Consider the following 57671-nt stretch of genomic DNA (forward strand, 5'->3'; position numbering starts at 1 on the left):
AGGGCGCGCCAGACGCGCCGGTCATCGCAAGGGTGACGCGTTCCGGGCCGCTCACTTGAGGGCCTCGGCGAGTTTGCCGTGCAGACCGCCGAAGCCGCCGTTGCTCATGATCACCACGTGGGTGCCGGGCTTGGCCTGGTGCTTCACGTGCTCGATGATGCCGTCCAGAGAGTCGCAGCAAATCGACGGTACGGTGCACAGCGCGGCGATGGCGGGCAAGTCCCAGCCGAGGTTGGCCGGTGCATACCACACAGCCTGGTCTGCATCGTTCACGCTTTCCGGCAAACCATCACGGTGGGCGCCCAGCTTCATGGAGTTGGAGCGTGGCTCGATAATCGCGATTACCTGGGCGTCACCCACGCGCTTGCGCAAGCCATCCAAGGTGGTGGCGATGGCCGTCGGGTGGTGGGCAAAGTCGTCGTAGATGGTAATCCCATTCACTTCGGCGACCTTTTCCATACGGCGCTTGACGCTCTTGAATGCGCTCAAGGCAGCGATGCCCATGGATGGCACCACGCCGACATGCCGCGCGGCCGCCAGGGTGACCAAGGCGTTGGCGACATTGTGCTGGCCCGTCATGTCCCAATCGACGATGCCTTGGGCGACGCCTTCGAACAGCACTTCAAATTTTGAACCGTCTTCACTCAGCAGCTTGACCTGCCATTGGCCGCCCGCGCCGGTGGTTTGTACCGGAGTCCAGCAGCCCATCTCGATGACCCGCTGCAGGGCTGGCTCGGTGGTCGGGTGAATCACCAGGCCTTCGCTGGGAATTGTGCGCACCAAGTGGTGGAACTGCCGCTCGATGGCCGCCAGATCGGGGAAGATATCCGCGTGATCGAACTCCAGGTTGTTCAGGACCGCGGTGCGCGGGCGGTAGTGAACGAACTTGGAACGCTTGTCGAAGAACGCGCTGTCATATTCATCGGCTTCGATGACAAAGAACGGGGTATCGCCGAGGCGCGCCGACACCGAGAAATTCTGCGGTACGCCGCCGATCAGGAAGCCCGGGCTCATGCCCGCATGCTCCAGCACCCAGGCCAGCATGCTGCTGGTGGTGGTCTTGCCGTGGGTTCCGGCAACCGCCAGCACCCAACGGCCTTGCAACACGTGGTCTGCCAGCCATTGCGGGCCAGACACGTAAGGCAAACCTTTATTCAGTACGTACTCGACCGCCGGGTTACCGCGGCTCATGGCATTGCCGATCACCACCAGGTCCGGGACCGGGTCGAACTGCGCCGGGTCGTAGCCTTGGGTCAGCTCAATGCCCTGGGCCTGCAGTTGCGTGCTCATGGGTGGGTATACGTTGGCATCGGAGCCAGTAACATGATGGCCCAGTTCTTTGGCGAGGACCGCCATCGAGCCCATGAACGTGCCGCAAATACCGAGAATATGAATGTGCATAGTCGACCTCGTAAAACATCGAGGCAGGTTAGCGTAGGGTGGGAAAAATCGCACCCTTTAGCTAACGGGCGATCCCGTGTTTGCGCAGTTTTCTATACAAGGTGTTACGGCTAACCCCCAGTTGCTCCGCCGTGTGGCTCATGTGCCAGCGCTGTTGCTCCAAGGCATTGAGCAGCGCCAGGCGCTCTGCGTCGTCCAGAGGCGAGTCCGAAGGCTCGTCCGCCATCACAGGCTGCGGGCGCGCCTGACGAATGACCGCGGGCAAGTCCCCAAACCCAACCCGCCCGTCGTCACATAACGCTGCCAACGTGCGCAATACCGTGCGCAACTGCCGCACATTGCCCGGCCAGGCAAAGGCCAGCAGTGCCTGACGCGCAGGACCGTCCAGCAAGACCGACTGGTCGCCCGCCTCCTCCGCCAGCAGAAAGTCCAGCAACTGCGACTTGTCGCTGCGCTCCCGCAACGGCGGCAGGGCGATTTCCAGACCGTTCAGCCGGTAGTAGAGGTCTTCGCGAAAACTGCCGTCCTCTACCCGCTCCAGCAAATTACGGTGGGTGGCGCTGATGATTCTGACGTTCACCGCCTGCGGCTCGCCGCCGATGGGCACGACAAGTCGGTCTTCCAACACTCTCAACAGCCGGGTTTGCAACGCCAGGGGCATGTCGCCGATTTCATCCAGAAACAACGTGCCGCCGTCGGCTTGTTGCAGCTTGCCGCGCATACCTTCCTTGCGGGCGCCGGTGAAGCTGCCGCCGCGATAGCCGAACAGCTCGCTCTCGATCAGGCTTTCCGGGATGGCCGCGCAGTTCAGGGCAATAAAGGCTTTGTCGGCCCGGAGGCTGGCATGGTGCACCGCCTTGGCAAATGCCTCCTTACCGGAGCCGGTTTCGCCATTGATCAGCAACGGCACGTCGCGCTCAAACACACGTAACCCCTTACGGAAATCGTTTTGCAACGCCGCGTCTCCCAGGCAAATGCCCGGCAACCGAGGCCGCTCGGGCAAAGCCTGGGGAATCGGCGCCGGCACGCTGCGAGGCTGGCCGCGCAACACCGCGAACAACCCACGGCCATCGCGGGTACGCAGGGGCCAACTGGCGCTGGCATTCGCGCTGGCACGCCCGAGCAACTCATCCAGGGAGCAATCGAAAAACGCCTCCACTGGCTGCCCCAAGAGGCCGCCACGGATCTGCCCGAGCAGGTTCAACGCACTCTGGTTCACCGCACAAATGCGCCCTTCGCCATCGAACGCCAGCAACCCTTCGCTGAACAGGCCCACGGACTCCGCCTGCAAATGAAAGCGCAGCAACCAGTGGTGCTCAAAATGCCGCAGGAAGTAACAGCTCTCGATCATCTTCGCCGAAAGATTGACCAGCGCCATGGTGTGGAACTGGCTTTGGCGCGACACCGCTTCCCGGGCCGAAGACACATCCAGCACCGCCAGCAGCTCGCCATGGGGGTCGAACACCGGGCTGGCCGAGCAGGTCAGGCCGGTATGCCGGCCACGGAAGTGTTCATCGCGATGAATCGTCAGGGACTGGCGCTCCACCAGGCAGGTGCCGATGCCATTGGTGCCTTCACAGGCCTCGCTCCAGTCGGCGCCCAGCCACAGCCCGGCACGCTCGAAAATCTTGCGCTCGCTGGGGGCGGTGACGCAGTTGAGGATCACCCCACGGGCGTCGGTCAGCAGTACCGCGTGCCCAGCGCCGGAGAGCTGTTGGTGCAGGCTGTTCATTTCGCTGCCGGCAATGCTCAACACTTGTTGCAGGCGTTCGCGACTTTCCAGCAGGCGGCCATGTTCGAGCACCGTGGGCGCGATGGTCAGCGCGGGGTCGAGGTGATAGTCCTCCAGGCAACGCAGCCAGGAGCGGGCGATGGACGGATCGCTGCCGGGGCCGTGCAACGGGTCCTGGCCACGGGTGACCGTCAGGACTTGCTGGGCATGGCGACTGAAATGATCGTTTTGCATGTTCTTATTATTCTCCCTGCGTGAACTACCGCGCGCGAGTGCCCAGCATCCTCCAGCCTCCCGACCATTGCAATCCCGGGCAGACCCACCGGTCACAGGCTGTACCGCTTGTGGCACAAACTGTCACCCAGGCTGTACCAAGCCTGCCACAGCAACGGTTTGCAACAACCTCTAAACCCTTGATTTACGGGCGCTACGAGGCACTGGCCCGACCTTTGCTCTACGCTTTAACAAGCACAACCGTGCGTCCTCCAATAAACACAAAAAAGCCAGGAGATACCCACCATGCGTTACGCACACCCCGGTACTGAAGGCGCTATCGTTTCGTTCAAGGCCAAGTACGGCAACTACATCGGCGGTGAATTTGTCGCGCCGGTCGATGGCAACTATTTCACCAATACCTCGCCGGTCAACGGCAAGCCCATCGCCGAATTCCCGCGCTCCACGGCCAAAGATATCGACAAGGCCCTGGACGCCGCCCACGCTGCCGCTGACGCCTGGGGCAAGACCTCGGCCCAGGACCGCTCGCTGGTGCTGCTGAAAATCGCCGACCGCATCGAACAGAACCTCGAACTGCTGGCCATCACCGAAACCTGGGACAACGGCAAGGCCGTGCGTGAAACCCTGAACGCCGACATCCCGCTGGCCGCTGACCACTTCCGCTACTTCGCCGGTTGCATCCGCGCCCAGGAAGGCAGCAGCGCCGAAATCAACGAACACACCGCCGCCTATCACTTCCACGAGCCGCTGGGGGTGGTCGGCCAGATCATCCCGTGGAACTTCCCGCTGCTGATGGCCGCCTGGAAACTCGCGCCAGCCCTGGCCGCCGGTAACTGCGTGGTGCTCAAGCCTGCCGAGCAAACCCCGCTGGGCATCAACGTGCTGATGGAACTGATCGGCGACCTGCTGCCGCCGGGCGTACTGAACGTGGTGCACGGCTACGGCAAAGAAGCCGGCGAAGCCCTGGCCACCAGCAAGCGCATCGCCAAGATCGCCTTCACCGGCTCCACGCCAGTGGGCTCGCACATCATGCATGCGGCCGCCGAGAACATCATTCCGTCCACCGTCGAGCTGGGCGGCAAGTCGCCGAACATCTTCTTCGCCGACATCATGAAAGCCGAGCCGCAATTCATCGAGAAAGCCGCCGAAGGTTTGGTGCTGGCGTTCTTCAACCAGGGCGAAGTGTGCACCTGCCCTTCCCGCGCGCTGGTGGAAGAGTCGATCTACGACGATTTCATGAAAGTGGTGATGAAGAAGGTCGAGTCGATCAAACGTGGCGACCCGCTGGACACTGACACCATGGTCGGCGCCCAGGCGTCCGAGCAGCAATTCGACAAGATTTTGTCCTACCTCGAAATCGCCAAGGGCGAAGGCGCCGAGCTGCTGACCGGTGGCAAGGTCGAGAAGCTGACCGGCGATCTGGCCACCGGCTATTACATCCAGCCGACCCTGCTCAAAGGCACCAACAAGATGCGGGTGTTCCAGGAAGAAATCTTTGGCCCGGTGGTGAGCATCACCACGTTCAAGGATGAAGCCGAAGCCCTGGCGATCGCCAACGACACCGAGTTCGGCCTGGGTGCCGGCCTGTGGACCCGCGACATCAACCGCGCATACCGCATGGGCCGGGCGATCAAGGCCGGGCGTGTGTGGACCAACTGCTATCACCTGTACCCGGCGCATGCCGCGTTCGGCGGTTACAAGAAATCCGGTGTGGGCCGTGAGACTCACAAGATGATGCTTGATCACTATCAGCAGACCAAAAACCTGCTGGTGAGCTACGACATCAACCCGCTGGGCTTCTTCTAACTCACAACCCGCTCCCACATTTAAAATGCAATAAAAATGTGGGAGCGGGCTTGCTCGCGAATGCGGTGTATCAGTTACTGAGTTTTCAACTGACCCACCGCATTCGCGAGCAAGCCCGCTCCCACACTTGATCTTCACAAGACCTTGCTACTCATTCGGCTTACTTAAGTAAGCCGGGATAAAACAATAAGAAAGGGATTCCATCATGCCCAGCGAACCGAATGGCGCTCCGGCGTCCGGGTCTTCCGTCGACTTCGAAAAAGTCGGCACCGAATACTTCCAACAACGGGAACTGAAAAAAGGCGCTGCCGGCTGGGTGCTTCTGGTCGGTCTCGGGGTTGCCTACGTGATCTCCGGCGACTACGCCGGCTGGAACTTCGGCCTGGCCCAAGGTGGCTGGGGCGGCATGTTCCTCGCCACACTGCTGATGGCCACCATGTACCTGTGCATGTGTTTCTCCCTGGCCGAACTGTCTTCCATGATTCCTACCGCCGGCGGCGGCTACGGCTTTGCCCGCAGCGCCTTCGGCCCCTGGGGCGGGTTCCTCACCGGCACCGCGATCCTCATCGAATACGCCATCGCCCCCGCTGCCATAGCGGTGTTTATCGGCGCCTATTGCGAGTCGCTGTTCGGCATTGGCGGCTGGATGATCTACCTGGCGTTCTACATCATCTTTATCGGCATCCACATCTTCGGGGTGGGTGAAGCGCTGAAGCTGATGTTTGTGATTACTGCCGTCGCCGCGATTGCCCTGGGTGTATTCCTGGTGTCGATGGTGCCGCACTTCAGTGTCGCCAACCTGCTGGATATTCCAGTAACCGAGGCCAAGGGCGCCAGTAGCTTCCTGCCGTTCGGGTACGTCGGCGTGTGGGCGGCGATTCCCTATGCAATCTGGTTCTTCCTGGCCGTCGAAGGCGTGCCCCTGGCCGCTGAAGAAACCAAGAACCCGAAACGCGACCTGCCCCGCGGCCTGATTGGCGCCATTGTGGTGCTGACCAGCTTCGCCCTGCTGATTCTGGTGATCGCCCCGGGCGGTGCCGGTGCCTATGCGCTGATGGCGTCGGGCAATCCGCTGGTGGAAGCGTTGTCCAAAGCCTATGGCGGTTCCACCTGGATGGGCCACTTCGTCAATCTGGTGGGCCTGGCCGGGCTGATCGCGAGTTTCTTCTCGATCATCTACGCCTACTCCCGGCAGATCTTCGCCCTGTCCCGCGCCGGCTACCTGCCGCGCAAGCTGTCGCAGACCAACAAAAGCAAGGCGCCGGTCCTGGCCCTGGTAATCCCCGGCATTATCGGGTTTGGCCTGTCGCTGACCGGCCAGGGTGATTTGCTGATCCTGGTGGCCGTGTTCGGCGCGACCATTTCCTACGTGCTGATGATGGCCGCACACATCACCTTGCGCATCCGCCGCCCCAAAATGGATCGCCCTTACCGCACACCGGGCGGCATCTTCACCTCGGGCGTCGCCCTGGTACTGGCCTGCATCGCCGTTGTGGCGGGCTTTCTGGTGGATCCGCGCGTGGTCATTGGCGCCGCGGTCATCTATGGAGTATTAATTGCTTACTTTGCTTTCTACAGTCGGCATCACTTGGTAGCAGGCACGCCGGAAGAAGAGTTTGCGGCGATCCAGGCCGCAGAGGCCGCCTTGCACTAAACGCCGTAAACCTCGGTGCGGGGGCTTTACTCACATTCTGCCCGCACCGACAAGGAGACTCTGTATGGCAAGCTTTTCCCACGCGGTCGGTGCATTGACCTACCGCTTCGACAGCCTCAAGGACGTGATGGCCAAGGCCAGCCCGGCGCGTTCCGGGGATTTCCTCGCCGGTGTTGCCGCGCAGAACGACGGTGAGCGGGTCGCGGCGCAAATGGCCCTGGCCAATATTCCGTTGAAGCACTTTCTTGAAGAAGTGTTGATCCCGTACGAAAGCGACGAAGTCACCCGGCTGATTATCGACACCCACGATAAACAGGCGTTTTCCGTGGTCAGCCACCTGACCGTCGGGGGCTTGCGGGATTGGCTGCTCAGCGACGCGGCCGACGAACAAAGCCTGCGCGCCCTGGCACCCGGGCTGACACCGGAAATGGCCGCCGCCGTGTCGAAGATCATGCGCGTGCAGGACCTGGTACTGGTGGCGCAGAAGATCCGCGTCGTCACACAGTTTCGCGGCACGATGGGCCTGCGCGGGCGCCTGTCCACCCGCCTGCAACCCAACCACCCCACCGATGAACCGGCGGGCATCGCCGCGAGCATTCTCGACGGCCTGCTCTACGGCAACGGCGACGCGATGATCGGCATCAACCCGGCCACCGACAGCATCGCTTCAATCTGCGCCATGCTGGAAATGCTCGACGCGATCATCCAGCGCTACGAGATTCCGACCCAGGCCTGCGTGCTGACCCACGTCACTACCTCCATCGAAGCCATCAATCGTGGCGTGCCGCTGGACCTGGTGTTCCAGTCGATCGCCGGCACCGAAGCGGCCAACGCCAGTTTCGGCATCAGCCTGAGCGTGTTGCAGGAAGGCTACGACGCGGGCCTGAGCCTTAATCGCGGCACCCTCGGGCAAAACCTGATGTATTTCGAAACCGGCCAGGGCAGTGCCTTGTCGGCCAACGCGCACTTTGGCGTCGACCAGCAAACCTGCGAAACCCGCGCCTACGCCGTGGCCCGGCACTTCAAACCGTTTTTGGTGAACACCGTGGTCGGTTTTATCGGCCCCGAATACCTGTACAACGGCAAGCAGATCATCCGCGCCGGCCTCGAAGACCACTTCTGCGGCAAGCTGCTGGGCGTGCCGATGGGGTGCGACATCTGCTACACCAACCATGCCGAAGCCGACCAGGACGACATGGACACCCTGCTCACCCTGCTGGGCGTGGCCGGGATCAACTTCATCATGGGTATCCCGGGCTCCGACGACATCATGCTCAACTACCAGACCACCTCGTTCCACGACGCGCTCTACGCCCGGCAAACATTAGGTTTAAAGCCGGCGCCGGAGTTTGAACAGTGGCTGGCAAAAATGGGCATCTTCACGCAAGCCGACGGCAAGGTGCACTTCGGCAACAGTCTGCCACCGGCATTCCGCCACGCCTTGGCGCAATTGGGATGAAGAAGGAACCGCCTGTGCACATCGACACCCCGGAAAACAACGTGGACAACCCGTGGCTTGAGTTGCGGCGCCTGACCCCGGCGCGGATTGCTCTGGGCCGTACCGGCACCAGCATGCCTACCGGTGCGCAGCTGGATTTCCAGTTCGCCCACGCCCAGGCGCGGGACGCCGTACACCTGCCGTTTGACCATGTAGGGCTCAGCAACCAACTGGCCGAACGTGGCCGCGACAGCCTGCTGCTGCACAGCGCCGCCGTCGACCGTCACAGCTACCTGCAACGCCCGGACCTTGGGCGGCGCCTCAGTGATGAATCGGCCCAGGCCCTGCGGGACTATGCCGCAGCCAACCCGAGCGGTGTGGACCTGGCGGTGGTAGTGGCCGATGGCTTGTCGGCGCTGGCGGTGCATAAACATACGTTGCCGTTTCTTACACGCATGGAGGAACAAACCCACGCGGAAGGTTGGTCGCTGTCGCCGGTGATTCTGGTGGAACAGGGCCGCGTGGCCGTGGCGGATGAAGTCGGCCAGTTGCTGGGGGCGAAGATGGTGGTGATCCTGATCGGCGAGCGGCCGGGGCTCAGTTCGCCGGACAGCCTGGGCCTGTATTTCACCTACAACCCCAAGGTCGGCCTCACCGATGCGTACCGTAACTGCATCTCCAATGTGCGCCTGGAAGGCTTGAGCTACGGCATGGCCGCTCACCGCTTGCTTTACTTGATGCGCGAGGCCTGTCGCCGGCAGTTGTCGGGGGTCAACCTCAAGGATGAAGCCCAGGTACAAACCCTTGAGTCGGATGATCCCGACCTGATGAAAGGCAACTTCCTGCTCAGTCCGCCGAAGGACTGATCCCTGCACGATTGCGCTTTTTCTCCGCTTTAGGCAGCATCGAAACACGGCCGCTTGTGTGGTCATCCCCCATTTGGAAGTTGAGGCCTGGCATGCGGATAACTCAAGCGACCCTGGAACACCTGGACCTGTTGACCCCGCTTTTCGTCAAATACCGCGAGTTTTACGGCGCGCTGCCTTTCCCTGATTCGAGCCGTGCCTTTCTGGAAAAACGCCTGCGCCGCAAGGAATCCGTGATCTATCTGGCACTGGCCGACGATGACGACAAGAAGCTGCTCGGTTTCTGCCAGCTGTATCCGAGCTACTCCTCTCTTTCGTTGAAACGCGTATGGATACTCAACGACATTTACGTGGCCGAAGACGCGCGCCGACAGTTGGTGGCCGACAACCTGATGCGCACTGCGAAGAAGATGGCCAAGGAAACCCATGCCGTGCGCTTGCGTGTCTCCACCAGCAGCGACAACCAGGTGGCGCAGAAAACCTACGAATCCATTGGTTTTCGGGAAGACACCGAGTTCAAAAACTACGTGCTGCCCATCAGCGATGACTGACATCTATTAACCAAACCTCATGCATCGGTGTGGGAGCCCCCCTCCCACACTGACTCTGTGTCTACAATAAGATCGATGTCGCGACATCCCCCGCTACAAAACCAACACGCTTTTCACGACTCTATCCGTATAATGCGGACCTTTCAGGGTCGTAAGAAACAAGACACAACCTTGTAGCCCTTATTACCCGAAGCCTCCGCACAGGCCCGCTGAGCCAGGCCATTCACACAGGTGCCATCCATGGATTTCAACCCGCTCGACCTTATCCTGCATCTCGACGTGTACCTCGACATGCTGGTGAGAAACTACGGAGTGTGGATCTACGCCATTCTGTTCCTGGTTATCTTTTGCGAAACAGGCCTGGTGGTCATGCCGTTCCTGCCGGGTGATTCCTTGCTGTTCATCGCCGGTGCTGTTGCAGCGGGCGGCGGCATGGACCCGATATTGCTGGGCGGCCTGCTGATGCTCGCGGCCATCCTGGGTGACAGTACCAACTACGTGATCGGACGAACGGCCGGGGAACGCTTGTTCAGCAACCCCAACTCGAAGATCTTCCGCCGCGACTACCTGCAAAAAACCCACGACTTCTACGACAAGCATGGCGGCAAAACCGTGACCCTGGCGCGCTTCCTGCCGATCCTGCGCACGTTTGCACCGTTCGTCGCCGGTATCGCAAAAATGCCTTACCCGCGCTTCTTCGGTTTCAGCGTGTTCGGCACCGTCCTCTGGGTCGGCGGCCTGGTAACCCTGGGCTACTTCTTTGGCAACGTGCCGTTCATCAAGAAAAACCTGTCGCTGCTGGTGGTGTTCATCATCCTGCTGTCGCTGGTACCGATGATCATCGGCGTGTTCCGCAGCCGCTTTGGCCGCAATTCCACCGAAGCCAAGCCGCAGTAACCTGCGATGTGGTCCCTCAGCGCCTGGCGTCGCCGGCGCCTGCTGGCCAAGCACCCGATTGCCGATGAAACGTGGCAGCGGGTGCGCCATCATCTGACCTTCCTCGACGGCATCACTGCCGAGCAGGACCAGTGGCTGCGGGAAGCCTGCGTGGTGTTCCTCGCCGAAAAACACCTCACCGCCCTGCCCGGCGTCGAACTGCACCAGGAACAACGCCTGCTGCTCGCCGCCCAGGCACAACTGCCGCTGATGAACCTTGGCGACCTCGACTGGTACCAGGGCTTCCACGAGATCGTGCTGTACCCCGACGACTTCCTCAGCCCCCAGCGCCATCGGGACGCCAGCGGCGTGGAACACGAGTGGGACGGCGAGCACAGCGGCGAAGCCTGGCAGCAAGGCCCGGTGATCCTCGCCTGGCCCGGCGTGCTGGCCAGCGGCAACTGGGAAGGCTACAACCTGGTGATCCACGAACTGGCCCACAAGCTGGACATGCTCAACGGCGACGCCAACGGCCTGCCGCCGTTGCACCACGACATGCGGGTGCAGGAATGGGCCAGCGTCATGCAAAGCGCCTTCGATGACCTCAACCGTCAGCTGGACCGCAATCCGGACGCCGAGACTGCCATCGACCCCTACGCCGCGGAAAACCCGGCCGAGTTCTTTGCCGTCACCAGCGAATATTTCTTCAGTGCCCCGGATTTGCTGGTCAGCAGTTATCCACAGGTGTATGAGCAACTGAGCCACTTCTACCGCCAGGATCCCCTGGCGCGCCTGCATCAACTGCAGGCCGCCGACGTGCGGTATCAGACTGAACGCCAAGCGCCGTACGACGTCTGACGCATGGCATCGGCGTCAGAATATGCCTATAATCGCCGCCACTTTTAGGCCAATCCGGCCATGTTTCATGGCCAACTACGGGGGCAACGCCCAATGAGCTACAGCAAGATTCCGGCTGGCAAAGACCTGCCGAACGACATCTACGTCGCCATCGAGATTCCGGCCAACCACGCGCCGATCAAATACGAAATCGACAAAGACAGCGACTGCCTGTTCGTTGACCGTTTCATGGCCACCCCGATGTTCTATCCGGCCAACTACGGTTTCATCCCCAACACCCTGGCAGACGACGGTGACCCCCTCGACGTGCTGGTCGTGACCCCTTACCCGGTTACTCCAGGCTCGGTTATCCGCGCACGCCCGGTCGGCATCCTGAACATGACTGACGACGGCGGCGGCGATGCCAAAGTTATCGCAGTACCACACGACAAGCTGTCCCAGCTGTATGTCGACGTGAAGGAATACACCGATCTGCCGCCACTGCTGCTGGAACAGATCAAACACTTCTTCGAGAACTACAAAGACCTCGAAAAAGGCAAATGGGTGAAGATCGACGGTTGGGGCAACGCAGACGCCGCCCGCGCCGAGATCATGAAGTCGGTCGCTGCCTACAAAGGCTGATACCGCTACTCGCTCTAAAAAAGCCCCGATTAATCGGGGCTTTTTTTGTGGGAAAAATATAAACATCCGATCACTTTAATAAACATATTTACAGCAACCGTTTAACTAGCTTAGTTAATCCGTAGAACATTCCCTCAATAAGGAAACACCTACATACGGCAACTCAACGCATGGTTTATTTGATCTGTTTTTACGGCCAGTAAACTCTGCGTTTATGAATACATCAGGTGATCGCTTAAGAGCGCTATTACGGGAAGTTCATCTTTCCGCTTCCGACTTCGCCAAGAACCGCGATGTTACGCCTCAACACGTAAACAACTGGTTCAAACGCGGCGTCCCCATGGGCCGACTCAACGAGATCGCAGAACTGCTGTGCGTCACCAGCCGTTGGCTGCGTACCGGCGAAGGCCCCAAACATCCACCCGTCAACTACCAACTGGACGGCCCCGATGCAGACCACTCCCACCGTATCGCCAGGGAAAGCACTGGCAACTACATCACCCACCCGGTCTCCGGCCCGGTAAAAATCGACGTGGAGATTCCCCTCCACCCCACCTTCACTTCAACCGAAAGCATCCGCCTCTCCCTGCACGCCCTTGAAACCATCGGCGTAAGCCCGGAGCGGGCACTCGGTGCCTACATGGTAGGCAACAGCATGATCGACATCATCCAGGACGGAAGTACCCTCGCCATCGACTGTGGCCGCAAACAGATCATCGACGGCGAAATCTACGCGGTAGAGCACGATGGAATGCTAAGGATCAAATACCTCTACAACCGCCCCGGAGGCGGCCTGCGGATGCGCAGCCACAACAGCGCCGAGCATCCGGACGAGTTTTTGACCTACGAACAGCGGCACGAGCAGAACTTTGAGATTCTGGGTTGGGTATTCTGGTGGGCGACACTGAATAACCGCCGCCCGCCGGTGCCGCTGGATGAGCATTTATTGGGCTACGAAGGCTCTAAATCGTATCTGGAGCTGGGAAATTGAAGTGAATGTGGGTATTATCCGCCGCACATTTGGTAGGGAGTTGGCGTGAAGCCGGTCCGCCCTGCCTGGCGATGCGGAGGAGTTCCCGCTGATGCCCCTTATCACTCAGGCGCGAGTCTGGGTGAACGATTTGAAGGCTGGTGAGGCTTACCAAAAATAAGCTGAACCAGTCCCCGAGAAGCCGGCCACAAGCCGGCTTTTTAATGCCTGGAAGAAAGTCGGGGCGCTAAGTCACCTCACCTCGGCTGCAAACAATCCAACGCCCGATCCACGACCACTTTCGACATCTCCACCAAATGCATCACCGCCCGCTGCGCGCCATTCAGCGGCTCGGTCGACGCCTGGGCGGTCGCCACGGCGCAATGCAGCAACTCGGCAGCATGGGCCAGGGCATCTTCGAAGCTCAGTTCGTCATCAACGGTAAACGGGGTGGGTGAAGGCTGCGCGTCCGGCGCTTTGAGGTAGCGATCGATCACTCGGCGTGAGGCGTCAGTGTCACGAAGCAAGGCTTTATGGAATGCGGGTGGATCGGGGGTAACTTTGACCATGGTAAATCTCCAATCAAACATTTGGAGCCACCACACCTCGCGACTAAACGAAGGTGGCAGCTGTACGCAGGTTAGTCGACCGGTCGATTGGAAACCCGGCGCGCCCGAGGGCGCCCTGCGCACAGCCACCATAAAAGTGCAGGCGAAAAACGGCCTGACTCATGAACTGATCGTGCGCCAATCGAATCCGGGCGACTAAACCCGATCACTGAATATGCAGTGACGGAACGCAGACTAGTCGTGGGATTTTGCTGGCGCAAGCGCTTGGAATTCTCTAGGAAACGTCCTGCAAATGAAAGGGATCAGTCTTCCTGGCCATTCCCAATCACTGCCACTTCTTGACTCTCCCCCTAAGGTCACACCTCACCCTGAAATCCTAACTTTCAGGACTCCACCGCCATGAGCCAACGCATCCTGGTCATCCTCGGCCACCCTTCCAGCACCAGCTTCTGCTCTGCCCTCACCGACACCTACATCACCTCTGCCAGAACCGCCGGCCATGAAGTGCGCGTCCTACGCCTGGGCGACCTGACTTTCGACCCTATCCTGCACAACGGCTACAGCCAGGCCCAGCCACTGGAACCCGACCTGCTCAACGCCCAATCCGACATCTTGTGGGCCAATCATCTGACATTTGTTTTCCCCATCTGGTGGGGTGGCATTCCGGCATTGATGAAGGGTTTTATCGACCGAATTCTCCTATCCGGTTTCGCCTTCAAATACCGCAAAGGCAAGGCTTTCCCCGACAAACTCCTGAAGGGCCGAACCGCGCATTTGCTGGTGACCCTGGACACGCCGGCGTGGTATTACAGGTGGTTCTACCGCATGCCCGCGCTGCATCAGATGCGCAAGACAACGCTGGAGTTTTGTGGCATCCAGCCGATCAAGACATTGCAGTTCGGGCCGGTGTTGGGCTCTACGCCAGCACAGCGGGAACAGTGGCTGAAACAGGCCGGCGCACTCTTTGGGAAAAGGACTTTTCATGTACATCGGCAAAGCCGCGCAACTGTCGGGCACAACCATCAAAGCGATTCGTCACTATGAGGCCATCGGCCTGTTGCCGCCGCCGCAGCGGGAAGGTCGTTATCGCATTTACTCCACGCAAAGTGTCGAGCTGCTGACGTTCATCAAATGCGCTCAGCAGTTGGGTTTCAAACTCAAGGAGTTGCAGGCGATTCTGGGTCAGCATCCAGGTGACGGATTGCCCTGGGAGCTGGCGGACAAGGCAATCACCAACAAAAAGCAGGAGCTGGTGAGGCAAATCGAAGCGCTGCAGAAGATGCACGGGGGATTGGTCGAATTTGAAGCCAATCTCAAGGACGCTCAGAGTCAATGCAGCGCACCACTGAAAACGCCACTGCCGTCAATGAGCTGAATCGCCGTTTTACGTAGTGCCGGGCAGCCGCTCGGCACGGAAAAAATCGCCCTCCTCGTAAGCCCAATCTGATTTTCCGGACCACTCGTCCAGGCCCCATTTTGCTGTTGCAGACTCCGACGCCTCCCCTTTGCAGAGACGTCATGGATGACTGCTTCTTCGTCCCACATTGCCCATATCGAACACGAACTGGATGGCTTTCATCAGAGCCTGGCGGTGTATCGCCAGCAGGTGGGCGCCTGGTATTCGCAAGCGCTGGATAAGGTCAGCCATGCGGCAGATTTGCCGTCGTTGCTGGGAATGGACCGAATCATTCGGGTGGGGGATTCGAGCACGTCGGTGAGCATGACCGATGACAACTTCTCGACGGTGGCGCGCTGTGAGGAAAGTGGCGTACTGAAGATCGAGAGCAAGTTCGAGTCGGTGTACGACGTGCCGCTGGGAGGCATCCCGGTTGAGGTGATTGGGCTGGATGACGGCAGTTCTACCGTCATCATTCTCGATGAACAGGGGAAAGGTTCTCACCCCTGTGTGGCCGGCAAGCGTTACCAGGTGCGAGTGCAAGGTGGAGTGTCGGACGAGCAGGTCGAGGCGCTGTTTTCGTCTTACGACGGTTTGACCGCAGACCTGGAAAGCTGGCTGCGCAAGCAATGGGGTGGTTTCCGGCCGCACTGGGAAAGGTCCACTTCAAGCGCGATTGGCAATGGCGTGCTGGCGGGAAGTTGGGCGGCGATCACCGGGGTGTGGGACGCCATCAAGCAGGTACAGGAGATCTTCAAGGACCCCGGCAAGCTGTTTGAAAGCCTCGGGGTGAAAGCCAGCGAATTGATGGAGCTGGCTCGCACTGCGCCAAAGGTTATGGAACAGGCGATGCTGCTGGCCAGTGATGAGGCGGCGCTGTACCTGATGTTGCGCACGGCGATGATTTGGCTGTCGGCGTTGCCCCCCAGCGCAGTTGCCGGGAGTACCGCCGAGGCGGTGGCCGGTTTTGTGGTGTCGTTGCTGATTGATTTGTTGGTGGCAGCGTTGCTGACGGTTGTTTTGCCAGCGGCGGGCATCGCTTATCTGAGTTCGCGTGCGCTCAGGTATGGCGCTCGGATTGTTGAGGCAGCCATTGAGTTTGTGAAGGGTATTTTCGGCGTTCTCCAGCGCTTTATGGGGGCAGTGAATCGCTATAAGGCCGTAGCGGTTCGGGGCGCTGTGGAGGGGTTGAAAAAAGGTGGGGTGCAGATGCGCTGGGGGCCGCGTCAGAACACGGCGGTTCGACAGGGAGCGTATGTGGATGATGCCCCGGCTTCGGCGAAAAACCCCAATGGGGATGCGTCGGCTTGTGCAGTAGATACCTGTAAAAACGGCTGCCCGGTGTCGATGGTTACTGGTGAGGAACTGCTGACCCTCACCGATGGCTCGTTGGAGGGTGTGCTGCCATTTGCCTGGACGCGGTTGTATCGCAGCAGTGCCGTGGAAGTGGATTGCGGGTTGGGGTTTGGCTGGAGTCATTCATTGGCCCAGCGCTTGGTGGTGAGCGGTGAATCGGTGGTTTGGACCGACCACGAGAACCGCAGCACTACCTTTCCCCTGCCCTCTGCTGCACGGCCGGCCATCACCAATAGCCTGGCGGAAGCGGCGATTTATCTGGGCGCCTTGCCCGATGAACTGGTGCTGGCTCAGGCGTCGCTTTTCTACCATTTCCGCAATGGTGTGCTGACGTCGATCAGCGATGCGTACGACAACCGGCTGCGCATTGCCCGCGACTATTCCGGACGGATTCAGCGGATCGATAACCACGTCGGCCAGGGATTGCTGCTGCGATATGAGCGCGGCCATATCGTTGCCGTCGACTATCAGGTGCAGCGGGAGCCGGGCTGGGTTACCGAGCAAAACGTTGTTTCCTACACGTACGACGATGCGTGGCGGTTGGTAGAGGCGACGAACGCGGTAGGCGAAAGCGAACGTTATCGCTACGACGATCAGCAGGTGATTCTGGAGCGGGAACTGGCCGGTGGGGCGAGTTTCTTCTGGGAGTGGGAACGGTCTGGCAAAGCTGCAAGGTGTGTCCGGCACTGGGCCAGTTTTTCGCAGATGGACACGCGGTATGTGTGGGATGACAACGGCACGGTCACCGTACACAACGCCGATGGCAGGCCAGGAAGTCTACGTACAGACCCAGCGCGACGGCTGGTGCAGCGGATCGATCCGGACGGCGCGCAGCACTTCAAATCCTACGATGACAAAGGCCGCCTGACAGTCGAGCAGGATCCGCTGGGAGCGGTGACGGCGTATCAGTACGACGAAGCCGGTCGGTTGATTGCGCTGTTTCCCGGTGACGATGCACCCACGTCCTACGAGTATGACAACGGGTTCGTGCGGGCTGTACGCCGTGGTGACGCGGTGTGGAAATACCAGCGTAACGATCAAGGCGATATCACCCGCAAGACTGATCCGGATGGTAACTACACCGAATACACCTACACCCAACACGGAAAGCTCACCGGGGTCTGGTATCCGGACAACAGCAGTCAGCGGCTGATCTGGAACGAGCGTGGTCAGCTCATTGAGGAGAAGCTGGCGAATGGCGGAGTGCGGCATTATCGCTATGACGACCTGGGGCGGCAGGTGGCTTGCGAGGATGAGCATGGCGCGCTGACCCAGTATCAGTGGGACGCCGTAGGTCGCTTGCTGAAGGTGATTCAGCCGGGCGGCGCCACACGCGAATTCAGCTACAACCCTTACGGAAAAATCACTGCCGAGCGCGATGAACTGGGTCGGGTTACGCGCTATGAGTATGCCGATGGTTTGCACCTGATCAGCCGCCGGATTAATCCGGACGGCACGCAGCTCAAATACCGTTATGACAATGTTCGGCTGTTACTCACCGAGATCGAAAATGAGGTGGGGGAAACCTACCGGCTTGAGTACCACGCCAACGGCCTGATCCAACAGGAAACCAGCTTTGATGGGCGCCGTACTACCTATGTCTACGACCTCGCCGGGCATCTGCTGGAAAAGACCGAGTACGGCGGCGACGGCAGTCAGCTGGTTACAGGTTATAAGCGCGATGCGGCCGGGCGCCTCGTAAGAAAAACCCTGCCTGACCGCAGCATTGTCGATTACACCTACGACCGCCTTGGCAACCTCCTCAGCGTCGACGACGGTAATTGGCCGCTGCACTACGAATACGACCTGCAAAACCGCCTCACCGCCGAGCACCAAGGCTGGGGCACCTTGCGCTATGGCTACGACGAATGCGGGCAACTCAACTACCTGCGCCTGCCCGACAACAACCGCCTGGCCTTTCATCACGACAAGGGCGGCGACCTCGCCACCGTCGAGCTGAATGGGAAGCCACTCACCTCGCACCTGTTCAAATCCGGCCGCGAGCACCAACGCCAGCAAGGCCAACTCCTCAGCCACTACCACTACGACGACCAGGGCCGCCTGCACGCCCACGCCATCACCCAACAGGAACAACGCCACCAGAGCCGCCAATACGACTACGACAAACGCGGCAACCTCACCCGCATCCTCGACACCCGCAAAGGCCAGCACGACTACCACTACGACCCACTCGACCGCCTGACCCGCGCCAACCATTCGCACGACCTGCAGGAACGCTTCGTCCACGACCCGGCGGGCAACCTGCTGATGCAAGACCGCGTCGGTCCGAGCGTCGTCAAAGGCAACCGCCTGTTGATGCAAGGCGACCGTCATTACGACTACGACGCCTTCGGCAATCTCCTGCGCGAACGTCGAGGCCGGGCGCAGCAGTTGGTTACCGAATACCGCTACGACTGCCAGCACCGACTGATCAGCGTCATCCAGCCGGACGGTACCGAGGCCGCATATTGCTACGATCCGTTTGGACGGCGTATCGCCAAAATCCTCAACGGCCAGACCACCGAGTTTTTCTGGCAAGGCGACAAGCTGATCGCCGAGCACAGCGCCGATCACCATCAGAGTTACCTCTACGAACCCAATAGCTTCCATCCGCTAGCGCTGCTCAAAGGCTACGGCCCGGAAGACGTAAAACCCTTCCACTACCAACTCGACCACCTCGGTACCCCGCAAGAACTCACCGCATCCGATGGCGAAATCGTCTGGTCCGCGCACTACCGCGCCTACGGCCAAATCGCGAAGCTGGACGTCAACACCCTCACCAATCCGCTGCGCTTCCAGGGCCAATACTTCGACCCGGAAAGCGGGCTGCACTACAACCGTCATCGCTACTACAATCCGGATGTTGGCCGCTACCTGACGCCCGACCCGGTGAAACTCGCGGGTGGGCTGAACGGATACCAGTACGCGCCCAACCCGACGGGGTGGGTGGATCCGTTGGGGTTAGCATGCGTTCCCGGGAACTGTCCGGATAAAAAAGAAAGAACAGCCCGACAGCGTCATGAGGAAAAGCCACCAGAAACAGGTGGTGAAGTTAGATCCTCAACGTATGAACAGGCTTTAAACAAGGCTTTGGGGTGGCTGCGAGAAAATAATTTCCATGCGGAAAAGCCTAAACTTGGAAAGTTTGGCACCAGTTCGGGCAAACCCATAGGTATGCAAACAATGGATGAAAAAACTGGATTCCGCGTCGAACATGACAAAAAGAATGGTGCGCACATAAACGTCTGGTCTGAAAAAAAGAAAGGACCTCACTATCTTTTCGAGGGCTCACATAATCTAGTAATGAAAATAAATAAGAGATTCGAATAACATGAATTACTTCGATAACAACCTTGTAGAAACGCTAAATAAAAATGGCATCCTTTACGAGCGACTATCAGACAAGGAGCAGGAAGATTTTATAAATAACATTCAAAATAAAATCATTTTCGCCGGAAGCAAAATAGACTGGGAAGCTTTGGAGAACGCTACAGAACTAAGCTATATGGACAGACCTTTAGCGCTAACTATCGTTGCAGAAAAGCTTGGTAGCCTCGGAATTCAGCAAGTAATTTTCCTGAGTGACTCCGCTATTGAGCACGCTTACTCTATAAATATTAATGATATCAAGAAAGCACTCGAGATCTTTGCAGACTTCCCCCAACACACCTACATTTTTCCTCAGAGCCTACACTGGATTGCCTGTTTAGCATTTGAAGGCCAAATAGACTACGCCGACCTCACGCACGACTAAACTTAAGATCATCGTCCCCCCTCGCCCATCCATAAAGAACTCCCCCGGCCCAGCGCCAGTAATTGAGCTACAAGGAGATTACCGTCCGTCTGAATACTGCTCCCCAGGCGAATGAAGCAACATTCAAACCAAGTCATGCCCCACAGCTCGGCAACGAACTTTCCATCGCGCATAGCCACACAACCGACGAAGTCATTCTGTTAAGCGGCAGTATTGAAGTGGCAGCCGCCGGACAACATCAAGTGCTGCAGCCGGGCGAACAGCTGCGCGTGGTGAGCGGGCATGTTCAAGCCCCCCCAAGCCGTCGACGCCGAAAGCCTGCTGGCCTGGCGAGACGGCCAGCTACGTGTGCGGGACGCACCATTGCGCGAGGTGCTTGAGGAGTTGGTGCACTATCAAGGCGGCCATGTGATCTGGCGCGACGATAAAGTCGGGCAACGCACCATCAACGCCAGAGCTTCAACCTGAATCAAGTCGACAGTGCCTTGGCCCCCCTGATCAGCAGCCAGAACCTGCGCACCACTGCCCTCACCCACCGAGTGTTGATCGTGCGCAGCTGACTGGACGATGAGCCGAATAGCTTGCACAATCGGCTCACCAAATGAGCCGAATAAGCCTTCTATTCGGCTCACACACCGAGCATGCCGCCATGGATCACCCATACTGGATCTGGCAACAACCCGACTGGCCGCACTTTCACTGGCAACCAGAGCGCCTCGCAGCGTTGTTGCGAGAGTGCACGCAAGCGCAAGGAAAGTTGCTGGGCATGCTCGGTTCGGTCAACCAGGCACAGAGTTCAGAGAATGAACTGGATGCGTTGCTGCAAAACATTCTGACCTCCTCGGCAATCGAGGGTGAGCAACTGAATGTGGGTTCCGTACGTTCCTCTTTGGCCCGACGCCTGGGCCTGGAGCAATTGCAAGACGGCTCCGTGAGCCGACGTAGCGAGGGTCTGGCTGACTTGATGCTGGACGCCACGCAACAGTTTGCTCAACCGTTTACCCTCACCCGTCTATTTAACTGGCATCGGTGGTTGTTTCCCGCCGAGGAGGCCCGCTTTTCCACCCACGGCTTGAACGTAGGCGCGCTAAGGGGGGATGAGCCCATGCAGGTTGTGTCGGGACGACTGGACCGACCCACTGTGCATTTCGAGGCCCCACCCCGCCAAGGACTGGAGCAGTCGCTGGACGATTTCATCGAATGGTTTGAAGCCAGTCGGAATCATGCAGCCCTTGACCCATTGCTGCGCGCAGGCCTGGCGCATTTCTGGTTCGTCACCTTGCACCCCTTCGACGATGGCAACGGTCGTCTGACGCGGGCTATTACCGACCTCGCGCTTGCCCAGGCAGAGAACCAGGCGATCCGCTTCTACGCCATGTCGGCGAGCATCCTTGAAGACCGGGCGGGCTATTACCGTGCGCTGGAAACCAGTCAAAAAGCCACGCTGGATGTCACCGATTGGCTTGAATGGTTCCTGCAAACACTGCTTCGTAGCCTGCAACACGCCATGGTGCGGATTAACCGGGTGCTGGGCAAAAGCCGCTTCTGGCAACGGCATCGGGACCACGCATTCAGCGCAGAACAGACCAAAGTCTTGAATCGCCTGCTCGACGGCGGCGAAAAAGGCTTTGAGCACGGGATCAGCGCGGCCCAATATCAAGCAGTGGCCAAAGTCTCCAAGGCCACGGCGACCCGACATCTGGCCGATCTTCTGGAAAAAAACTGCCTGGTTCGACTACCCGGCGGCGGCCGCAGCACCCGCTATCAAATCAACACCCAAGGCGATTGATTTACAAGGCAAATCCCCCCACTCATTTGCCCCAATCCCCCATGTCTGCTAGTGTCGCGCCGGTTTACCGTCTACCGGAATAGCCGCCATGGCCCGCAAAAAAGTTGCACTCGATTTCGAACAATCCCTCGCCGACCTGCAAACCCTGGTCGAGCGTATGGAGAACGGCGAGTTGTCGCTGGAAGACTCGTTGACCGCATTCGAGCAAGGCATCGGACTGACCCGCGACTGCCAGAGCGCCCTGGCGCAGGCGGAGCAGAAGGTCCAGGTGTTGCTGGAGCGCGACGGGGAGTTGGCCGAAGAACCTTTCGATGCGGAACAGCCTGAATGATCGACGCTTATCAGGCCGGCAGCCAGGCCCGGGTCAATGCTGCGCTGGAACCGCTGTTTGTCGCGCCCAGCCCTGAGCTGAACCGCCTGTATGAGGCCATGCGCTACAGCGTGATGAACGGTGGCAAGCGCGTTCGCCCCTTGCTCGCCTACGCGGCTTGCGAAGCACTCGGCGCTCAGGCGGAGGAAGCCAACGGCGCTGCCTGTGCAGTGGAGTTGATTCACGCTTATTCCTTGGTACACGACGATTTGCCGGCGATGGACGATGACGATCTGCGTCGCGGCCAGCCCACTACCCATAAAGCCTTTGATGAAGCCTGTGCGATTCTCGCCGGTGACGGCCTGCAAAGCCTGGCGTTCAGCGCTCTGCTGGACCCGCGCTTGAGCAGTGTCAACGCTGAGATCCGCTTGCGTATGGTTACCGCGCTGGCACTGGCCGCAGGCCCTGCCGGCATGGTCGGCGGCCAGGCGATTGACCTGGGCTCGGTCGGTTTGAAGCTCGATCAAAAAGCCCTGGAATACATGCACCGCCACAAGACCGGTGCACTGATCGAAGCCGCCGTGCACCTCGGCGCCCTGGCCAGTGGTCGTGCCGACGCTGCGCAACTGGCGGCGCTGCAAACCTACGCGCGGGCCATCGGCCTGGCGTTCCAGGTGCAGGACGATATTCTCGACGTTGAAAGTGATACCGCCACCCTCGGCAAACGCCAGGGTGCCGATATCGCACGGGACAAGCCGACTTATCCTTCACTGCTCGGCCTGGAAGCCGCCAAGGCTTACGCGCTGGAGTTGCGGGATCAGGCCCTGGATGCCCTGCGACCTTTCGACGCGGCTGCCGAGCCACTGCGTGACCTGGCGCGGTATATCGTCGAACGCCGCCACTGACACCAGCGGCCTTTTCCACCGCATATCAGCCAAGTTCGGCGCTCTGCGTGGGCAGTTTGCGATGCTTGAGGTAAACTGCCGCCTCTTCTATACCTATAACGATTCGCCTGATGCCCACGACGTTTCAAGAGATTCCCCGCAAGCGCCCGGCCACGCCCCTGCTGGACCGTGCCAACACGCCAGCCGGCCTGCGCCGCCTGGGTGAAGCCGAGCTGGAAACCCTGGCCGATGAGTTGCGCCAGGAGTTGCTCTATACAGTCGGCCAGACCGGTGGTCACTTCGGTGCCGGCCTGGGCGTCATCGAGCTGACCATTGCGCTGCATTACGTGTTCGACACCCCGGACGACCGGCTGGTGTGGGACGTGGGTCATCAGGCCTATCCGCACAAGATCCTCACCGGACGCCGCGAGCGCATGGCCAGCCTGCGCCAGAAGGACGGCATCGCCGCCTTCCCGCGTCGCTCCGAGAGCGAGTACGACACCTTTGGCGTAGGCCACTCCAGCACCTCCATCAGTGCAGCGCTGGGCATGGCCATTGCCGCCCGCCTGCAGAACAGCGATCGCAAAGCGATTGCGGTGATTGGTGATGGCGCGTTGACCGCCGGCATGGCCTTCGAGGCGCTGAACCACGCGCCGGAAGTGGACGCCAACATGTTGGTGATCCTCAACGACAACGACATGTCGATCTCGCGCAATGTCGGTGGCCTGTCGAATTACCTGGCAAAAATCCTCTCCAGCCGCACTTACGCCAGCATGCGTGAAGGCAGCAAGAAGGTGCTCTCGCGTTTGCCCGGCGCGTGGGAAATTGCCCGTCGCACCGAAGAATATGCCAAGGGCATGCTGGTTCCCGGCACCCTGTTCGAAGAGCTGGGCTGGAACTACATTGGCCCGATCGACGGCCATGACCTGCCAACCCTGATCGCCACACTGCGCAACATGCGCGACCTTAAAGGCCCGCAGTTCCTGCACATCGTCACCAAGAAGGGTAAAGGCTTCGCCCCGGCGGAAGTCGACCCAATTGGTTACCACGCGATCACCAAGCTTGAACCGTTGAACGCCCCGGCCGCCGCACCGAAGAAGCCCAGCGGGCCGAAGTATTCCGGCGTGTTTGGCGAATGGCTGTGCGACATGGCCGCTGCCGACCCGCGCCTGGTGGGCATCACCCCGGCGATGAAGGAAGGCTCCGACCTGGTAGCGTTCAGCGAGCAGTTCCCGCTGCGTTATTTCGACGTGGCCATCGCCGAGCAACACGCGGTGACCTTCGCCGCCGGCATGGCCTGTGAAGGCGCCAAGCCGGTAGTCGCGATCTACTCAACGTTCCTGCAACGCGGTTATGACCAGTTGATTCATGACGTCGCAGTGCAGAACCTCGACGTGTTGTTCGCCATCGACCGTGCCGGTTTGGTGGGCGAAGACGGCCCGACCCACGCCGGCAGCTTCGACCTGTCGTACCTGCGCTGCATCCCCGGCATGCTGGTGATGACCCCGAGCGACGAGAACGAACTGCGCAAGATGCTCAGCACCGGCCACCTGTACAACGGCCCGGCGGCTGTGCGTTATCCGCGGGGCAATGGCCCGAATGCAGTGATCGAGAAAGACCTTGAGCCTATCGAGATCGGCAAGGGCATCGTCCGTCGCCAAGGCAGCAACGTTGCCTTGCTGGTGTTCGGCGTGCAATTGGCTGAAGCCTTGAAAGTGGCCGAGAAGATCGACGCCACGGTGGTGGACATGCGCTTCGTCAAACCACTGGATGAGGCATTGGCACGCGAGATCGCCGGTAGCCATGAGCTGCTGGTGACCCTCGAAGAAAACGCCATCATGGGCGGTGCCGGGGCGGCGGTCAGTGAGTTTCTGGCGCGGGAGAACATCCTCAAGTCGGTGCTGCACCTGGGCTTGCCGGATGTGTATGTCGAGCATGCCAAACCGGCGCAGATGCTGGCCGAGTGCGGGCTGGATGAGGCGGGTATTGAAGCTTCGGTTCGTCAGCGCATGGCCCTGCTGGACCTGTAGAAACGCGATTAAAAAATGTGGGAGCGGGCTTGCTCGCGAAGGCGCAGTGTCAGTCAATACATCTGTTGACTGACCCACCGCTTTCGCGAGCAAGCCCGCTCCCACATTTGTTTTATGCCCACTTCAAATGCTACGGACAGCCCATGATCCGCCTTCGCCTCGCCCTGCCCCTTCTGTTACTGCCAGCCACCGATCTGCTCGCCGACAGCTTCGAACGCGACGACGCCCTCAAGCTGCCCGACGTGGTAATCAGCGCCAACCGCCAGGTCCAGGCGCGCAACGACAGCAGCGCCGCCAACACCATCTTTACCCGCGACGACATCGACCGCCTGCAACCCACCAGCGTGACCGACCTGCTGAGCCGCGTGCCCGGCGTACAGGTTTCACAAGCCGGTGGCCGTGGCAGCCTGGCGAGCGTTTACATTCGTGGCACCAAATCGGCCCAAAGCCTGGTGTTGGTCGATGGCCAGCGCATTGGCAACTCGACTTCCGGCGACAGCAACCTGCAGCACCTGAACATCCAACAGATCGAACGGGTGGAAGTGCTGCGCGGTTCGCGCTCGGTGATCTACGGCAGCGATGCGATTGGCGGGGTGATCCAGATTTTCACCCGGCATGGTAACGAGTCCGGCCTGCAACCCCGCCTGCATGTGGGATTTGGCAGCAACCAGACGTGGGAACGCAGCTTGGGCCTGTCCGGCGGTGACGAGAAAACCCGCTTCAACCTCGGCGCCAGCCTGGATGACACCGCCGGGATCAATCGCACGTATGTCTCGTACCCCAGCGACCGCGACCATGACGCCTATCGCAACCAGTCCACCAGTTTCAGCCTGAGCCATGCCTTCAACGAAGACCTCGAAGCCGGCGTGAACGTGCTGGATAATCGTGGCAAAAGCGAATTCGACAACTCGTTCTCCCCGCAAAAGCCCTATTCCAACTTCACCGTAAGCAGCGTCAGCAGCTATGTCGACGCGCGTATCAATGACGCCTGGAAGTCCCGGCTGGAAGCGGGCCACAGCGAGAACCGCGAGGAAACCCGGGACAAGCTCAGCACCGAACGCAGCGTGTTCAACACCTATCGTAACTCGCTGAACTGGCAAAACGACCTAACCCTCAATGAGCAGAACAGCCTGATCCTGGGCGGCGACTGGTACGAGGACCAGGTCAACAGCAGCGCCCAGCTCAATGAGGACAGTCGCTGGAACCGCGCCGCGTTTATCCAGCACCGTTTCCAGGCGCAATCTTTTTCCACAGAGCTGGGCCTGCGCCGCGACCAGAACCAACAGTTCGGCGGCCACAACAGCTGGAGCGGCACTTTCACCCTGCCGCTGAACCCGGACAATGATCTGTTGCTGAGCTATAGCGAAGGCTTTCGGGCGCCAACGTTCAACGACCTCTATTATCCAGACTACAACGCCCAAAAAAGCAGCAATCCAAACCTCAAGCCCGAAACCTCGAAAAGCTACGAAGTACAGTGGCGAAGCCAACTCAACGACACGAGCCGACTGGAAGCCTCGCTATATAGGACCGACCTGAAGGACGCGATCGTAATCGACAGCAACGTCCCGCAAAACGTCAGCTCGGCGCGCATCAACGGCTTCGAAGCGGCGCTCAAGCAAGAGCTGTTCGGCTGGCAAAGCAGCCTCGGCATTGCGCTGATCGACCCACGGGACCGCGACACCGGGCGCACACTGGCCCGTCGAGCCAGGCGCACCCTGAGCCTGGACCTGGATCGCCAATTCGACCGGTTCGGCGTCGGCGCCAGCTGGCAAGCGGTGAGCAGCAGCTACGACGATGCGGCGAACCAGCAACGCCTGGGCGGGTACGGTTTACTCGGGCTACGGGGCAGTTGGGCGGTGAATCGTGAGATCACACTGGAAATGAAGCTCGATAACCTGCTGAACAAAGCCTACAGCCGGGCGCTGTATCAGTATCAAGGCCAGCAATATGGCTATCGGGAAGAAGGCCGGGCGCTGATGTTCGGAGTGACCTGGACACCAGAACTCTAAGTCGTCTGCACCGGCCTCATCGCGGGCAAGCCCGGCTCCCACATTTAACCGCGTCGCATGCATGAACGCGGTCAAATGTGGGAGCTGGCTTGCCTGCGATAGCGCTCTCACAGCCCCGGTGCAATCACCTGACACAACCGCGCCACCGCTTCCAGCATCTGCCCGCTGGGCCGTTCCAGGCCCTTGTCGGGCACCACCAGCAAATGCCCGGCAGCCACCGCCGCCACCTGTGGCCAAGCCTTCCAGGCATCCAGCTGCGATTGATCGCCCGCCAGAATCACCTCGGGATTACGCTGCAGCACCGACTCAATGCTGACCTGCGGAGCCGGCAGCTTGAGGTCATCAAACACATTGCGCGCGCCGCACACACTCAGCGCATCGCTGATGATCTGCCCGCCCCCAACGGTGTACAGCGGCTGGTTCCACACCTGATAAAACACCCGCAACGGCTCGACCCGGTGATAGCGCAAGCGCAACTCGGCCAAGCGCTGACGTAACTGCGCAGCCAAGTGCCGGCCGGCCTCAGCCCGCCCGAGTTGCTGGGCAATGGTTTCGACTTGCGAGGTGAGTTGTTCAAGGCTATGGGGCTCGGCGACAAACACCGGGATGTTCAAGCGTTGGAGCTGCTCACGCTGGGCCGGGCCGACGCTGCCGGGCCAGAGCAGGATCAGGTCTGGCTTGAGGCTGAGCAGCCGTTCCATGTCCAACTGCCCGTAGTTTCCCACCGAAGGCACGTTCACCAAGGCCTGCGGCCGCTCGCCGCCGTCCAGCACGCCTACCAGCAAATCAGCAGCGCCCAGCTCAACGACGATTTCAGACAAGGAAGGAGCCAGGCTGACAACCCGCTCGACCGCCGCAGTTTGGGCCGCGACGACCAGCAGCAACACCGCCAGCCAGGCGCGCATCAACCCAACTGACGCGGAATGCGATACAGGTAGAACAGCACCAGGGTCGACAGCGCCAGCAGAAACAGCGGCACCGCTTCCAACCCGACAAACACCGCCAGTGCGCCGATCCAGGCCGGCAGTGCAGCCACCAGCAACGCCACACGACGACAGGCCGCGAGGGTGATCCAGGCAGCCGGTTCTTCAGGGGTATCGAGGGCTTTGCCGGTGGCGATCAGTGCGTGTTTATAGCCATGGAAGTAACGCAGGCTGACAAACATCGAGGCCACGCCGGCGATGAAAAACGGCATCGCCAGCACCGGCAGCAAGGGCTCGGCTTTGCCAAACACCAGGTTGATCACAAACAACGGCACCAACGCCAACGCCAGGTATTGCCACCAGTTAAACGACAGTCGCCGCTTGACCTGGCCGCGCGTCACGCCCGGTCGACCTCGCCTTGGTGCTCGTTGCCCATCATGTGGTCGAGCTTGCTGGCCTTGGTGGCCAGGTAGTGTTTGTTGTGCGGGTTGTGGCCGGTGTGCAGCGGCACGCGCTCGGCGACGGTGATGCCCATGTCGGTCAAGGCTTTGACCTTGCGTGGGTTGTTGGTCATCAGGCGCAGGGATTTGACCCCCAGGTGCTGGAGCATCGGCAGGCAGATCCCGTAGTCACGCTGGTCGGCGGCAAACCCCAGGCGCTCGTTGGCTTCTACGGTGTCGGCGCCGCCATCTTGCAGCTCGTAGGCACGGATCTTGTTCAGCAGGCCAATACCACGGCCTTCCTGACGCAAGTACAGCAACACGCCACGGCCTTCACGGGCGATGGCCTGCATGGCGGCTTCCAGTTGCGAGCCGCAGTCACAGCGCTGGCTGAACAGGGCATCGCCGGTCAGGCACTCGGAGTGCACGCGGCCGAGCACCGGAGCGCCGTCCGCCACGTCACCGAGGCTCAGAACAACGTGTTCGCGCCCGGTGGTTTCTTCAAGAAAACCATTCATGGTGAACGTGGCAAAAGGGGTTGGCAGCTTGGAAGCGGCAACGAAAACGACGGGCACCGTGTGCTCCTGATTTCTGATTTCACAGGGGATAGATTGTAACAGCAGGTTCCTACAGACGCTTAAGCTGAATTGTCGCTGATAAAGATCAATAGGTTCGATTGGCCTTCAGCTTGGTTCTATGGGTGTCAGAAATGTTGATAGCCACGGAGGGCGGGTGTGATGTCCTGGCCCGCCGCGTCCAGCAGGGTCACGCCCTGCCCCGCCTCGACCCGGCCGATCACATGGACCGGCGCACCGGCCGCCAGCAACGGCGCCAGTTCGGCAGGTGGCAAGGTGAACGCCAGCACGTAGTCGTCACCGCCGCTCAACGCAGCTACCCGCGCATCCGCGTCGCCAACCAACGCCAGCAAGGCCGCCGACAACGGCAGCTTTTGCTGCTCGATCAACAAGCTGACAGCCGACGCCTTGGCGATATGCCCGCAATCAGCCAGAAGGCCGTCGGAAATATCCATGGCAGACGTCGCCTTGCCCCGCAGCGCCAGGCCCAGCGCCAACTGCGGTTGCGGCGACCAGTAATGGGCCAGCAACGGCTCGGCAACAGCGGCCTCTGCCGTGCGCTGCCCCAGTACCAGCGGCAATGCGCCCGCCGCGTTACCCAGCTCACCGCCAACACATAGCAAGTCGCCGGGCCGCGCACCGCTGCGGGTCAAGGCCTGACCCGCTGGCACCCGGCCAAACACAGTCAGGGTCAGGCTCAAAGGCCCACGGGTGGTATCGCCACCCACCAGAATCACACCGCAACCCTGGGCCATGGCGTTCAAACCCTGGGCATAGCGTTGCAGCCAATCGGCATCAACCGTCGGGGTGGTCAGGGCAAGAGTAAATGCGAGGGGATTGGCGCCCATGGCTGCCAGGTCGCTGACTGCCACGGCCAGCGAGCGCTGGCCGAGCAGAAACGGGTCGCAGGGGTCGGCAAAATGCACGCCGGCCACCAGAGTATCAGTGGAAACCGCCAGCTGTTCCCCGGGAGGAACCGCCAGCAAGGCGCAGTCGTCGCCAATCCCCAGTGCAATGCCTTCGCCGCCCTGCGCACAGGGCGCGGCGGCGAAGTAGTTGCGGATCAGCTCAAACTCGCCCATTGCGTCAGCAAGCGCCAGTTAGCGCTTGTACGCCTTCACTTCGGCTTCACGCAGGCGCGGGGCCAGCTTGTCGAGCACGCCGTTGACGAACTTGTGACCGTCGGTGGAACCGTAGACTTTCGCCAGTTCGATCCCTTCGTTGATCACTACGCGGTACGGTACGTCGACGCGCTTGAGCAGTTCCCAGGTGGACAGGCGCAGTACGGCCAGTTCAACCGGATCCAGCTCTTCGATCGCCAGGTCCAGGCACGGCGACAAGGCAGCGTCGATCTCCGGCAGGTTGGCCGGAACGCCGTGCAGGATGTCGTGGAAGTAGCTGGCATCGGCCGCGCTGAAATCGTTGTCGACGCGAAATTGCGCTTCGATTTCGTTCAGCGAGGTTTTAGCCATGTGGCGCTGGTACAGCGCCTGGGTCGCGAGCTGACGGGCCGCACGACGCTTTTCGCTCTTAGAGGGCTTGCCGGCGTCTGCTGGGCGCGGGTCCTGGGGGTTGAACTGATCGCTGTCGTCGCTAATCACTTGGCCTCCAACTGTGCCAGCAGGCTGACCATTTCCAGGGCGGACAGGGCAGCTTCGGCACCTTTGTTACCGGCCTTGGTGCCGGAACGTTCGATGGCTTGCTCGATGGAATCAACGGTCAGCACGCCAAAGGCGACCGGCACGCCGAACTCCATGGACACCTGGGCCAGGCCCTTGGTGCATTCGCCAGCCACGTATTCGAAGTGCGGAGTACCGCCACGAATGACCGCGCCCAGGGCGATGATCGCCGCGTATTCACCCTGCTGTGCAACTTTCTGCGCAACCAGTGGAATTTCGAAGGCGCCAGGAGCGCGGATAATGGTGATGTCGCTTTCGCTCACACCGTGGCGAACCAGGGCATCCACGGCACCGCTTACCAGGCTTTCAACCACGAAGCTGTTGAAGCGGCCAACCACCAGGGCATAGCGGCCTTTGGGGGCGATGAAGGTACCTTCGATGGTCTTCAGGGTCATTCGACAAATCTCTTAAAGAGCCGGGACGCGCTTAGTGCGCGCCCCTCAGTGATATTTGAACCGCGAACAAGGGGTAAACAACGCCGGCCTTTATTCGGAGGGCACGTATTCTACTACTTCCAGGTCGAAACCGGATATGGCATTAAATTTCATTGGCGCACTCATCAGGCGCATTTTGCGTACACCCAAGTCCCGCAGGATCTGCGAACCGGCGCCGACGATGCTGTAGGTGGTCGGCTTTTTCACCGGCACGTGGTCGGCGGTTTCGCGGATATGCGCCAGCAACACGTCGCCGTCCAGCGGATGGCCCAGCAGCAATACCACACCGCTGCCGGCCTCGGACACCGCGGACATCGCGGCCCGCAGGCTCCAGCGCCCCGGTTGCTTGACCATCAGCAGGTCCCGCAGCGGGTCCATATTGTGCACCCGCACCAGGGTCGGTTCTTCAGCGCAGATGGTGCCCAGGGTCAGGGCCATGTGCACGTCGCCTTCCACGGAATCACGATAGGTCACCAGGTTGAACTGGCCCAGCTCGCTGTCCAGCGGCTGCTCGGCAATCCGCTGAACGGTACGTTCGTGGATCATCCGGTAGTGAATCAGGTCGGCAATGGTGCCGATCTTGATGTTATGCAGCGCGGCAAACTCTTCCAGCTCCGCGCGACGGGACATGGTGCCGTCGTCGTTCATCACCTCGCAGATCACACCGCTCGGCTCGAAACCGGCCATGCGCGCCAGGTCGCAGGCGGCTTCGGTGTGGCCGGCGCGAGCCAGGGTGCCACCCGGTTGGGCCATCAGCGGAAAGATGTGGCCAGGGCTGACGATGTCTTCGGCCTTGGCGTCTTTCGCAGCAGCGGCTTGCACGGTGCGGGCACGGTCAGCAGCGGAGATGCCGGTGGTGACACCGGTGGTGGCTTCGATGGACACGGTGAACTTGGTGCCAAACCCCGAACCATTGCGCGGCGCCATCAACGGCAGCTTGAGCAGCTCGCAGCGCTCGCGGCTCATTGGCATGCAGATCAGGCCACGGGCGTGCTTGGCCATGAAGTTGATGTGTTCCGGCTGGCAGCACTCGGCGGCCATGATCAGGTCGCCTTCGTTCTCGCGGTCTTCGTCATCCATCAGGATGACCATCTTGCCTTGGCGGATGTCTTCAACCAGTTCTTCGATGCTGTTGAGCGCCACGCGGCACCCCCTTGGGTCAGGATTTAAGGTAGCCGTTAGCGGCTAAAAAACTTTCAGTGATGTTACTGCCGGTTGGCTCTGCGGCCTTATCGCCCAACAACAGGCGCTCCAGGTAACGGGCAAGCAAGTCGACTTCCAGGTTCACCCGGCGACCCGGCTGGTACGACGCCATGATGGTTTCGCTCAGGGTGTGGGGAATGATGGTCAGTTCAAATTCGGCGCCATTCACGGCGTTCACGGTCAGGCTCGTGCCGTCGACGGTGATCGAGCCTTTGTGAGCGATGTACTTGGCCAGCTCTTTCGGCGCGCGAATACGGAATTCTACGGCGCGGGCATTTTCGCTGCGGGCGACGACTTCGCCGACACCGTCGACGTGGCCGCTGACCAGGTGCCCGCCAAGACGGGTGGTCGGGGTCAGGGCTTTTTCCAGGTTCACCGGGCTGCCGCTCTTGAGGTCGTTCATCGCGGTGCAGTCCAGGGTTTCCCGGCTGACATCGGCGGCAAAGCCGTTGCCAGGCAATTCGATGACGGTCAGGCACACACCGCTGACGGCGATGCTGTCGCCCAGTTTGACGTCGCTCAGGTCGAGCTTGCCGGTTTCAACCAGCAGGCGTACGTCGCCGCCTTTTGGGGTCATTGCACGGATGCTGCCGATGGATTCGATAATGCCGGTGAACATGCCGTTCTCCTGAAGACGTGGCGCAGGCCGGGAATTATACGCTCGCTGATGGCAGAGGGATGGCAGTGACTCGCCAGTCATCGCCCACAGCGCGCATTTCAGTAATCTTGAGTTGGGGGGCGTCGGCCAGTTTCTCAAGCGGCCAGTCCAGCAAAGGCCGGGCAGCGGAGCCGAGGAACTTGCCGGCGACGAATATCACGTATTCGTCCACCAGGCCTTGCTGGGCGAAGGCACCGGCCAGGCTTGGGCCGGCCTCCACCAACACCTCGTTGACGCCACGGGCAGCCAGGGCCACCAGCGCGGAACGCAGGTCGACCTGGCCGTCGACGCCCGGCACCACCAGGCACTCGGGCCCGGTTGGGTATTGGTTGTCCGGGGTCACGCAGGTGATGACCAGCGCGGGGCCGGCCTTGAAGAACGGCGCATTCAGCGGCACCCGCAGGCGGCCATCGATCAATACGCGCAGCGGCGGACGGGACATCGCCAGGGCGGTGGTTTCTTCATCCAGCCCCAGCTCGGCGGCGCGCACGGTCAGGCGAGCGCCATCGGCCAGCACCGTGTCGGCGCCGGTCAGCACCACACTGGCCTGGGCCCGCAGGCGTTGCACGGCGGCACGGGCGGCCGGGCCGGTGATCCATTGGCTTTCGCCATTGGCCATGGCGGTGCGACCGTCCAGGCTCATGGCCAACTTGACCCGCACAAACGGCAGGCCATGTTCCATGCGTTTGAGAAAGCCCGGGTTGAGCGCCCGCGCTTCGTTTTCCAGCAAGCCGCTGTACGTCTCGATCCCGGCCTGGGCCAGACGGCGCATGCCACGCCCGGCGACTTCCGGATTCGGGTCCTGCATCGCCGCAACCACGCGGGCCAGGCCGGCATTCACCAAGGCATCGGCGCAGGGCGGTGTGTGCCCGTGGTGGCTGCACGGTTCAAGGGTCACGTAGGCCGTGGCGCCCCGGGCCTTGTCGCCCGCCGCCCGCAGGGCGTGGACTTCCGCATGGGGTTCGCCGGTGCGCACGTGCCAGCCTTCGCCGACAACCTGCCCGTCACGCACGATCACGCAGCCAACCCGGGGGTTGGGGTGGGTGGTGTACAGGCCCTTGCGCGCCAATTCCAGGGCACGGGCCATGTAATGGGCGTCGAGTACCGCTTGTTCTGCCGAAGGTGGGTTCATTCTTTTACCGGCTCACGGGCCAGGCGGTCGATCTCTTCGCGGAACTCGTTGAGGTCCTGGAAGCGTCGATACACCGAGGCGAAACGGATATAGGCGACTTCGTCGAGCTTTTGCAGCTCGCCCATCACCAATTCTCCAACCACCAGGGATTTGACTTCGCGCTCGCCAGTGGCGCGCAGCTTGTGCTTGATATGCACCAGCGCCGCTTCCAGCCGCTCGACACTCACCGGGCGTTTTTCCAGGGCGCGCTGCATTCCGGCGCGCAGTTTTTCTTCGTCGAAAGGCTGGCGACTGCCGTCGGTCTTGATCAGACGTGGCAATACCAGTTCGGCGGTTTCGAAGGTGGTGAAACGTTCACCGCAGCCAGAGGCCAGGCATTCACGCCGGCGACGCACCTGTTCGCCCTCGGCGACCAGACGCGAGTCAATGACCTTGGTGTCGTTGGCACCGCAGAAGGGACAGTGCATGGTGGCAGGCAACAAAAAATGGGAGGGCCATGGTAGCGCATCCCTGTGGCAAGACAAGCCATAGCCTTTACGGTATATAGGCTGACGATTATGTTTCATATTTTTTAAGCCACGGATTTTGTCCTTTCTGGAGCCGTACATGCAGTTACGACCACTTGTTTTGCTCACGTTGCTCGGTTTCCTGGTCGCCTGCAGCAGCCATGCCCCAAAACCTGCCGCGCCCGTTGCCGCCCCACAGCAAGAGAAAAAAATCCCGGGTGTGGAAGAAGACCTCGGCCCGCTGCCCGCCTTCCAGCGTGAAGTCAGCGGCCAGTTGAACGGTGTACCCGCCGGCGCGGAAGTCGAACTGGCACTGCTGGTGATCGACGATCGTTCGCGCCCGCAACAACTGCTGGCCAGCAGCGTGCTGATCGGCAACAACAAGCCCTTGGCCTTCCGCCTGCGCTTCAACCCCGAAGCCTTCCCGGCAGGCGGGCGTGTTGAACTGCGCGGTCGCGCCAGCCAGTCCGGCCAGTTGATCCTGCATTTGCCGCCCGTGCGTATCACCCAAGCGATCACCCAGACCACCGGCCCGCTGCAACTCGTTCCCGCACCATGACGCCACCGCTGGACCTGCAACGCGCCCTCAGCGAACTGATTGGCGACGCCCAACTGGTGCCCTGCCCGCTGCCGGGCACCGCGTTGTCGCTGTGGCTGCTGGACGCCGACAACATGGACCGCGCCTTCAGCCCCGAAGAAACCCGACGCATCCTGCATGAACCGCCGTACTGGAGCTTTTGCTGGGCCAGCGGCCTGGCGCTGGCCCGGTATCTGGCGGCCAATCCTGAGTGGGTGGCAGGCAAGCGAGTGCTGGATTTCGGTGCAGGTTCGGGCGTTGCCGGGATTGCCGCAGTAAAGGCTGGAGCGCTGGAAGTGGTGGCGTGCGACCTGGATCCGCTGGCCCTGGCTGCCTGCCGGGCGAATGCGCAACTCAATGGCGTGACCCTGGGTTACTCCGCAGACTTCTTCGCCGAAGCCGATCGGTTCGACCTGATCCTGGTCGCCGATGTGCTGTACGACCGGGCGAACCTGCCGCTGCTGGATGAATTCCTGACTCGAGGCCGAGAAGCGCTGGTCGCCGATTCCCGAGTGCGGGACTTCCAGCACCCGGACTACCAGCGCCTGGAAATCCTCGACGCCCTGACCCTGCCCGACCTGGCCGAACCGTGGGAGTTTCGCAAGGTGAGCCTGTACCATTCGCAGCGCGCTTGAGAGCATCGCGGGCAAGCCCGCTCCCACATTTGAAAGGCATTCCCCTGTGGGACCTGGTTTGCCTGCGATTGCGATCCTGAGACCGCCCCGCTTTCAGCCAACCCCACCAACCCTTATAGTTGCCCCATCCCCTGCTTTCTTCGAGATACCCCATGAGTGAGCCCACGCCGTACATCTTCGACGCCACCACCGCCACCTTCGACCAGGCCGTGATCCAGAATTCCTTCGAAAAACCCGTGCTGGTGGATTTCTGGGCCGAGTGGTGCGCGCCGTGCAAGGCGTTGATGCCGATGCTCGCGCAGATTGCCGAGAGTTATCAGGGTGAGTTGCTGCTGGCCAAGGTCGATTGTGATGCCGAGCCGGACGTGGTCTCGCGCTTTGGCATTCGCAGCCTGCCCACCGTGGTGCTGTTCAAGGATGGCCAGCCGGTGGATGGGTTTGCCGGTGCGCAACCCGAGTCCGCCGTGCGCGCGATGCTCGAGCCCCATGTGCAGATGCCGCCGCCAGCGGCTGCCGACCCGCTGGAGCAGGCCCAGGCGTTGTTTGCCGAAGGCCGCATCACCGACGCCGAGGCCGTGCTGGTGACCTTGCTCGGGGAAGACAACACCAACGCCGCCGCGCTGATCCTGTACGCACGCTGCCTCGCCGAACGCGGTGAGCTGGGCGAAGCGCAAACCGTGCTCGACGCGGTCAAGAGCGATGATCACAAGGCCGCCCTGGCCGGTGCCAAGGCGCAGATCACCTTCCTGCGCCAGGCCGCCGACCTGCCGGACGCTGCCGATTTGAAAGCGCGCCTGGCGCAAAACCCGCAGGATGACGAGGCGGTGTATCAACTGGCCGTGCAACAACTGGCGCGCCAGCAATACGATGCCGCGCTGGATGGCTTGCTCAAGCTGTTCATCCGCAACCGCAGCTACAGCGAGGGCCTGCCCCACAAGACGCTGTTGCAGGTGTTCGAACTGCTCGGCAACGACCACCCGCTTGTCACCGTTTACCGCCGCAAGCTGTTCGCCGCGCTGTATTAAGCCTTACTCGATCCAACTGTACAGCGGCGTATCCCCGCCGCTGGCCACCTTGACCTTGGCGCTATGGCGCAGGCGCACCAGCAGGCGCTTGCCCGCCGAGGCGCTGCCGGCCAAGCCTTCCAGTTGATCAAGCAATTCCAGGCCGTTGAGTTGCCCGGCCTTGCGCAGCAAATCCTGGGCGGCCTGCCACAGACTCTCGTCCAGGTTACCCGGGGCCGGCGCCACCACGGGCTCGGCACTCGGGGGCTTGCTGGCCTGCAACTGGGCGCCCAGCCGGGCCCAGTCGCCGTCGTCCAACTCCAGGGTCAAGTCCACCGGCAGGTCACCGACGGTTCCACGAATTCTCAACATCGCACTTACTCCCGCACTTTTCTGACGAGCATGCTCCCACGCGTCTTGCGCTACGCCAAGCAGGCGGTCAAACTCCTCGCAAAATTGTTATAAGATCACATAACAAAACTTTCATCTTTGTTCGGGAGTTCCACCATGCGCCGTTTGCTGCTCGCTTTGCCGTTTGCCCTGTTGCCATTGGCCATCGCCCAGGCAGCCGACGAGCACGACCATGATCACGAGCACGGCAGCCTCGGCGCCCACGAACACGGCGTGGGTCGCCTCAACGCGGTGCTCGACGGCCAGGCCCTGGAGCTGGAACTGGACAGCCCGGCGATGAACCTGGTGGGTTTCGAACACCTCGCCACCACCCCTGCCGACAAAGCCAAGGTCGCCGCCGCCCGCAAGCAACTGGAGCAGCCTTTGGTGCTGTTCAGCCTGCCCAAGGCCGCCGGTTGCGTGATCAGCACCCAGGAACTGAACAGCCCGCTGTTCGGCGACAAACCTGAAGCCGACCACGATGAGGACGATGACGACCACGCCACCGATGGCAAAGGCGCCGCCGCCCACGAACATCACCACGACCACAGCGAAATCCACGCTCACTACCAGTTCACCTGCGCCACGCCGACCGCCCTGAGCAACCTCGACCTGACCCAGGTGTTCAAGACCTTCCCCGCCACCCAGAAAATTCAGGTACAACTCATTGGCCCGAGCGGCCAGCAGGGTGTGGAAGCGACGGCGCAGGCAGCTACCCTGAAATTCTGAGTTCATGCCCCGGTTAATGTGGGAGCTGGCTTGCCTGCGATGCAAACGCCTCGGTTTTTCTGAAACACCGCGGCGATGCCATCGCAGGCAAGCCAGCTCCCACAGTTGATCAGTGTCATCATCCAAATCGAGCCAGACCTCTGACCTCCCTATGACCCAAGCACTTATCGAACTGTCTGACCTGGGCTTCAACTGGCCCGGTCACCCACAGTTGTTGGACATCCCGACGTTTCGCCTGGAGCCGGGGGAAACCCTGTTCCTCAAGGGCCCCAGCGGCAGTGGCAAGACCACCCTGCTGGGCCTGCTGGGCGGTGTGCAAAAGCCCAGTCGCGGCAGCATCCGCCTGCTGGGCCAGGAGCTGACCGAACTCTCGGCCGGCGCCCGCGACCGCTTCCGCGTCGACCACACCGGCTACATCTTCCAGCAGTTCAACCTGCTGCCGTTTCTCTCGGTGCGCGAGAACGTGGAGTTGCCCTGCCACTTTTCCAAGCTGCGGGCGCAGCGGGCGATCCAGCGCCATGGCAGCGTCGACCAGGCCGCCGCGACCTTGCTCGCCCACTTGGGCCTGAAGGACAAGAACCTGCTGGAACGCCGCGCCGACTCGCTGTCCATCGGCCAGCAACAACGGGTGGCCGCCGCCCGCGCGCTGATCGGCCAACCGGAACTGGTGATCGCCGACGAACCGACTTCAGCCCTGGACTACGACGCCCGGGAAGCCTTCATTCAGTTGTTGTTCGCCGAATGCCGCGAAGCGGGCGCCAGCCTGTTGTTCGTCAGCCACGACCAGAGCCTGGCGCCGCTGTTCGACCGCAACCTGTCGCTGGCCGAACTCAATCGCGCCGCCACGCCCGCAGAGGTTTGAGATGTATTTGTTTCGACTAGCCATGGCCAGCCTGGCTAACCGCCGCTTTACCGCGATCCTTACCGCCTTCGCCATCGCCCTCTCGGTGTGCCTGTTGCTGGCGGTGGAGCGGGTACGCACCGAAGCCCGCGCCAGCTTCGCCAGCACTATCAGCGGCACCGACCTGATCGTCGGCGCGCGCTCCGGTTCGGTGAATTTGCTGCTGTATTCGGTGTTCCGCATCGGCAACGCCACCAACAATATTCGCTGGGACAGCTACGAGCATTTCGCCGCCAACCCGCAGGTGAAATGGGCAATCCCGATTTCCCTCGGCGACTCCCACCGCGGCTACCGGGTGATGGGCACCAACGAATCCTATTTCGAACACTACCAATACGGCCGCCGGCAGAACCTTGAACTCGCCAGTGGTCGCGCCTTCGCCACCGATCCGTTCGAAGTGGTGCTCGGCGCCGAAGTGGCCGACGCGCTGCATTACAAGCTGGGCGACAAGCTGGTGCTGGCCCACGGCGTGGCGGTGGTCAGCCTGGTCAAGCACGATGACAAGCCGTTCACCGTGGTCGGCATCCTCAAGCGCACCGGCACCCCGGTGGACCGCACGCTGCACATCAGCCTCGGTGGCATGGAAGCGATTCACATCGATTGGCACAACGGCGTACCTGCCCAGGGCAAAGGCCGCATCAGCGCCGACCAGGCACGCAACATGGACCTCACGCCCCAAGCCATCACCGCGTTCATGCTCGGCTTGAACAACAAGATCTCCACCTTCGCTCTGCAACGGGAGATTAACGAATTTCGTGGTGAGCCAATGCTGGCGATCCTGCCGGGCGTGGCCCTGCAAGAGCTGTGGAGCATGATGGGCACCGCTGAAAAAGCGCTGTTCGTGATCTCGCTGTTCGTGGTGCTGACCGGCTTGATCGGTATGCTCACCGCGATCCTCACCAGCCTTAACGAGCGCCGCCGGGAAATGGCGATCCTGCGTTCGGTGGGCGCACGGCCCTGGCACATTGCGACCTTGCTGATCTTCGAAGCCTTCGCCCTGGCGCTGTCCGGCGTGATTGCCGGCGTCGGGCTGCTGTATGTGTGCATCGCCGCGTCGCGCGGGTATTTGCAGGCCAATTACGGCCTGGACCTGCCGCTGTCGTTGCCGAGCGAATATGAATGGACCCTGCTCGGCGGTATTCTCGTCGCAGCCTTGCTGATGGGCAGCGTGCCGGCCTGGCGCGCCTACCGGCAATCGTTGGCCGACGGCCTGTCGATACGTTTATGAGGAAGCTGTTGATGCGTCGCGTCGTACTTGCGCTGTTACTGCTGGTGGCCCTGCCCGCCTGGGCTGAAGACCAGCCCAAGGACCTGTCGTGGCAAGAGATGATCCCGCCGGATGCACCGCCGGAAATCCCCAACATGAAACCGCTGCACGACTTGTCGGGCATGGCTGATGCGTTGTCGGTGGAGTCTGCGCCGGCCGCCAAGCAGGACCTGCCCAACGCGCCAGTCGTACAAAGCCTGGACGGTAAGCACATCCGCCTGCCCGGTTATATCGTGCCGCTGGAAGTCAGCGAGGAAGGCCGCACCACAGAGTTCCTGCTGGTGCCGTATTTCGGCGCGTGCATCCATGTACCGCCACCGCCGTCGAACCAGATCGTGCATGTCAAAAGCGAAGTCGGCGTGAAGCTCGACGAGTTGTATCAGCCGTACTGGATCGAAGGCCAGATGCAGGTCAAACCGTCCAGCAGTGAACTGGCCGATGCCGGCTACCAAATGGATGCCGACAAGATCTACGTGTACGAATTGCAGGAGTAGCGCGTTATCACCGTTTCATTGAGCTGAGTCAAAAGCCCAGCCGGAACGATCTCTACCATTGGATGTATCTCTTTTAATACATCCTCTGGAGCTCCCATGAACAAGTCCCTGCTCGGCGCGTCGCTTGTCGCGCTCGCCCTCGCTGCCCCCGTTGCCCACGCTCACGAAGCCGGTGACATCCTGATTCGCGCCGGTGCAATCACCGTCAACCCGAAAGCGGACAGCAGCAGTGTCAAGGTTGACCAGGGCCCGCTGGCCGGGACCAACCTGGGTGGCAAGGCGACCATGAGCAGCGACACTCAACTGGGCTTGAACTTCGCCTACATGTTCACCAGCCACTGGGGTATCGAACTGCTGGCGGCCACGCCGTTCGAGCACGATGTGAAGATCAAGGACACCGCCCTGGGCGCCGCCAACGGCAAGCTCGGTACACTGAAGCACCTGCCACCGACCCTGAGCGTCGTGTATTACCCGCTGGACAGCAAGTCGGTATTCCAACCGTACATCGGCGCCGGTATCAACTACACCTGGATCTACGACGAGCACGTCGGCAGCCGCGCCGAGCAGGCCGGTTTCAGCAACTTCAAGGCGGAAAACTCCTGGGGCTGGGCCGCGCAGATCGGTGCGGACTACATGATCAACAACAAGTGGATGATCAACGCCCAGGCGCGCTACATCGACATCAGCACCAAGGCCACTGTGGATAACAACGCCCTGGGCCAGGGCACTCGGGCCAAGGTCAATGTGGATGTTGATCCGATGGTGTACATGGTCGGTATTGGCTACAAGTTCTAGGTTCTACCCAAGGCCCTGTTGTACAGGGCCTTTTTTGTGAGCCTTCCCATAGAAGGCCAGTGCCAATCAGAGGCCAGGCACACGCCCGTGTGCTGCGAATCAGGCGTCAGCCAGGAGTTGGTGCACTTGAGCTATGACCAAGTCAATGTTGAACGGCTTTTTCAACACCGCATTGAACAAGTCCGACCGCTCCATACCAATATGTGCCTGGGCTCCGCTGATCAGAATGATGGGCAAGTGTTTGACTGCCGGCAGTGCACGAACCGCTTCGGCAAACTCCAGGCCGTCCATGACCGGCATCATGAAGTCGGTGATGATCAACGCTGGCCGCTCGCGCTCCAGGACCTCGAGTCCTTTCTGGCCATTGCTCGCTTTTACGACCATGTACCCCTCATCCTCCAGCGCATAGCCGAGAATGTCAGCGATCAAATACTCGTCGTCGACGACCAGGATGGTGGTCATGTCAGTTCAACCCGAATCAGAGACTTAGGACGTTGAGCCCGGCAGCGAAGAATCATTAGGGACAGCCAATGCATTTCTTGATGCCTTCTTCAGGTCAACGCCGTTTTCATGGATTACCACTTCAAGAAGCGAAGGATCGTAGAAGCTATCTCGTACCTTAAGAATCGAAAGCATTCTTCTTAGTTCAGATTGAATCTCGAAGAAACGCATCAGCAGCAGGTTATCGACAATACTGGACAGGTCCGGGGTCGGAGAACTGACCTCCGAACCAAAAACGTCACGCATCTCCCATGAGGCAAATACCGTTACGCCACGGGCACGAAGCTCGCTCATCAGGGCACTGTAGAAATCAGTGATGCGTGCCGGGTTCGTCGACACTCGGGTCATGCCGCTCAAGCTGTCGATGAACAGGCGCTTGATGCCCTTTTCCTCAACCATTTTCAGCAGACGTGCGCCGAGACCGTCGAGCAGGCCTTCTGTCGTGGGTTGCCAGGCAAGACTCAGCGCACCACTTTCTTCCATACCCTTGATATCAATACCCAGCGATTGGCCTTTGAGGCGTAACCGCTGCGGGCTTTCATAAAAACCGAAATGCAGGCCCGGCGCTTCCACTGTCGACTCAGCGAGGAACCGGAGGCCCAACGTGGTTTTCCCGACGCCGGAAGGCCCCATGACGAGCGTAACGGAAGAACTGTGCAGGCCACCGCCGATGATGGCGTCCAGCGAACCGATGCCGCTGGTGATACGCGTCAGATCGGCACTGTCAGGTAACGATGGATGGCTGTAGAGGCTTTCCAGACGCGGATAAACCACCAGGCCATCGTCGGTAATTTCACACTCGTGCAATCCGGTCAGTGCACCACTGCCGCGAGTCTTGCGCAGTTGAATACGGCGCACTGAACGGCTGCCGTGAAGCTCCTCGCCCATCTCAATCACACCATCAACCATGGTGTGCTCCGGACTGCCGTCGTCCAACCGGGAACTGGTGAGAAACAGCACCGTACAACCGGCGAACGCGGCATGCCCTTGCAGCTCGGAAATGAATTTCTTGGTGTCGATGGGCGAGTCAGCCTTGGAGCGTGCATTGAGCAAGCCGTCGACCACTAACACGGTGGCCTTCTGACGACTGATCTCACGCCGAAGCAGCTTGACCACTTCATCGAGACCGTCGTTCTCAAGGGTGTCAAACGCACTGACGAACTGAATTTCAGCTCCCACCCGGGAAACATCAAAGAAGTTCAGGGTGGAGAGGAATTGAAATAACCGGTCGTGGGACTCAGCCAGCAACGTGGCGACCAGTACACGGCCCCCGTTGCGCGCATGATTAAACCCCAGTTGATTGGCGAGGATGGTTTTACCGGATCCTGGGCGCCCCTGGATAATGTAGGAGGCACCTGCGACTAGCCCGCCCTTGAGCAGAGCATCCAGCCCTTCTATTCCGCTTTGAAGGCGATTTAGCTTTTCCACAATGCAACCCTGATGTGAACAACAGGCTCTTGAGCCGAAGGTTTACGATGCTAACTCCATTTGCGCCATCGGGCTATCCGCTCATCCAGTTCAAGGGCGGGGCAAATAAAGCGTGAACGTACTTCCCTGACCCAGACGACTCTCGACCCTGATCTCTCCCCCCGACTGTTTGGCAAAACCAAATACCTGACTGAGCCCCAGCCCCGTTCTCTGGCCTTTGCCTTTGGTGGAGAAAAACGGTTCAAAGATTCTATCGAGGCTGAACGGAGCGATACCCGAGCCATTGTCTGTGATGGACACGGCAACGAAACGCCCCTTGATAAGGGGATAACCATCGGACGCAGGGATAAGGTCCATCGACTCAACGCGGATGACCATCTCCCCCTTTTCCATCATGGCGTCGCGGGCGTTCATGACCATATTGAGAATGGCGGCTTCAAACTGTCCTGGGTCGACGTGAACAACGCAGGGTAATGCTGTGGACTCGATGCGTACGTGGATGCCTGTGCCAACCCGCACAGCAATCGTATCGACCATGGCCAATGTACTTGAGTTGACATCCAGCGGTGCGGGATGGAGGGCTTGCCTGCGAGCGAAGGACAGCAATTGGCTGGTGAAATGAGAACCACGCTCCACCGCCTCGGAAATGGCTTCCACCAGGCGCAGGCGCCGCTCTTCTGATAGGGAAGGCCGCTTCAAAAGATCCGCTGAAGAACGGATCACCGTCAGCAGATTGTTAAAGTCATGAGCCACTCGGCCAGTTACCCGCCCCAGCGCGTCCATCTTCTGCGACTGAAGTGACTGCTCTTGGCTCACATCCTGAACGGTTCCCGTCATCGCGACGGGTAGACCATCATCGGCATAACGGGGTCTTGCGCACACGTGCAGCCAGCGAGTTCCACCCCGTGGCGTGATGACGCGGTAGTGAATATCGTAGTCGCCACGTTGAGCGATGGAGCGATCCCACGCTTCGGCCACTCGGCGCTTGTCTTCGGCGTGCACCAAGCGCTGCATGTGCTCATAACTGAACGGTATCTGTGGTTCGAGTCCGAAGTTGAGGCGGCAAGTGGCCGAGGTCTTCAGTTCACCCGTCGTCAAATCCAGGCGCCATATACCAAGCCCGGCGGTACTCAAAGCGAACTGCAGGTCGTGCGCCTCCTCATACACATCATCGTGAGGCGGCGGCGAACCATTCACCGGAGAATGTGTTGCCATGATGGGTGGGGCTCCTCTTTTAGGCTGCCCATGGCTGGATGGGCGAAGTCTTCTTCTGAATGCAGACTTTTGCTTTTGCTGAACGAGCCGTAAGCACAATCAATCCCTATTGGCATGGATGACCGGGCGCACCAAAGGTTTCAAATTTTTCGTATGCCGTGGCGCCCCCGCCTGGCCAACACGTATCAACCGAATCCGTCCGGACACCACCGCAAAAAAGGCGCCTGTTGCAGGCGCCTTTTTTTAAGTTTGACCGTGTCGGTAGAACCGGTCGAGCAACGCCGGCAACCCGGCCCGCCATGCCCGTGGCTTGATGCCGAAGGTGTGGAGGATTTTCTTGCAGGCCAGCACCGCGTGTTGCGGTTCATCGGCGGCATCCGGACGGGCGGCGTGGGCCTGGGCGGTCGGGGCTTCCACGGCCAGCGGGTGGAAGTTGCGCGCTTCGGTCAGGATCGCCTGCCCCAGCGCCAGCGGGGTGGTCGCTTCGTGGCCGGCATAGTGATAAGTGCCCCACAACGGCGCGGCGCAATCCAGTTGCTTGAGCACCGAAATGATCACCCGCGCCGCGTCGTCCACCGGCGTCGGGTTGCCCCGGCGGTCGTCGGCCATCAGCAGTTCGTCAGGTTTTTCGGCACGGGCCAGGAAGCGTCCGAGGGTGCCGTCGACGCTGTCATCCAGCAGCCAGCCAAAACGCAGCAGCACGTGCTGCGGACAGGTGGCGCGTACGCTCTGCTCGATGCGCCACAACGCCTGGCCCCGCAGGCCCAAGGGCACGGGTTCGTCTTTTTCGCTGTAGGCGGTGGCGCGGGAGCCATCGAACACCCGGTAGCTGGACGGTTGCAGCAAAGTGATGCTGTGGTGCTGGCACAGTTCCGCCAGGCGCTCGATCGCATATTCCTGGGCAGCCAGACGCGTTTCGCTGACCGTCTCCGCCTGGAACCAGTCGAAGTAATAGGCGAGATTGATCAAGGCATCGGGACGGGTGTCGTCGAGCAGTTGCGTGAGGCTCGCGGCATCCCAGCCGTCTTGGGGCGGACGCGGGGCGAGGAAACCGATGTCTTCCTCCGCACCGAGGCGAATCAGCGCCTGCCCGAGGGCATTCCCGCCGCCCAGTAACATAAGGCGCATTCGCATAGATTGAGCAGGCCCGGTCTGTTTGGAACGATGGTTATTATCGACAGGCTTGTGAGCCATGCCGTTGGCATTTGCCAGAATCGTTGCATTTTGCGGGTTTGTAGCGCAACCGTCACTTATAAAGTGCGGGGTTGCAAGTTGCCGGGGCTGGCCGCATAAATTGGGTATGAACCTTCCTGAATCAACGGACACGGTCTTGAACGGTTTCCACCCCGCCGTCAGCGCCTGGTTCCGCAGTACGTTCCCGTCGGTGACCACCGCCCAGGCCCGGGCGTGGCCGCTGATCCGCGAGCGACGCTCGACGCTGATTGCCGCGCCCACCGGCTCCGGCAAGACCCTGACCGCCTTTCTCGCGGTGCTGGACGACCTTGTACACCAAGGCCTGGCCAATGGCGGCCAACTGCCAGACCAGACGCTGGTGGTCTACGTTTCGCCGCTCAAGGCATTGTCCAACGATATCCAGATCAACCTGCAAAACCCGCTGGCTGGTATCACCGACCACCTGCAGCGCCTGGGCCTGCCGCCGCTGGCGATCCGCACCGCCGTACGTACCGGCGACACGCCGCAGAAAGACCGCGCCCTGATGCGCAAGCACCCGCCGCATATCCTGGTGACCACCCCGGAATCGCTCTACGTGCTGCTGGGCTCGGATTCCGGCCGGCAGATGCTCGCCAGCATCCGCACGGTGATCGTCGATGAGATCCACGCCATCGCCGCCAGCAAGCGTGGCAGTCACCTGGCCCTGACGCTGGAGCGCTTGCAGGGTTTATGCAGCGAACCGCTGACCCGCATCGGCCTGTCCGCCACGCAAAAGCCCATCGAGGCCGTATCGCGCTTTCTGGTGGGCACCGGCCGGCCCTGCGAGATCGTCGACATCGGCCACGCGCGCCCACGGGACCTGGATATCGAAGTACCGCCGGTGCCGCTGTCGGCGGTCATGGCCAACGACGTGTGGGAGCTGGTCTACGACCGCCTCGCCGAACTGGCCAAACAACACCGCACCACGCTGATTTTCGTCAACACCCGGCGCCTGGCCGAACGCCTGGCCCGGCACTTGAGCGAGCGCCTGGGCAAAACCGCCGTCGCCGCCCACCACGGCAGCCTCGCCAAGGAACTGCGCCTGGACGCCGAACAACGGCTCAAGGCCGGCGAGTTGCAAGTGCTGATCGCCACCGCGTCGCTGGAGCTGGGGATTGATATTGGCGAGGTTGATTTGGTGTGCCAGATCAGCTCGCCCGGCTCGATCAACGGTTTCCTGCAACGGGTCGGACGCTCCGGGCATCAGGTCGGCGGCACGCCCAAAGGCCGGTTGTTCGCCACCACCCGCGACGACCTGATCGAATGCGCTGCCCTCCTCGACTGCGTGCGCCGGGGCGAGCTGGACACCTTGCTGATCCCGGTCGCGCCGCTGGATGTGCTGGCCCAGCAGATCATCGCCGAAGTCAGCTGCCAGGAATGGCAGGAACAGGCCCTGCTCACGCTGATCCGCCGCGCCTCGCCCTACGCCGAACTGGATGAACGCCACTATCAGGCGCTGCTACAGATGCTCGCCGAGGGCTACAACGGCCGCCAGGGCATCCGCAGCGCTTACCTGCACCGCGACGCCATCACCCGCACCCTGCGCGGCCGGCGGGGCGCCAAGCTCACCGCCGTGACCAGCGGCGGCACCATCCCCGACAACGCCGACTACAGCGTGCTGCTGGAGCCGCAAAGCCTGAACATCGGCAGCGTCAACGAAGACTTCGCGGTGGAAAGCATCGCCGGGGATATCTTCCAGTTGGGCAACACGTCCTACCGCATCCTGCGGGTGGAAGCCGGCAAAGTGCGGGTCGAGGATGCCCACGGCCAGCCGCCGACCATTCCGTTCTGGCTCGGTGAAGCACCGGGCCGCAGTGCCGAGTTGTCGTTTGCCGTGGCGCGCCTGCATGGGCAACTGGACGAGCGGCTGGGGGCCACGCCCGGCAAGCTGCAGGCGGCGCTCGACTGGCTCACCGGCACCCTCGGTTTGAACCTGGCCAGCGCCGAACAACTGGTGGATTACCTGGCGCGAGCGCGGCTGGCATTGAGTGCGCTGCCGTCCCAGGACACGCTGATCATGGAGCGGTTTTTCGACGAGTCCGGCGGCACCCAATTGATCATCCACACGCCGTTCGGCAGTCGCATCAACCGCGCCTGGGGCCTGGCACTGCGCAAACGGTTTTGCCGCACCTTCAACTTCGAACTGCAAGCCGCCGCCAGCGAGGATGCGATCGTGTTGTCGCTGTCCACCAGCCACAGCTTTGAGCTGGATGAGGTGTGGCGCTACCTGAACAGCAACACCGCCGAGCACATCCTGATCCAGGCGGTGCTGGATGCGCCGCTGTTCGGCGTGCGCTGGCGCTGGAATGCCGGCGTGGCCCTGGCGCTGCCGCGTTACACCGGCGGGCGCAAGGTGGCGCCGCAGATCCAGCGCATGAAGAGTGAAGACCTGATCGCCAGTGTGTTCCCGGACCAGATCGCCTGCCTGGAAAACCTTGCCGGCGAGCGGGAAGTGCCGGAGCATCCGCTGGTGGAGCAAACCCTCGACGACTGCCTGCACGAGGCCATGGACAGCGAAGGCTGGCTGGCCCTGCTGCGGCGCATGGAGCGCGGCGAAATCCGTTTGATCAGCCGCGACCTGCCGGCGCCGTCACCCTTGGCAGCGGAGATTCTCAGCGCCCGCCCCTACACCTTTCTTGATGACGCACCGCTGGAAGAGCGTCGTACCCAGGCCGTGCTCAACCGCCGTTGGAGCGACCCGCAAAGCACCGACGACCTCGGCGCGCTGGATGCCGAAGCGATTGCCGGTGTGTGCGAGGAAGCCTGGCCGGCACCCAACGGCCTGGATGAAATGCATGAAGCGTTGATGAGCCTGGCGTGCATCGCTGAATCGGAAGTTGCGCCGCAATGGGCCCAATGGCTGCAAGCCCTGGCCGACGGTGGGCGCGCCAGCCGATTGCAGATCGGTGCCGACCAAGCCGTTTGGGTCGCCCTGGAGCGCTTGAGTTGCTTAAACGCGATCTATCCAAATGACCTGCCGCTGCTACCCGGTTTCGATGAGCCCTGGACCTTCGATGAAGCCTTGGTGGAAGTTCTGCGGGCGCGCCTGAGCGGTTTTGGCCCATTGACCCTGATCGAGATCGCCGCGCGCCTGGCCTTGCCGGTGGCAGACGTATCACAGGCACTTGCGCGGCTGGAAAGCGAAGGCTACGTACTGCGCGGCCGTTTCAGCCCCGGCGCCAGCGACGAACAATGGTGCGAACGCCACCTGCTGGCGCGTATTCACCGCTACACGGTCAAGCGTCTGCGCCGGGAAATCGAGCCGGTGGCGTTGCAGGATTTCATGCGGTTTCTGTTCGACTGGCAGCACCTGTCGGAGGGCACCCGTGGCCAGGGCAGCGCGGTGTTGCCGCAGATCGTCGCGCAGTTCGAAGGCTATGCCGCAGCCACGTCGGCCTGGGACAGCGATTTGCTCAGCGCCCGAATCAAGGATTACGCGCCCCACTGGCTGGACGATTTGTGCCGCAGCGGCAAGGTGGTGTGGACGCGCCTGAGCAACAAGACTGGCGCGACAGCCTTGCGTAGCACGCCGGTAGTGCTGTTGCCCCGCAGCCAGGTGCCGTTGTGGAGTGGGCTGACCGAAGCGCCCGACAGCAGCGAGCTTTCGCCCAAGGCGCAGAAAGTCCATCAGGCGCTGCGGGAAAACGGCGCGCTGTTTTTTGATGAATTGGTCCACGAAGCCCATCTGCTGCGCAGCGAACTGGAAACCGCCTTGCAGGAACTGGTGGGCGCCGGACTGGCGAACGCCGACAGCTTTGCCGGCCTGCGCGCCCTGACCACACCTGCGAGCAAACGCCAGGCCCGCAGCAGTCGGCGCGGGCGCGGCGCGTTTGTCGGCGGGATGGACGATGCCGGGCGTTGGGCCCTGGTACGGCGGGCGCCGGTGGCGGACGGTACGCGCCCGACGGCTCACTCGGCCGAGACGCTGGAGCATGTGGCGATGACCTTGCTGCGCCGCTACGGCGTGGTGTTCTGGCGCCTGCTGGAGCGCGAGGCGGACTGGCTGCCCAGTTGGCGGGAATTGCTGCGCACGTTCCACCGGCTGGAAGCCCGGGGCGAGATTCGTGGTGGCCGGTTTGTGAGTGGTCTGGCGGGAGAACAGTTTGCGTTGCCGGAAGCGATTCCCCTGCTGCGGGAAGTTCGGCGGCGGCCCCACGATGGCAGCTTGATTGCCGTATGTGGAGCGGACCCGCTGAACCTGGTGGGTACGCTGCTGCCGGGCAGCAAGGTGCCGGCGTTGAGCGGTAATCGGCTGGTGTATCGGGATGGTGTGCCGGCGGCGGTGGAGATGGCGGGCAAGCAGCAGGTGTTGCTGGAGTTGGATGCGCAGGCGGCGGGGTTAGTGCGGGAGAAGCTGATCAGGCGCTGACTCGTGTAGCGCCCGTAATGACGCCTTCGCGAGCAAGCCCGCTCCCACATTCGATCCGGTTCCACCCTTGGAATGCGGTCGATTGTGGGAGCGGGCTTGCTCGCGAAGAGGCCGGTAGCCCCAGCCCAAAACTATTGGGTTCTTGGCTGCTCGGTAAGCACCACCGACGAAGGCACCTCTTCCTCCGGCTCATCCACCTGCTGCCCAACCCGCTGCGGCACCATCACCTGCTGTGGATAAGTTTGCGCGAAGTGGACGAAGGCACAGTTATCCACAAGCTTCTTCAACCGCTGGTTAAACGCACGGCTCACCGCATATTGCCCGCCCGACACCGTGCGGAATTGCGCCGTTAGCACCACGCCGTTGAGGTCCATCTTGTCGACGCCAAATACTTCCAGCGGCCCTTGCAGATTGTACTTGAGGAACACGTCGTCGCGGATCGACTGCCCCGCCTCGCGAATCAGTTCCACGGCCTTGTCGACATCGGTGTCGTAGGTGAACTGCACCGAGAAAAACGCATAGGCGAATTGACGCGACTGGTTGGTAACCGCCTTGATCTGCCCGAACGGCACCGAATGCACAAACCCCTTGCCGTCCCGCAGGCGCAGGGTGCGGATGGTCAGGCCCTCGACGGTGCCGGCATGGCCGGAGTCGAGCACCACCCAGTCGCCTATCGACAGGGTGTCTTCGATGATGATGAACAGCCCGGTGATCACATCCTGCACCAGTTGCTGGGAGCCAAAACCAATGGCTAGCCCCACCACCCCGGCACCCGCCAGCAGCGGTGCGACGTTGATCCCCAGGTTCGCCATGGTGGTGATCGCACAGATCACCACCAGGATGATTTTCACCGCGTTGCGCAACAACGGCAGGATGGTTTTCACCCGCGTGCTGGGCTGGCGGCTGGAGCGTTTGTTGACCGGTGGCTTCAGCGCTTCCTGGATCGCGGTATCGAGCACTACCCAGAACAGCCAAGTCACCAGCAGGATCAAACCGATGCTGCTCAGGGAATCACTGATGGCCCGGCCCACGGAGTTGCGCTGGGCAAATTCAAACAGCGAAACGCCCCAGATACGCCCGAGGATTTCGATAAAGGCGATGGCCATGACGATGCGCAACAACGCGTGCAACAAGCTGAGGAAACGTTCCTTGTAGGCGCTGCTGCGCTGGACCGCCACCGTGCTGCGGGACTGGAACAGGTGCTGCAATACCGTGCTGAGGAACACCGTGCCGATCAGCAGGATTGTGGTGAACAGCGCACAGCGCAGGGCTTTCTGGCTGTCGTCGCCGGCGCCGATCAGGTTGATCGCCGACACCAGCACCATCAACAGAATCGGCCAATACCACAAGCCGGAAAACACCCGCAGGGATTGCTGCACTGCCGGGTGTTTCAAGCGCTGGGCCAGGGGCCGGTTGCGGATCAAATGCGCCACCGGACGGCGCAGGCGAATCACCAGCATGCCGAAAATCACCGAGGCAAACAGCCCGGTGAAGATCGCGACGCTGGCGGTGATATTGCCCCCAAATTGACGGGCGATCTGTGGGCTGGTCAACGCATCGCTGAGGGCTGCGAGGAAGCCGATCAGGAACAGCGGCTTGGGGCAGTAGTCACGAATAATCTGCACGGCCGGGCGCTTGTGGCCGACGTTGAACATGACGATGACGCACAAGAGGATCGAGGTGGAAAAAATACCGCTGCTGGTGGCGTAGGCAAAACACAGCGCCAGGGCCCGGCCTACCGAGGTGGGCAGGAAGTGGCTGACATACAGCGTCAATGGCAGGCAGATCACGGCCGGAATCGTGTAGGGAATCAAGTAGCCGAGCAACGCCTGGAGGCGCTGGCGTGGTGCGATATGCCGCTGCAGGCTCAAGCGCTTGACGATAAAGCGCCCGAGCAGGGTCAGCGCGGCGAATGCGCCGATCCACACCCCGGACAGCACCAGGAAATCCCCCGCCACGCTCCATGAGGAACGCTCGGACGGCTGGTTGACCAGCTTGTCCACCTCATCCGCCGCGCGATCGGCCCGCAGGCGCCAAGCGTCGATCAGGTTCTGGTTGAGGTCGAGTTTGTCCTGCACATCATCGATGCTGGAGCTGATGGCGCCGAGCAGGCCGCCTTCCACCAACAGTTCCGGCGTGGCCGGGGCGGCAGGCGCTGGAGCCGCGGGGGCGGTAGCCGCTTGCAGCGCGCCGCTGCCACAGAACAGCAGCGTGCCGAGCAGTAGCACAGTCTTTAAATTCAACAAAACACCGGGCTCCTTCAGAAGGGTCTGTAAGGAACTGACGGGTTTGAGGCCTGATCGTTCCCCCCCGCGCGTCGATCCGTGCGTACCAGGCAAATATCAAATGCCACTACCTGTCTTTTTCCGCATAAGCCAACACCCGAGACTGCGCTCCTGATTGAAACCCACCGGAGTTGCAGCCATGCCCATTGCCTTGCTCGCGCTGACCCTCAGCGCTTTTGCCATCGGGACGACCGAATTCGTCATCGTTGGCTTGTTACCCACTATCGGTGCAGACCTGGGTGTCGACTTGCCGTCCGCCGGCCTGCTGGTCAGCCTCTACGCCCTGGGCGTGGCCATCGGCGCCCCCGTGCTCACCGCCCTGACCGGCAAAGTGCCGCGTAAATGGCTGCTGTTGTCGCTGATGGTGCTGTTCACCCTCGGCAACCTGCTGGCCTGGCAAGCGCCGAGCTATGAATCCCTGGTGCTGGCGCGGATCGTCACCGGCCTGGCCCACGGGGTGTTCTTCTCGATTGGCTCGACCATCGCCACCAGCCTGGTGCCCAAGGAAAAAGCCGCCAGTGCGATTGCCATCATGTTTACCGGCCTGACCGTGGCGTTGGTGACCGGTGTACCGCTGGGGACGTTTATCGGCCAGCACTTCGGCTGGCGTGAAACCTTCCTCGCCGTCTCGGCCCTGGGTCTGATCGCGTTTATCGGCAGCCTGCTCTACGTGCCGAACAACATCGCCCACAGCAAACCCGCGTCGCTGTTGCAGCAACTGCAAGTCCTGAAACAGCCGCGGCTGCTGCTGGTGTATGCCATGACGGCGGTGGGTTACGGCGGCTCGTTCATCGCGTTCACCTACCTGGCGCCGATCCTTCAGGACATCTCCGGGTTCAGCGCCGGCACCGTCAGCCTGGTGCTGCTGGTGTACGGCATCTCGGTGGCCGTCGGTAACATCTGGGGCGGCAAACTGGCGGACAAACGCGGGCCGATCAGTGCCCTGAAAATCATCTTCGCCCTGCTCGCCGCGGTGTTGTTTGTATTGACCATGACCGCAAGCAACCCATGGCTGGCCTTGGCCACGGTGCTGGTGTGGGGCGCGGTCGCCTTCGGCAACGTGCCGGGCTTGCAGGTGTACGTGGTGCGCCAGGCGGAACATCACACGCCGAACGCGGTGGACGTGGCCTCGGGCCTGAACATTGCGGCGTTCAACCTGGGGATCGCCGGTGGTGCGTGGGCCGGTGGCTTGATCGTCGCCCACATGGGCTTGATCCACACGGCGTGGATTGGCGGTTCGGTGGTGTTGGTGGCCCTGGCGCTGACGGCCTGGAGCGGGCGCCTTGACCGGCTGGGGCCGGTGTATGCCGAGAGCTCGACCCGGGTGGTTGGCGGGCATTGATCCCGCAGCGATAAAGAACCCAATGTGGGAGCGGGCTTGCTCGCGAAAGCGGTGTGTCAGTCAACAGAGATATCGACTGACCCACCGTCTTCGCGAGCAAGCCCGCTCCCACATTTTGCTGTGTGCCGTCTGTAAGGGCGCCGAAACTTTCTGCCAAATTCCACAGTCATCCAAAAACGGAGGTCACTCGACACCCAACCCACGGGAGCAACCATGACCCACCCGGAGCTGATGCCGATCACGCCCACCGAAGCCATCACCCGCTTCAGGGTGCTGACGGTCAATACTCATAAGGGCTTCACCGCGCTCAACCGGCGCTTCATTCTGCCCGAGCTGCGGGAGGCGATTCGCAGCGTGGCGGCCGATGTGGTGTTCCTCCAGGAAATCCACGGCACCCACGAGCGCCATCCCAAGCGCTACAGCAACTGGCCGAGCATGCCGCAGTACGAGTTCCTCGCCGACAGCATCTGGCCGCAATATGCCTATGGGCGTAATGCGGTGTATCCCCATGGCGACCACGGCAATGCGTTGCTGTCGAAATTCCAGATCATCCGCTACGACAACCTCGACATTTCCCAAAGCGGCCATGAAAGCCGCGGGCTGCTGCATTGCGTGCTGCGTTTGCCGGGCAGCGTGCGGGACGTGCATGCCATCTGCGTACACCTCGGGCTGCGGGAGGTGCATCGCCAGGAGCAACTGCGCCTGATCGCCCAGCGGATCGCCGAGATTCCCGCCGACGCACCGGTAATTGTCGCCGGAGACTTCAACGACTGGCGTCAGCGGGCCGATCTTGCCCACTGCGGGCTGCGGGAAGTGTTTATCGAAATCCACGGCAAGCCGGCCCGCACCTTCCCGGCGCGTCTGCCGCTGCTACCGTTGGACCGCATCTATGTGCGCAACCTCAAAGTGCATCAGCCACAAGTCCTGACCAGCCGCCCGTGGTCACATTTGTCGGACCATGCGCCGCTGTCGGTGGAGATCGAGTTATGAACAGCGCCCCACTGGAAAAGGTCGCGGTGGAACATATCGCGACGGATCAACCGCCAGACGATGCCGTGGCCCGGGACCTGGATTACGGCTGGCAACACGGTAACAAGGTGGAGTTGCTGGAGAACGGCGAGGCCTACTTTCCCAAGGTGTTCGAGGCGATGCGCCAGGCGCAGCGGGAGATCCTGCTGGAGACCTTTATTCTTTTTGAAGACAAGGTCGGTCACGAGCTGAAAGGCATTTTGATTGAGGCCGCGCAGCGTGGCGTAAAGGTCGTCGCCAGCCTCGATGGCTTTGGTTGTGGCGAGCTGACACCGGGGTTTCTCAGCGAATTGAGCCAGGCCGGCGTGACCGTGCAGATGTTCGACCCGGCGAGCAAGACACTGGGCTTTCGCACCAATTGGTTTCGCCGCCTGCACCGCAAGATTGTGGTGGTGGATGCCAGCGTGGCGTTTATCGGCGGGATCAATTTTTCTGCGGATCACCTGGGGGATTTCGGCCCCGAAGCCAAGCAGGATTATGCGGTGCAGGTGCAAGGCTCGGCGGTGGCCGACCTGCATCATTTCGCCCTCGCGCAAAGCGGCCGGCGCGTGCGTAAACGGCGCGGCTGGCGGCGCGAGCAACGACCGTCGCCATGGGCAGCGGGCGAAGGCGATGGCCTGGTGCGGCTGATTTACCGGGACAATCTGCAACATCGTACCGATATTGAAGAGGCCTACCTGCACGCGCTGCGCAAGGCCGAGCGGCGGGTGGTGATTGCCAACGCCTACTTCTTTCCCGGCTATCGTCTGCTGCGGGAAATCCGTAATGCCGCGCGGCGCGGCGTGCAGGTGCAATTGATCATGCAAGGCCAGCCGGATGTGCTGCTGGCCAAGCTCGCGGCACGCATGCTGTATGACTATTTGCTCAAGGAAGGTGTGGTGATCCACGAGTACTGCCAGCGCCCGCTGCACGGCAAGGTGGCACTGGTGGATGAGGAGTGGAGTACGGTGGGCTCGAGCAATCTCGATCCCCTGAGCCTGTCGCTGAACCTTGAGGCGAATGTGCTGATTCGTGATCGCGGGTTCAATCAGCAGTTGTTCGAGCGCCTGGAGTATTTGAGTCAGAACCACTGCAAGACCATGCCGGAAAACCGCGCGCCTCGCGGCTGGTTCTGGCGGGTAACCGTGGGTTTTGTGGTGTTCCATGTGCTGCGGCATTTTCCATCCTGGACCGGCTGGCTGCCGGCGCATAAACCGAAGTTGAAACCCTTCGTTCATGAGGAGCCTCAGCAGCATGACTGAAAGAGGCCGCTTCGCACGCTGGAAAAAGCCGCTGACGGTGGTGTTTTTCCTGGTGCTGATCGTGTTGTTCACCCTGCTCGCCCGGCGTATCGACTGGAGCGAAGTGTTCGACACCCTTGGGGATTTCAAGCTGCGCACCTTGCTCATCGCCGGCGCGCTGACCGCGTGCAGCTTCGTGGTGTATTCGTGCTTTGACCTGATCGGCCGCACCTACATCCGCCAGCCTTTGCGCTGGAAGCAGATCTTGCCGGTGGGCATCATCAGCTATGCGTTCAATCTCAACCTGAGCGCCTGGGTCGGTGGCATCGCCATGCGCTATCGCCTGTATTCCCGGCTTGGGGTGAGCAGCGGGAATATCGCCAAGATCCTCGGCTTGAGCCTGGCCACCAATTGGTTCGGCTACATGGCGATTGCCGGTGCAGTGTTCAGCAGCGGGCTGGTGACATTGCCGCCAGGGTGGAAACTCAGCAGTGGCGCGCTGCAAGGCGTCGGCGTATTGCTGGTACTGGCGAGCCTGGGTTATCTGCTGGCCTGTCGCTTGTCGAAAAAACGCGCGTGGTCAGTGCGCGGGATTGAAATCAGCCTGCCGTCGTTGCGCATGGCGGTGTTGCAGTTGGCACTCGGCGCGCTGAACTGGTCGCTGATGGCGGCGGTGATCTTCACGCTGCTGCCCAAGCAACTGGATTACCCCGTGGTGCTCGGGGTGTTGCTGATCAGCAGCATTGCCGGAGTGGTCACGCATATACCCGCAGGGCTTGGGGTGCTGGAGGCGGTGTTCATTGCCCTGCTGCAGCACGAAGCGTCCCGCGGCAGTTTGCTCGCGGGGCTGATCGCTTACCGCGCGATCTACTTCATTCTGCCGCTGCTGGTGGCGCTGCTGATGTACCTCGCGGTGGAAGCCAAGGCCAAGGCGCTGCGGGTGAAGAAGACGCCTACGACTGGATGATGCTCAAGCGCTCGCCCACCACCATCTCGGTAATCCAGTCCACCAGGATCGAGGTGTAGGCCTGCTGGGACACCGGGTCACTCAGGGAGTGATCCGCACCGTCGATAATCCGGTGGGTCAGCGAGTGCGTCTGCTGGCAGGCGGCGCGGTAGCTCATGATGGTGGCGTGGGGCACATGGTCATCCGTTTCGGATTCAACAATCAGCACATCACCCGTGAACGCCGCGCAGGCATGCAGCGCGCGATTGGTTTCGGCGTGCACAAAGGTCCCGCGATAATCCATCAAGTCGGCCTTGTCGAGGTCGCGCTTGGGCTTGAGCCATTCCTGGTCGCGGTACAGCGCCGGCACCCGCAGCGCCAGCCAGCGTACGGGCCTCAACGAGGTGAGGATGGCAGCCAGGTAACCGCCGTAGCTGGTGCCCACCACCGCCACCGCCGAGGTGTCGATGGCCGGGTGTGACAGCAGGCGGTCATAGGCTGCGAGCAGGTCCCGCAGGTTGTCTTCGCGGGTGACGCGGGACAGCGGAATGCCGTTGCCGGCGTGGCCACGCAGGTCGAATGTGAGGCATACACACCCCAGCCCGGCGATGCCTTTGGCTCGTTCCAAATCACGCTCCTGGCTGCCGCCCCAGCCGTGGACAAACAACACCCCCGGCA

Annotated in this window: 53 protein-coding genes (2 of these 53 running past the window's edge); 32 read left to right on the top strand and 21 right to left on the bottom strand. The window is 61.3% G+C overall.

Annotated features, from left to right (window positions below; translation table 11 throughout):
* The 3 genes from ubiX to D109_RS0106810 all read right to left on the bottom strand — a co-directional run.
* On the bottom strand, positions 1-55 hold the start of the coding sequence (gene ubiX / locus D109_RS0106800; RefSeq protein WP_003219402.1) for a flavin prenyltransferase UbiX. 575 nt of this gene lie to the left of the window's left edge; only the first 55 of its 630 coding nucleotides appear in the window; the start codon lies at positions 53-55; its stop codon lies beyond the left edge, outside the window.
* Positions 52-1401 carry a UDP-N-acetylmuramate:L-alanyl-gamma-D-glutamyl-meso-diaminopimelate ligase gene (gene mpl, locus D109_RS0106805; protein ID WP_017476267.1) on the bottom strand — a complete coding sequence of 450 codons (1350 nt, stop codon included), beginning with the start codon at positions 1399-1401 and terminating at the stop codon, positions 52-54. The genes ubiX and mpl overlap by 4 nt, the downstream gene beginning before the upstream one ends.
* 61 nt (positions 1402-1462) lie before the next feature.
* A complete protein-coding gene (locus D109_RS0106810) occupies positions 1463-3367 on the bottom strand; it encodes a sigma-54-dependent Fis family transcriptional regulator (RefSeq protein ID WP_017476268.1) in 1905 nt (634 codons plus the stop codon).
* Positions 3368-3652: 285 nt separating this feature from the next.
* Between D109_RS0106810 and D109_RS0106815 the strand changes: the two genes are divergently transcribed.
* The 9 genes from D109_RS0106815 (at position 3653) to D109_RS0106855 (ending at position 13028) form a co-directional block, all read left to right on the top strand.
* Positions 3653-5173, top strand: coding sequence for an aldehyde dehydrogenase family protein (locus D109_RS0106815; RefSeq protein WP_003219398.1), 1521 nt, complete (start codon positions 3653-3655; stop codon positions 5171-5173).
* Between the two features lie 205 nt (positions 5174-5378).
* Positions 5379-6827 carry an ethanolamine permease gene (gene eat, locus D109_RS0106820; protein WP_017476269.1) on the top strand — a complete coding sequence of 483 codons (1449 nt, stop codon included), beginning with the start codon at positions 5379-5381 and terminating at the stop codon, positions 6825-6827.
* Positions 6828-6891: 64 nt separating this feature from the next.
* A complete protein-coding gene (locus D109_RS0106825) occupies positions 6892-8286 on the top strand; it encodes an ethanolamine ammonia-lyase subunit EutB (RefSeq protein WP_003219393.1) in 1395 nt (464 codons plus the stop codon).
* The gene (eutC, locus tag D109_RS0106830; RefSeq protein WP_017476270.1) at positions 8283-9131 is read left to right on the top strand and encodes an ethanolamine ammonia-lyase subunit EutC; all 849 of its coding nucleotides are present in this window, start codon (positions 8283-8285) and stop codon (positions 9129-9131) included. The genes D109_RS0106825 and eutC overlap by 4 nt, the downstream gene beginning before the upstream one ends.
* A gap of 92 nt (positions 9132-9223) precedes the next feature.
* The gene (locus D109_RS0106835; RefSeq protein WP_017476271.1) at positions 9224-9682 is read left to right on the top strand and encodes an N-acetyltransferase; all 459 of its coding nucleotides are present in this window, start codon (positions 9224-9226) and stop codon (positions 9680-9682) included.
* Between the two features lie 240 nt (positions 9683-9922).
* Positions 9923-10579 (top strand): DedA family protein, encoded by a 657-nt coding sequence (locus D109_RS0106840; protein ID WP_008436520.1) that lies wholly within the window; start codon positions 9923-9925, stop codon positions 10577-10579.
* A 6-nt stretch (positions 10580-10585) separates the two neighbouring features.
* A complete protein-coding gene (locus D109_RS0106845) occupies positions 10586-11416 on the top strand; it encodes a zinc-dependent peptidase (RefSeq protein WP_017476272.1) in 831 nt (276 codons plus the stop codon).
* 93 nt (positions 11417-11509) lie between these two features.
* Positions 11510-12037 carry an inorganic diphosphatase gene (gene ppa, locus D109_RS0106850; protein WP_003176323.1) on the top strand — a complete coding sequence of 176 codons (528 nt, stop codon included), beginning with the start codon at positions 11510-11512 and terminating at the stop codon, positions 12035-12037.
* A gap of 214 nt (positions 12038-12251) precedes the next feature.
* Positions 12252-13028 carry an XRE family transcriptional regulator gene (locus D109_RS0106855; protein WP_081585327.1) on the top strand — a complete coding sequence of 259 codons (777 nt, stop codon included), beginning with the start codon at positions 12252-12254 and terminating at the stop codon, positions 13026-13028.
* 236 nt (positions 13029-13264) lie between these two features.
* Here the strand turns inward: D109_RS0106855 and D109_RS0106860 are convergent, their stop codons facing one another.
* A complete protein-coding gene (locus tag D109_RS0106860) occupies positions 13265-13576 on the bottom strand; it encodes a DUF6124 family protein (RefSeq protein ID WP_017476274.1) in 312 nt (103 codons plus the stop codon).
* 399 nt (positions 13577-13975) lie between these two features.
* On the opposite strand from D109_RS0106860, the gene D109_RS0106865 reads away from it, so the two are divergent.
* From D109_RS0106865 to D109_RS0106910, 10 genes are all read left to right on the top strand, one after another.
* A complete protein-coding gene (locus D109_RS0106865; RefSeq protein ID WP_017476275.1) occupies positions 13976-14620 on the top strand; it encodes an NAD(P)H-dependent oxidoreductase in 645 nt (214 codons plus the stop codon).
* On the top strand, positions 14559-14951 hold the full coding sequence (locus D109_RS0106870; RefSeq protein WP_017476276.1) for a MerR family transcriptional regulator: 393 nt from the start codon (positions 14559-14561) through the stop codon (positions 14949-14951). Before D109_RS0106865 ends, D109_RS0106870 begins: the two co-directional genes overlap by 62 nt.
* Before the next feature lie 147 nt (positions 14952-15098).
* Entirely contained in the window at positions 15099-19658 is a 4560-nt protein-coding gene (locus D109_RS01000000131760) for an RHS repeat-associated core domain-containing protein (RefSeq protein WP_017476277.1), read from the top strand.
* 1 nt (position 19659) lies between these two features.
* Entirely contained in the window at positions 19660-20082 is a 423-nt protein-coding gene (locus D109_RS0106880; protein WP_017476278.1) for a hypothetical protein, read from the top strand.
* 282 nt (positions 20083-20364) lie between these two features.
* A complete protein-coding gene (locus D109_RS1000000134845) occupies positions 20365-20550 on the top strand; it encodes a hypothetical protein (protein ID WP_017476279.1) in 186 nt (61 codons plus the stop codon).
* A 181-nt stretch (positions 20551-20731) separates the two neighbouring features.
* A complete protein-coding gene (locus D109_RS0106890) occupies positions 20732-21871 on the top strand; it encodes a Fic family protein (protein WP_026077824.1) in 1140 nt (379 codons plus the stop codon).
* A gap of 88 nt (positions 21872-21959) precedes the next feature.
* A complete protein-coding gene (locus D109_RS0106895; RefSeq protein ID WP_003209964.1) occupies positions 21960-22202 on the top strand; it encodes an exodeoxyribonuclease VII small subunit in 243 nt (80 codons plus the stop codon).
* Positions 22199-23086 (top strand): (2E,6E)-farnesyl diphosphate synthase, encoded by an 888-nt coding sequence (gene ispA / locus D109_RS0106900; protein WP_017476281.1) that lies wholly within the window; start codon positions 22199-22201, stop codon positions 23084-23086. Before D109_RS0106895 ends, ispA begins: the two co-directional genes overlap by 4 nt.
* 110 nt (positions 23087-23196) lie before the next feature.
* A complete protein-coding gene (gene dxs / locus D109_RS0106905) occupies positions 23197-25095 on the top strand; it encodes a 1-deoxy-D-xylulose-5-phosphate synthase (protein WP_017476282.1) in 1899 nt (632 codons plus the stop codon).
* A gap of 143 nt (positions 25096-25238) precedes the next feature.
* Positions 25239-27104, top strand: coding sequence for a TonB-dependent receptor domain-containing protein (locus D109_RS0106910; RefSeq protein WP_017476283.1), 1866 nt, complete (start codon positions 25239-25241; stop codon positions 27102-27104).
* A 107-nt stretch (positions 27105-27211) separates the two neighbouring features.
* On the opposite strand, the gene D109_RS0106915 is transcribed toward D109_RS0106910, so the two are convergent.
* The 10 genes from D109_RS0106915 to nrdR all read right to left on the bottom strand — a co-directional run bounded on the left by D109_RS0106915 (position 27212) and on the right by nrdR (position 34615).
* Positions 27212-28009, bottom strand: coding sequence for a cobalamin-binding protein (locus D109_RS0106915; RefSeq protein WP_017476284.1), 798 nt, complete (start codon positions 28007-28009; stop codon positions 27212-27214).
* Complete coding sequence (locus D109_RS0106920; RefSeq protein ID WP_017476285.1) at positions 28009-28428, bottom strand: hypothetical protein; 420 nt, start codon at positions 28426-28428, stop codon at positions 28009-28011. Before D109_RS0106920 ends, D109_RS0106915 begins: the two co-directional genes overlap by 1 nt.
* Positions 28425-29042 (bottom strand): GTP cyclohydrolase II, encoded by a 618-nt coding sequence (ribA, locus tag D109_RS0106925; protein WP_017476286.1) that lies wholly within the window; start codon positions 29040-29042, stop codon positions 28425-28427. Before ribA ends, D109_RS0106920 begins: the two co-directional genes overlap by 4 nt.
* 128 nt (positions 29043-29170) lie before the next feature.
* A complete protein-coding gene (thiL, locus tag D109_RS0106930) occupies positions 29171-30124 on the bottom strand; it encodes a thiamine-phosphate kinase (protein ID WP_017476287.1) in 954 nt (317 codons plus the stop codon).
* Between the two features lie 18 nt (positions 30125-30142).
* Complete coding sequence (gene nusB / locus D109_RS0106935; RefSeq protein ID WP_017476288.1) at positions 30143-30643, bottom strand: transcription antitermination factor NusB; 501 nt, start codon at positions 30641-30643, stop codon at positions 30143-30145.
* Complete coding sequence (gene ribE, locus D109_RS0106940) at positions 30640-31116, bottom strand: 6,7-dimethyl-8-ribityllumazine synthase (RefSeq protein WP_003209986.1); 477 nt, start codon at positions 31114-31116, stop codon at positions 30640-30642. The genes nusB and ribE overlap by 4 nt, the downstream gene beginning before the upstream one ends.
* A 90-nt stretch (positions 31117-31206) precedes the next feature.
* The gene (gene ribBA / locus D109_RS0106945; protein ID WP_017476289.1) at positions 31207-32298 is read right to left on the bottom strand and encodes a bifunctional 3,4-dihydroxy-2-butanone-4-phosphate synthase/GTP cyclohydrolase II; all 1092 of its coding nucleotides are present in this window, start codon (positions 32296-32298) and stop codon (positions 31207-31209) included.
* A 16-nt stretch (positions 32299-32314) separates the two neighbouring features.
* Positions 32315-32977: a riboflavin synthase gene (locus tag D109_RS0106950; RefSeq protein ID WP_010174663.1), complete on the bottom strand. Its 663-nt coding sequence runs from the start codon at positions 32975-32977 to the stop codon at positions 32315-32317.
* A 34-nt stretch (positions 32978-33011) separates the two neighbouring features.
* Positions 33012-34148, bottom strand: coding sequence for a bifunctional diaminohydroxyphosphoribosylaminopyrimidine deaminase/5-amino-6-(5-phosphoribosylamino)uracil reductase RibD (gene ribD / locus D109_RS0106955; RefSeq protein ID WP_017476290.1), 1137 nt, complete (start codon positions 34146-34148; stop codon positions 33012-33014).
* On the bottom strand, positions 34145-34615 hold the full coding sequence (gene nrdR / locus D109_RS0106960; protein ID WP_003209990.1) for a transcriptional regulator NrdR: 471 nt from the start codon (positions 34613-34615) through the stop codon (positions 34145-34147). The genes ribD and nrdR overlap by 4 nt, the downstream gene beginning before the upstream one ends.
* A gap of 139 nt (positions 34616-34754) precedes the next feature.
* Between nrdR and D109_RS0106965 the strand changes: the two genes are divergently transcribed.
* From D109_RS0106965 to trxA, 3 genes are all read left to right on the top strand, one after another.
* Entirely contained in the window at positions 34755-35213 is a 459-nt protein-coding gene (locus D109_RS0106965; RefSeq protein WP_017476292.1) for a YbaY family lipoprotein, read from the top strand.
* On the top strand, positions 35210-35866 hold the full coding sequence (locus D109_RS0106970; RefSeq protein WP_017476293.1) for a methyltransferase: 657 nt from the start codon (positions 35210-35212) through the stop codon (positions 35864-35866). The genes D109_RS0106965 and D109_RS0106970 overlap by 4 nt, the downstream gene beginning before the upstream one ends.
* A gap of 152 nt (positions 35867-36018) precedes the next feature.
* Positions 36019-36891 (top strand): thioredoxin, encoded by an 873-nt coding sequence (trxA, locus tag D109_RS0106975; protein WP_003209995.1) that lies wholly within the window; start codon positions 36019-36021, stop codon positions 36889-36891.
* A 3-nt stretch (positions 36892-36894) separates the two neighbouring features.
* Here trxA and D109_RS0106980 read toward each other — a convergent pair whose 3' ends face one another.
* Positions 36895-37242: a hypothetical protein gene (locus D109_RS0106980; RefSeq protein ID WP_017476294.1), complete on the bottom strand. Its 348-nt coding sequence runs from the start codon at positions 37240-37242 to the stop codon at positions 36895-36897.
* A gap of 135 nt (positions 37243-37377) precedes the next feature.
* Between D109_RS0106980 and D109_RS0106985 the strand changes: the two genes are divergently transcribed.
* The 5 genes from D109_RS0106985 to D109_RS0107005 all read left to right on the top strand — a co-directional run bounded on the left by D109_RS0106985 (position 37378) and on the right by D109_RS0107005 (position 41446).
* Positions 37378-37989, top strand: a complete 612-nt coding sequence (locus D109_RS0106985; RefSeq protein WP_017476295.1) for a DUF2796 domain-containing protein — start codon at positions 37378-37380, stop codon at positions 37987-37989.
* Between the two features lie 151 nt (positions 37990-38140).
* Positions 38141-38851, top strand: coding sequence for an ABC transporter ATP-binding protein (locus D109_RS0106990; RefSeq protein ID WP_017476296.1), 711 nt, complete (start codon positions 38141-38143; stop codon positions 38849-38851).
* A gap of 1 nt (position 38852) precedes the next feature.
* On the top strand, positions 38853-40118 hold the full coding sequence (locus D109_RS0106995; RefSeq protein WP_003210004.1) for an ABC transporter permease: 1266 nt from the start codon (positions 38853-38855) through the stop codon (positions 40116-40118).
* A gap of 11 nt (positions 40119-40129) precedes the next feature.
* Positions 40130-40651, top strand: a complete 522-nt coding sequence (locus D109_RS0107000; RefSeq protein WP_017476298.1) for a DUF3299 domain-containing protein — start codon at positions 40130-40132, stop codon at positions 40649-40651.
* A gap of 96 nt (positions 40652-40747) precedes the next feature.
* Entirely contained in the window at positions 40748-41446 is a 699-nt protein-coding gene (locus tag D109_RS0107005) for an OmpW family protein (RefSeq protein ID WP_017476299.1), read from the top strand.
* 99 nt (positions 41447-41545) lie between these two features.
* On the opposite strand, the gene D109_RS0107010 is transcribed toward D109_RS0107005, so the two are convergent.
* From D109_RS0107010 to D109_RS0107025, 4 genes are all read right to left on the bottom strand, one after another.
* A complete protein-coding gene (locus D109_RS0107010; protein ID WP_017476300.1) occupies positions 41546-41908 on the bottom strand; it encodes a response regulator in 363 nt (120 codons plus the stop codon).
* 24 nt (positions 41909-41932) lie between these two features.
* Complete coding sequence (locus tag D109_RS0107015; RefSeq protein ID WP_026077826.1) at positions 41933-43375, bottom strand: ATPase domain-containing protein; 1443 nt, start codon at positions 43373-43375, stop codon at positions 41933-41935.
* Between the two features lie 90 nt (positions 43376-43465).
* Entirely contained in the window at positions 43466-44590 is a 1125-nt protein-coding gene (locus D109_RS0107020) for an ATP-binding protein (protein ID WP_017476302.1), read from the bottom strand.
* A 243-nt stretch (positions 44591-44833) separates the two neighbouring features.
* Positions 44834-45724, bottom strand: a complete 891-nt coding sequence (locus D109_RS0107025) for a sugar nucleotide-binding protein (RefSeq protein ID WP_008436463.1) — start codon at positions 45722-45724, stop codon at positions 44834-44836.
* Between the two features lie 166 nt (positions 45725-45890).
* Between D109_RS0107025 and D109_RS0107030 the strand changes: the two genes are divergently transcribed.
* Positions 45891-50171: a DEAD/DEAH box helicase gene (locus tag D109_RS0107030; RefSeq protein WP_017476303.1), complete on the top strand. Its 4281-nt coding sequence runs from the start codon at positions 45891-45893 to the stop codon at positions 50169-50171.
* 131 nt (positions 50172-50302) lie between these two features.
* On the opposite strand, the gene D109_RS0107035 is transcribed toward D109_RS0107030, so the two are convergent.
* Positions 50303-52417 (bottom strand): mechanosensitive ion channel family protein, encoded by a 2115-nt coding sequence (locus D109_RS0107035; RefSeq protein WP_026077827.1) that lies wholly within the window; start codon positions 52415-52417, stop codon positions 50303-50305.
* 178 nt (positions 52418-52595) lie between these two features.
* Between D109_RS0107035 and D109_RS0107040 the strand changes: the two genes are divergently transcribed.
* The 4 genes from D109_RS0107040 to D109_RS0107055 all read left to right on the top strand — a co-directional run bounded on the left by D109_RS0107040 (position 52596) and on the right by D109_RS0107055 (position 57014).
* Positions 52596-53798 (top strand): MFS transporter, encoded by a 1203-nt coding sequence (locus D109_RS0107040; protein ID WP_017476305.1) that lies wholly within the window; start codon positions 52596-52598, stop codon positions 53796-53798.
* A gap of 213 nt (positions 53799-54011) precedes the next feature.
* A complete protein-coding gene (locus D109_RS0107045; protein ID WP_017476306.1) occupies positions 54012-54788 on the top strand; it encodes an endonuclease/exonuclease/phosphatase family protein in 777 nt (258 codons plus the stop codon).
* Positions 54785-56068 (top strand): cardiolipin synthase ClsB, encoded by a 1284-nt coding sequence (gene clsB / locus D109_RS0107050; protein ID WP_017476307.1) that lies wholly within the window; start codon positions 54785-54787, stop codon positions 56066-56068. The genes D109_RS0107045 and clsB overlap by 4 nt, the downstream gene beginning before the upstream one ends.
* Entirely contained in the window at positions 56061-57014 is a 954-nt protein-coding gene (locus D109_RS0107055) for a lysylphosphatidylglycerol synthase domain-containing protein (RefSeq protein WP_017476308.1), read from the top strand. The genes clsB and D109_RS0107055 overlap by 8 nt, the downstream gene beginning before the upstream one ends.
* On the opposite strand, the gene D109_RS0107060 is transcribed toward D109_RS0107055, so the two are convergent.
* On the bottom strand, positions 57001-57671 hold the 3' portion of the coding sequence (locus D109_RS0107060) for a S9 family peptidase (protein ID WP_003210032.1). Its footprint extends 82 nt past the window's final position; only the last 671 of its 753 coding nucleotides appear in the window; its start codon lies off the right edge, out of view — the gene reads right to left on this strand; it ends in the stop codon at positions 57001-57003. The two genes, D109_RS0107055 and D109_RS0107060, sit on opposite strands and share 14 nt — an antisense overlap.

It is taken from the genome of Pseudomonas sp. PAMC 26793, from assembly GCF_000313235.1.
GTDB lineage: Bacteria > Pseudomonadota > Gammaproteobacteria > Pseudomonadales > Pseudomonadaceae > Aquipseudomonas > Aquipseudomonas yamanorum.

Excerpts from the sequence above, each read along its gene's own strand:
- mpl (WP_017476267.1), bottom strand. The coding sequence starts at position 1,401 with ATGCACATTCATATTCTCGGTATTTGCGGCACGTTCATGGGCTCGATG.
- D109_RS0106810 (WP_017476268.1), bottom strand. The coding sequence starts at position 3,367 with ATGCAAAACGATCATTTCAGTCGCCATGCCCAGCAAGTCCTGACGGTC.
- D109_RS0106815 (WP_003219398.1), top strand. The coding sequence starts at position 3,653 with ATGCGTTACGCACACCCCGGTACTGAAGGCGCTATCGTTTCGTTCAAG.
- eat (WP_017476269.1), top strand. The coding sequence starts at position 5,379 with ATGCCCAGCGAACCGAATGGCGCTCCGGCGTCCGGGTCTTCCGTCGAC.
- D109_RS0106825 (WP_003219393.1), top strand. The coding sequence starts at position 6,892 with ATGGCAAGCTTTTCCCACGCGGTCGGTGCATTGACCTACCGCTTCGAC.
- eutC (WP_017476270.1), top strand. The coding sequence starts at position 8,283 with ATGAAGAAGGAACCGCCTGTGCACATCGACACCCCGGAAAACAACGTG.
- D109_RS0106835 (WP_017476271.1), top strand. The coding sequence starts at position 9,224 with ATGCGGATAACTCAAGCGACCCTGGAACACCTGGACCTGTTGACCCCG.
- D109_RS0106840 (WP_008436520.1), top strand. The coding sequence starts at position 9,923 with ATGGATTTCAACCCGCTCGACCTTATCCTGCATCTCGACGTGTACCTC.
- D109_RS0106845 (WP_017476272.1), top strand. The coding sequence starts at position 10,586 with ATGTGGTCCCTCAGCGCCTGGCGTCGCCGGCGCCTGCTGGCCAAGCAC.
- ppa (WP_003176323.1), top strand. The coding sequence starts at position 11,510 with ATGAGCTACAGCAAGATTCCGGCTGGCAAAGACCTGCCGAACGACATC.
- D109_RS0106855 (WP_081585327.1), top strand. The coding sequence starts at position 12,252 with ATGAATACATCAGGTGATCGCTTAAGAGCGCTATTACGGGAAGTTCAT.
- D109_RS0106860 (WP_017476274.1), bottom strand. The coding sequence starts at position 13,576 with ATGGTCAAAGTTACCCCCGATCCACCCGCATTCCATAAAGCCTTGCTT.
- D109_RS0106865 (WP_017476275.1), top strand. The coding sequence starts at position 13,976 with ATGAGCCAACGCATCCTGGTCATCCTCGGCCACCCTTCCAGCACCAGC.
- D109_RS0106870 (WP_017476276.1), top strand. The coding sequence starts at position 14,559 with ATGTACATCGGCAAAGCCGCGCAACTGTCGGGCACAACCATCAAAGCG.
- D109_RS01000000131760 (WP_017476277.1), top strand. The coding sequence starts at position 15,099 with ATGACTGCTTCTTCGTCCCACATTGCCCATATCGAACACGAACTGGAT.
- D109_RS0106880 (WP_017476278.1), top strand. The coding sequence starts at position 19,660 with ATGAATTACTTCGATAACAACCTTGTAGAAACGCTAAATAAAAATGGC.
- D109_RS1000000134845 (WP_017476279.1), top strand. The coding sequence starts at position 20,365 with ATGTTCAAGCCCCCCCAAGCCGTCGACGCCGAAAGCCTGCTGGCCTGG.
- D109_RS0106890 (WP_026077824.1), top strand. The coding sequence starts at position 20,732 with ATGGATCACCCATACTGGATCTGGCAACAACCCGACTGGCCGCACTTT.
- D109_RS0106895 (WP_003209964.1), top strand. The coding sequence starts at position 21,960 with ATGGCCCGCAAAAAAGTTGCACTCGATTTCGAACAATCCCTCGCCGAC.
- ispA (WP_017476281.1), top strand. The coding sequence starts at position 22,199 with ATGATCGACGCTTATCAGGCCGGCAGCCAGGCCCGGGTCAATGCTGCG.
- dxs (WP_017476282.1), top strand. The coding sequence starts at position 23,197 with ATGCCCACGACGTTTCAAGAGATTCCCCGCAAGCGCCCGGCCACGCCC.
- D109_RS0106910 (WP_017476283.1), top strand. The coding sequence starts at position 25,239 with ATGATCCGCCTTCGCCTCGCCCTGCCCCTTCTGTTACTGCCAGCCACC.
- D109_RS0106915 (WP_017476284.1), bottom strand. The coding sequence starts at position 28,009 with ATGCGCGCCTGGCTGGCGGTGTTGCTGCTGGTCGTCGCGGCCCAAACT.
- thiL (WP_017476287.1), bottom strand. The coding sequence starts at position 30,124 with ATGGGCGAGTTTGAGCTGATCCGCAACTACTTCGCCGCCGCGCCCTGT.
- ribE (WP_003209986.1), bottom strand. The coding sequence starts at position 31,116 with ATGACCCTGAAGACCATCGAAGGTACCTTCATCGCCCCCAAAGGCCGC.
- D109_RS0106950 (WP_010174663.1), bottom strand. The coding sequence starts at position 32,977 with ATGTTCACCGGCATTATCGAATCCATCGGCAGCATCCGTGCAATGACC.
- ribD (WP_017476290.1), bottom strand. The coding sequence starts at position 34,148 with ATGAACCCACCTTCGGCAGAACAAGCGGTACTCGACGCCCATTACATG.
- nrdR (WP_003209990.1), bottom strand. The coding sequence starts at position 34,615 with ATGCACTGTCCCTTCTGCGGTGCCAACGACACCAAGGTCATTGACTCG.
- D109_RS0106965 (WP_017476292.1), top strand. The coding sequence starts at position 34,755 with ATGCAGTTACGACCACTTGTTTTGCTCACGTTGCTCGGTTTCCTGGTC.
- D109_RS0106970 (WP_017476293.1), top strand. The coding sequence starts at position 35,210 with ATGACGCCACCGCTGGACCTGCAACGCGCCCTCAGCGAACTGATTGGC.
- trxA (WP_003209995.1), top strand. The coding sequence starts at position 36,019 with ATGAGTGAGCCCACGCCGTACATCTTCGACGCCACCACCGCCACCTTC.
- D109_RS0106980 (WP_017476294.1), bottom strand. The coding sequence starts at position 37,242 with ATGTTGAGAATTCGTGGAACCGTCGGTGACCTGCCGGTGGACTTGACC.
- D109_RS0106985 (WP_017476295.1), top strand. The coding sequence starts at position 37,378 with ATGCGCCGTTTGCTGCTCGCTTTGCCGTTTGCCCTGTTGCCATTGGCC.
- D109_RS0106990 (WP_017476296.1), top strand. The coding sequence starts at position 38,141 with ATGACCCAAGCACTTATCGAACTGTCTGACCTGGGCTTCAACTGGCCC.
- D109_RS0106995 (WP_003210004.1), top strand. The coding sequence starts at position 38,853 with ATGTATTTGTTTCGACTAGCCATGGCCAGCCTGGCTAACCGCCGCTTT.
- D109_RS0107000 (WP_017476298.1), top strand. The coding sequence starts at position 40,130 with ATGCGTCGCGTCGTACTTGCGCTGTTACTGCTGGTGGCCCTGCCCGCC.
- D109_RS0107005 (WP_017476299.1), top strand. The coding sequence starts at position 40,748 with ATGAACAAGTCCCTGCTCGGCGCGTCGCTTGTCGCGCTCGCCCTCGCT.
- D109_RS0107010 (WP_017476300.1), bottom strand. The coding sequence starts at position 41,908 with ATGACCACCATCCTGGTCGTCGACGACGAGTATTTGATCGCTGACATT.
- D109_RS0107020 (WP_017476302.1), bottom strand. The coding sequence starts at position 44,590 with ATGGCAACACATTCTCCGGTGAATGGTTCGCCGCCGCCTCACGATGAT.
- D109_RS0107025 (WP_008436463.1), bottom strand. The coding sequence starts at position 45,724 with ATGCGAATGCGCCTTATGTTACTGGGCGGCGGGAATGCCCTCGGGCAG.
- D109_RS0107030 (WP_017476303.1), top strand. The coding sequence starts at position 45,891 with ATGAACCTTCCTGAATCAACGGACACGGTCTTGAACGGTTTCCACCCC.
- D109_RS0107040 (WP_017476305.1), top strand. The coding sequence starts at position 52,596 with ATGCCCATTGCCTTGCTCGCGCTGACCCTCAGCGCTTTTGCCATCGGG.
- D109_RS0107045 (WP_017476306.1), top strand. The coding sequence starts at position 54,012 with ATGACCCACCCGGAGCTGATGCCGATCACGCCCACCGAAGCCATCACC.
- clsB (WP_017476307.1), top strand. The coding sequence starts at position 54,785 with ATGAACAGCGCCCCACTGGAAAAGGTCGCGGTGGAACATATCGCGACG.
- D109_RS0107055 (WP_017476308.1), top strand. The coding sequence starts at position 56,061 with ATGACTGAAAGAGGCCGCTTCGCACGCTGGAAAAAGCCGCTGACGGTG.